This window comes from Pseudoalteromonas sp. CO342X (assembly GCF_004208915.1).
Classification (GTDB): domain Bacteria; phylum Pseudomonadota; class Gammaproteobacteria; order Enterobacterales; family Alteromonadaceae; genus Pseudoalteromonas; species Pseudoalteromonas maricaloris.
Genome location: NZ_SGPH01000023.1, coordinates 115,344 through 173,014 on the forward strand (window position 1 = coordinate 115,344; position 57,671 = coordinate 173,014).

The window sequence follows — 57,671 nt, forward strand, 5'->3', positions numbered from 1 at the left end:
CACTGGTTAGAAATGATGTAAACGAGATGTGAGATATTGCGGCTTTTCGCAAAGCCACAATATAGCCAGCACAGATAACGGTTAAATTAATAGCGCTGGCTAATCAGGGAGTAATTAAGCGTTAAAATTACGCACCTAATGCCGTTAGCTTTTCTTTCAATTCTTCTTTATTGATTAGACCCATTTCGTGCTGCTTTTTGGTTTTACGAATTTCATCGAAATTGTCTAGTTTCAAACGCGCTTTAGCCAGCTTAGTATCAAACTCGTCTTGTGAGATGACATCAAGCTTTAGCGCTTTTTCTAGCTTCTCTTTTTCACCATCAAATTCTTTTTGGAAAACCGCTTTTTCCTGGATAACAATCTGATCTTTTAGTTGTTTCTCAATAGCGATAACTTCCGCTTCTAAATCATCTTTACGCTTAATTAACGGGTCGATACGCTCGATAGTGTCTTGCAATACAGCTTCAAGGTTTGCACCATCGTTTTTGATTAGGTTTTCAATGTATTTACGGCCAATATCTTGGTATGCAATATTAAGTTGACCATCGATTGACGCGATATCTGATTTCAAACCAGCAAGCTTTGCATTGTCTTTTGTTGAAGACACAATATCACCGCTTAGTTTACTGGTAGATTCGCCAATACTACTACCAATAGATTGCGCTTGAGTTTTGAATTTATTTAATAGACTCATGGTTATTTTTCCTTAAATAGATTGAGATTTTCAATTTATGTAATATCTAATACGGCAGACAAACCGAAAAATATATTTCAGATTAATTACGTAATAATTATCAAGCCCAGAGTATCTTGACTTAACTTTAAGACACTCGCTTCTTGCGCTTCGACATGATGCGCTTAGTGCCACTCCACGCCATCCAACAGCCGAATAACACAGCTCCCACGACCAAAGAGTAAATAGCAAAAGAAGCGACTTTAATAATAAAAATGACGAGCAAGGTGATAAATAGAACAACAAACAGCAAAAGCTTTGGTGATTTAGCCAGTTGCTTGGCAATAAAAGAAGGTAAAAACGCACTTAATATGCGCTCCAATCTTTGAGCATTCATAACACTATAATCCTTGTGTTTAAGTGAGATTATTTTAAGACGGGCGATAGGTTATCAGCTTTATTTCTACCTGCCAAATTAATTATTGGTTAATTATCAAACTGAACAATCCCTTTTTTTGAACTAGTTACCAAATGAAACCAACCAAGAAAATAAAAACTAGAACATGAAATTTACAACAACTTAAAGCGAACCATCTATAAATTTCGGAGTTTTATTCCTTTCGATTTAATCAACAGTCAATAGAATTAAACCACCTTACCCATGATTCAGGCTCTGATAAAATAAATTGGAACGTTTGATTACTCTTTAATGTAATTTGGATCGCTTGAGCTGTGATAGGAAGCAGTCCTGCACCTTTGCCAAGACACGGTTCAACCTTAATCACATCGGCGATATCGATTTGATATGGACCTAGCCCCAGCAAGGTATTGAAAGGAGTAAAATGCAGTGTACCTGCCGTTGCCCATAATCTCCCATCAGCACGAGCGACGCCACAATGAACAGTGGCCATTGAAGAAATCGTTGCCATATCTGTCATAAATAAGCCTCATATGAATTACCGATACCCATCTCTATCTTAGTAAAATGGTGTCGAGCCACCAGTGATAAATCTCCTATTTTGACTATGACAATTATCACTGTTCTCACTATAGCGATTCTGTAATAATCGAAAATAAAAATTTTGCACAGATAATGATGGACTCACCTATTCGCCATACGACAGACTGGCGTTTTTCAACACTTGCCTCTTGGTTAGGTGTCACACTTGCGTGTATGTACTACCGAGATTCTCAGCTCGCATTAGTCGGCCAGCTAATCATTAGCGGTGCCATTTTGACATTGCTGTTTTTTATCATTAACAACCCAAATAAGCGAGTCCATGCGGCGGCCTGTACCTACCTAGTATTGATCGCTCTACTTATGCAACTTTCAACGACTTCATTAGTTTTTATCCACTTGGTCATGTTTTCCGCAATTTTTAGTCCGCACTTTTCATTCCCTAAAGTTCTGTCTGCCGTGCTACTTGCGATGCTGATATACGGATTTACACACTATGCAAGGTGGGAAGGAGTCGTACCTTGGATCACCTTTGCTGTTTGGTTATTTTTTTGTGCAATGAACTGGTTTGTCAGCAGACGCATAGTTGAGAGCCTTAATATGCACTACCAATCTCGGCAAAATTACAAAGAGCTTAAAGCCACGCAACACATGATGGGAGCCATGTCAGCAGCGCAAGAAAGACTCAATATTTCCCGAGAATTGCATGATTCACTAGGCCATAAACTCATAGCACTGAGTATTAATCTAGATTTCGCAAAAAGAACAGCAAGCGAAGAAATGGAGCCAACCCTAGCAAGTTGCCATCAACTAAGCCAAACTTTGCTTGAGGAAGTAAGAAGTATTGTATCCACTCAGCGCCACAATAAAACACTCTTGAAACAAGCACTCGAAGCTATTTTCACGGCTACCCCCAATTTGCGTTATACCTTAAAGCTAGACCGTGGTTCAGAACAAATTTCACAAGAACATTCACTCTGCGTAATCCGTTTTTGTCAAGAAATGGTAAGCAATACGCTCAAACATACCAAAGCAAATCATATCAATTTTGAGGTCGCAATTGACACGGCAACCCATAATCTAAAAGCTAGCGCCTTTCACAACCAAAGCGAGTCTAGTTTGCCAAAACAAGGCAATGGCTTATCCGGGTTACATGAGCGACTAGCACTGCTTAACGGTTCATTCGCACAAAAAATTGAAAATCAAAAGCTCATCAGCTCGATAACCATACCAGTACCCGAACTTAACCTTTTATCCGAGAATATTACATGATCAATTGCCTACTCGTGGAAGACCAAACCTTGGTGAGATTAGGCCTAGCCAACTTGCTTAATCTTGACGAAAACATTTGTGTAAAAGGGCAAGCTGAAGACGGTATACAGGCTCTTGAGTTACTCGCTTCACAACAATTTGACATCATCTTACTGGATATGCGCATGCCTAATTTAGATGGGCTAGGTGTACTTAACGCATTGCGCACCAACGCAATACCCACTCCAGTTTTGATTATCACTACCTTTGAAGATTGTGATGTATTGGTAAAGGCTATTAATCTTGGTGCACGGGGCTATGTACTTAAGAATATTGAACTAGAAGCATTAATTGACGCCATACAACAAGTGATTGCAGGGAAAAAAGTGCTACAAAGCGCTTTGACGACTTACCTTTTAGATCAGCAATTAGCGCCACAAGAAAAATTGACTGAAAAAGAACAAGCAGTGTTGCGTTGTTTATCTCTCGGCATGTCAAACAAAATCATCGCCAACACCCTACACAATTCCGAAGGCACCATTCGCAATCACGTCTCTCAAATACTCGCAAAACTTGAAGTTAAAGACAGAACCCAGGCAGTCATAAAGGCGATTAATCAGAGTTTAATTTGAATGAAATTTAACCATTGCGAGGTCCTGAATAAATAATGTTGAAATATGATACAAGCTCAAATTCGTATAACATCGCACCATTGCTGCTCGTCCAACTTTTTTGATAAAGACATCGCCTCCATACATCCTCGGGTATGACTATTCGGTCGTTAATTTCATGTAAGGCGTAAGTGCACCGACTTGATCCAAACAGCGGATTTGGGCAACAGGTTGCTTTGCTCTATCTGCAAAATTAACAACGCCACCGCGCTGACATTTTGCTTTGAAAGCTTGATAAGCCGATCCCCCATTTTTAAGCAGATCCACTCCATCTACAAACTGTATCTCCATGTCATGGTCAAATACTTTGCAGTTCTCTATCGGGTAGGTCTTAATATAGTCATCATAATAGCTGAGGCTAATCCTGCTGCAATGAGTACGCATTAGTTCTATGATAATCTCTTTACCCCAATGTTGATGGTAAAAACTAGGGTAGTCCGTTGACACAGCCCCCTTTAGCACAGAGCCTTCAAACCAAGTCTCTATTTCGCTGAGGTTATCTTCCACTCTTTGATCGCTAAAACGTCCCAGCACCTTAGCAAGCCTATCATTACCGATTAAGCCATTTAGTACATTAAAGTAATCGCTTTGATTGTATGAGTAGGCCTTACTTTGTGCGAATAGATGTCGCCAGATATCAAAAAGTGACAGCGAGGGGTTTGTAGCTTGAACCTGATAATGACTAGCAAGCGCCATTACCGCGCCACAAGAATAATAGTTTTTGTATCGTTGCAACTTCGCTGATTCGTTAAGCGCCGTTTGCTCTTTGTTCAATAAACATTGATTGGCTGACTCTTCAAATTTTTGTAACCACTGTTTAGCGTCAATAAAACCAAACTCAAGCATCGCAAAGTTAGCAAAAGCATCGGCTCCCCCTTCGTGAAGCCAAGCATGTCCATGGTCTTCAACCGCATACATTTGACCATTCCAAAAATGAGCAGCTTCATGGGCAAGAAAGTGGAAGAGCTGATTAAAACGCTCACTGTCTTTGTTTTGCCAACGTTTACCATTCACACTTAACTGCACCAGTCCAGCTAACGTTCCCCCTTCATAATTGGCAAAATCGTCAGCTAAGTGTGCATAATTAAAAAATACCACTGGCTTGAAGTTAAGTGGTTGATCTAGTTTTTTGGCGTAATAGTCAAATAGTTTGGGGAAATACGTTTGTGTGTTTTGCCACACCCACTTAGGTAGCGCTGGATCTACTACCGCTATCATGTTGTCATTCTCAATGGGAGTGATCGTGCCAAAGTAAATATAAGTTCCATCTCCGACTAAATCCCAGCTTGCCTTATGCTTATATCGCTTGCCCAAGAAAACAATATCGGTCTTTGGGCTATAAAAATAAAACCGGGTCCCATCAAATATGGCCTCCGATTGTGCAGTTACCTTTTCACTAAGGCTAAGATGATTGGTGTAAAACAAAACGCTGCCATCACTGTATTGCACATTTTGGCTGTAGTCTTTTAGGATAAAACCATAAAACGAATCAAATGTAAGCGAGAAAGACGTAAACTTTTTACCATTCGCTGCGGTGATTGATAGTACTCCACCTTCTTGCTGCCACTTCAGGTCTGGTTGAGTTATTTGGTAGTGCTGCGTGCGGTCGAAGTTACTTTGTCTTGCAAAGCTTACCCGCTCAACTGCTTTAGGCAATTTGTACTGTATCAACCATGAATCCGAGGCTTGTTGATAATGGACATGGATCTGCAGCTTATTTTCACTCTCAGATGCCAAAGTCGGCGTTGATAGCATTAGTAGCAACGAGAATAGCAAAGTAATTGTTAATGTTATCGTATTTTTCATGCAACTCGGATTGTATCTTTTTTAGGTGCAATAAAATTAACCTATTTATTGACTAAATACTAGTCGAGTACGGCTTCGCTCTGCCCTGAGCTAATTTGCTCATTAAGTTGACTGTTTTTGTCCTAGCTATTGAATTTTCTTCATTCCTATACTGGAGAACATAATAATAACGACGAAAGGTTACTCAGCATGATTGCAGCAACTCAATCGCACAGAGCCAGTTCAACCAAAGGTATACCACGGCATACCTTGTCACTCCTGATAGCGGCAGTATTATCAGGCCATAGCTATGCCGAAGCGGAGTCCACGCTTAGCACTGAGCAAAACAAAAAAATTGAGCGGATCAGCGTTACTGCAACGCGGCAAACCGAAAATCTACAAGATGTCGCGCTTGCGGTAACCGCCCTCTCCGCCTCAGAGCTTGAGAAGATGAACGTACAAGATCTCGGTGACTTGGCATCTCACGTTCCAAACCTTAACCTGCACTCAGGTGATGCTTCCAACGCCGTCATTTATATTCGCGGAATTGGCCAAATTGACTCTATCTCGTTTAACGATCCCGGCGTTGGAGTGTATCTCGACGACGTATATCTTGGGCGCGTTCAAGGTGCCTTTTTAGATGTTGTCGACCCGGAACAAATCGAGGTATTACGTGGTCCACAAGGTACTCTTTACGGTCGTAATACCATAGGTGGCGCGGTGCGTTTCAGTAGTGCAAAACCTTCGCAAGACAACGAAGGGTATGTCAGCGTGGCGCTTGGAAATTATAATGCTCGGACGATAAAAGCTAGCGTCAACGGCGCATTGATTGAAGACACGCTCTCTGGACGTTTTGCAATTGCCAAAAGTAGTCGAGATGGTTTTAGTGAGAATCGCTATAACAACCGTGACGACCACGACAAAGACACCTTAGCGTGGCGTGGCAGTTTACTTTATCAACCAAGTGAGAATTTTTCGGCCTATTTAGTCGTCGACGGCTCGAACGCATCCCCCTCAAGCTCACGCACTCCACATAGAGAAACGCCTATCTATTCTGTGATAAAAGAAGGCTACTATGCGCCTGAGGAAGACCCACTTGTCGTCGACGTTAACTACAACGATTTAGAAGAGCTCGATACCTCGGGAGCGAGCTTAACGCTTGAATATCTCACAGGCCACTCGGTATTTAAATCCATCACAGCTCGACGCGAAATGGAATACCGCACGCACTTAGACTTAGATGCCACCCCTGATGCATCGTTTGGTATTTTTAACTTCGAAGATCAACAGCAGATAAGCCAAGAATTTCAATGGTTATACAAAGACGACAAATTCTCTTTGGTATCTGGGCTCTATTACTTTAATGAGGACGATCTGAGTTTTGGCGGCTCCGTTGCTCCGGACTTTTTCGTTATGGTGGCACCAGACGTTTTCCTGCCTTGGCCTGTGATTAACGCAGGAGAACGCGATCAAGAAAATACCAGCTCAGCCCTCTACGCTAACCTCTCTTGGTCTTTGACTGAAAAGCTCGACGTCACGCTTGGCGCACGCTACACCATTGAGAAAAAAGAAGTCACATCCAAAGGCGAGGAGTTTTTTGGCACTGGTGTAACAACAGCAGAGGAAATGGAGGCGGTATTCGGCACAGGCATTGGCTATAGCCCGACAGGCTACAGCGCATCCAAGGAGTGGAAAGAGTTTACCCCAAAAGTGGTGTTCGATTACACCATTTCTGACGACAGCATGGTTTACCTGAGCGCTGGAAAAGGGTTTAAAAGCGGCGGTTTTAACGGCCGGATCACCTCATTTGCACAACCTTTTGAACCAGAAACCTTGTGGAGCTATGAAATTGGCTCTAAGTCTTTATTGAATAATCAGAATATTCGTTTAAATACCGCGGCTTTTTTCAATGACTACAAAAACTTTCAGCTCAGCCGCTTTTCTATCGACCCCGACACCGGCGCGTTTTTATCACTGTTTGAAAATGCAGGTAAAGCCACTATTTACGGCGCAGAAGTGGAGCTCGAAGCCGTGGCTTACGATAACCTCACTCTGAACTTCAATCTGGGCTATTTAGGGGGCGGTTATGATGAGCTCATCGGCGACTTTGGGAAAGAAGTCAGCGATGAAAGAGAGCTGGTTAATTCACCAAAATGGAATGGCCGTGCGGGCTTTGAATACTTCTTTAGTGCCTTTACGCAAGGCGAATTTTCACTACGTGCTAGTGCCGCCTACCGCAGTAAAACCTATCTCACCGTGAGCAGCTCTGAGGTACTTGCACAGTCAGGCTACACCCTCTTTGATATGTCACTACACTACCGCTCCTCGGACGACAGTTGGGAAGCCAGTTTCTACGGCAAAAACTTAGGCGATAAACGCTATCGCCAACACGGCTTCGATCTTAGCGCAGCACCTGGGGTTCAACTTGGTTATTACGGCGCGCCTAGAACGTACGGTATCAACCTTAAATATAAGTTTTAATTATGAAATTAGACAAACAAACACAAGCATTGTTAGACGACCTCGCGGCTCAAGCTGGCGACATTCATGACATCGAAATCTCCATTGAGACCTCACGAGAAGGCGCAAGAGCGATGTTTTTGGGGCTCGCGGGAGAGATTGACGCACAAGTAAGTAGCCAAGACCTACACATTGAACACAATAGTATTCACGTGAGCGTTCGCTGTTACCGGCCAGCGCAGTCTTTGGCAAGCCCCAGTCCCGCGGTGGTGTTTGTCCACGGCGGCGGCTGGTCTTTAGGAGATGTCGACTGCTATGACGGTCTGGTAAAAGACTTATGCCAGCAATCCGGTGTCGTTTTTTTCAGTGTCGAATACAGCCTCGCGCCTGAGCATAAGTTTCCATGCGCCCTGCAGCAAGTGATAGCCGTAGTAGATTGGCTGCAAGAAAACCACCAGCAGTTGGAGCTAGACCCTACTAAGATTTCCCTGATGGGCGACAGTGCCGGTGGTAACTTAGCGCTTGTTGCAGCGCATAACTTACATCAACAACAGCCAAACACCCTAAGTAACTTATACCTAGTTTATCCGGTAGTTGATTCCTTTTCTCCCCATGAAACCTACCCGTCACGCATGCTGTATGGCGATGGAAACTTGTTGCTAACCCGCGAGGCAATTAAAGACACCTGCGACTGGTATCTAGCACCCGAGCAAAGCGCTGCAAACGTCAATGTCTCGCCATTATTTATTGAAGACATGACGCATCTTCCTGCCACCAGTGTGTTGCTTGCCGGCTGCGACCCACTTTACGATGAGGGAATGCTGCTCGCCAAAAAACTAAAGCAAGCGGGTGTGCTTAATACCCTAACCTGCTTTGAAAATACCATACATGCGTTTTTCTCCTTTGCCGTGCTCGACGTCTGCAAGCTCGCGCGCAGTAATATCGCCAATCAGTTAAAGCATAACTTGACCTAGGGTAAAAATATGAAAAATACAAACACGACTTTGCGCACTCACACTTATGGGTTGCTCGTTTTTATCTCACTCGCAGCAAGTGGTGTAGCGCACGCTTCAGCGACACTTGAAGCCACCTATACCACGGGTATTAACAATGGCTGGCAAAAGGTTGAAAGATGGCGAGATAGCTCAGGGCATATCGGCAATGAAAGCTTTCCTGCTGACAACCGTGGCGATCAATCAGGTCAGCGTGCTACTTTCTTTGCATCTAACCAACCAAGCTCTGCGCAGTTTCTGCTTTATCATGCGCCGGGTTGGGATAGTAACAGCCGCCAAACACCGGTGTTGCTGATCCACGGTGCCAATCAAGATGCTGATTTGGCTTGGGCAAATCCAAACGAGGCCGGTAGTTACGGCTGTGGTCGACAAAACTGCCCTTCGCAAGGCTTAATGCAAGCGCTTGCCAATGATGATTACAAAGTCTTTGCCTTAAATCTGGCGCATAAAAATGGCGATGGCTTTATCTGGGCGGAGCAGATAGCCAATGCCATCGCTCGGGTTAAAAATAAGACGGGGGCAACGCAAGTCGATTTAGTCACTTGGTCAAAAAGCGCGTTTAATGCCCGCATGTATATTTCTTCTTTGACCAATGCTTGGAGCACTAAATTCAACAGTGACGTACGCAAACTAGTGATGCTCGGTGCCCCCAACAACGGCATTGATTGGTCATTTCGTCACGGCGTTAATCATACCTATGGTGCTTATTCGCAATGTGGCGGCAGCATAAATGGGCCTACTGCGCATGATCAAATATTATGTTTTGGCCTATGGTATTCGAGTTCCGAGTGGGTTTACGACTCGCCTTATTTTCCCGGCTCCGCGCAGATGCTAAAAGCACTAGATGATAAATATGCACTCCCCACCACAGAGCAAGATTGGTACACCACTTACTACGGTGGCTTAGGGTTTGTGAGCAAAGGCCGAGGTATTGCAACGTTTACGGTCAACTCACTGGTAGACCAAGTTCGTAGCGCTGGCACCGACAGCAGCGTCCAAGTTTATAATCTTTGCGGCGATCAGGCCGATATGGCATTTATTCACAATGAACATACCGGTCCTTCCGATGGCGTTGTATTTATCAGTAGCTGCATCGATAGTACCGGAATAAGTAACTTGGCGGGCTCAGCGGTTGTAGCCACCAACCACCTAGAGCTTGGCTGGGAACCCAGTGCAATCAACCAAATCAAAAATTGGTTAGGTGCACCCTAGCAGCCCCCTCCGCGGGTGGTGACAAAATACTGCACTAAAGTTGCAACGCAAAACTATTGCTATCTAGAGTTGATGTTGATTAACTGAATTGTTGAGAGTGACAGGATGAGCTTACGTATTTATGTCAAACACCGCTATTGCACCTTGCTACGTGCAATTGATGCAGCAAACACTCACCGCAGCAAAACTGGAATTTGCTGCGGTCGCGCAGTATTTGGCTATCAATAAAGCCATTGACGCCCTAGATGCCATTGAGTTTATGCGCGTGATGGAACACTGTGCTGTCGAGCTCAATGACGAAAGTCTAAACCTCAACCGCAAAAAGCTTCTGCCTGGCACCAACGAATTTGTATTCAATAGCCTGCGCCATTGCCGCACCATTACTCAGCTCTTACAAGAGCTTGCCCGTGGCTATAACTTTATCCACGCGGGGACCTACAATTTCTGCGAAGTATCACACACTCAAGTGAGTTATATAATTGATGATGCGGCCTTTGACTATGCCACGGCCGCTGACGCGCAATTTTCTCGCTGTATGTTAGATAGCATGCTGATATTGATCCATGGCCTCGTAAAATATGTGTGCGCAGAAACCACCCAAGTTCAACTCTCACAAGTGCAGACCAAAAGTGACTCAAACTCGCTGCTAAACTCGGTTATCACCCACATTCCCATTAAACCCTTAAGCAATCGCTACTTACTCACCTATCAATACCAAGAAACGAATCAATCATTAGATTTGGCGAAGCTAGAGCATCTAACGCTCAATACCATTTATCATTCACTAGCAAACACACTCCATCACCAGCAGTCGATCAACGACCATGCTAACTTGCTCGACAAAGTCTATAGTGAGCTTAACGCGGGAACACTGTGCCAAGAACAAATGGCTGACAAGCTCAATATCAGTCCGGCAACATTAAGACGAAGGCTCGCTGAGTATCAAACCAGTTTTAGGCAACTCAAAAATAACGTACAGAACAAGCAGGCCAAACTGCGACTGACTCAAGGCAGCAGTTTGTATGATGTGGCGCATACGCTACAGTTTTCAGATGAGCGTAGCTTTATACGTGCGTTTAAGTCGTGGAATGGCGTAACGCCTATGCAATTTCTGCAGAGTTTGAGTTCTACGGTAAAAGTTGACGTTAAACAAAGCAAAGCACAACAAAAGTGATATTGTGCAACAAGCAAACAGAGTAAAAATGTAATACGCGGAAGGGATATGGAAACACTTCAACTTGCAGGAACGCTGCTCGGCGGTTTGGGAATATTTTTAGTTGCGATAAGCATGATGACAGACGGCCTGAAACTAGCGGCCGGCTCTTCACTGCGCCGAGTGCTTGGAGTGTGGACCAAAACCCCTCAGCGCGGTATTGCTGCTGGCTTTTGCATGACAGCCTTAGTGCAGTCGTCCAGCGCGGTTACCGTGGCCTCTTTGGGCTTTGTAAATGCAGGTCTTATTACCATGCATCAGGCGCTTGGTATCGTCTATGGCGCCAATGTTGGCACCACCATCACTGGCTGGTTAGTGGCAGCGGTTGGATTTAAATTTAATATCCAAGCTATCGCACTTCCCTTGATAGGCATTGGTGCCTTGATGAAGTTGCTACTACCTCGCTCACGACTGGCATCGGCAGGCATGGCTTTGGTTGGTTTTGGGCTATTTTTTATCGGTATTGATATTCTCAAAGGTGCATTTGAGCATATTGTCGCTGCTTTTGATTTAAGCCAATTTACCGCAGAGGGAATAAGCGGCATGTTGACCTTTTTGCTGGTGGGCATGGTGATGACAACTCTCACTCAGTCCTCCAGTGCTTCCATCGCCTTGACCATTACCGCCGCTGCTAGTGGCATGATTGGATTATATGCCGCAGGCGCGATGGTCATCGGCGCAAACGTCGGCACCACGTCAACATCTATGCTGGCATCCATTGGCGCAACAGCTAATGCCAAACGCGTCGCGGCGGCTCAGGTCATATTTAATGTATTCACCGCGATGGTCGCTTTCGCGGTGTTACCTGTGTTGTTTTATCTCATCAACCATTTTACCGCGCTTTTCGGCGTCACTGCTGATCCTGCGTTGTCATTGGCACTTTTTCATACTTTGTTTAATATTTTGGGCGTGCTACTCATCTTTCCACTCAATGACAGGCTTGCTGGCTTTTTAATGAAACGCTTTTGCAGTGCCGAGGAGACGGCTTCGAGGCCACGCTTTTTAGATAATACCATCGCCCAAACGCCAGAGCTTGCAATCAATGCGTTATTGCTTGAGTCCAAACTCGTTGCAGATAAGGTGTTGGCCCAATTTGATAAATGCCTACTCCCGACCGATAAGCTCGCGGTTGAACAGGCACTCCATGCAGTTCAATCTCTGTGTCAGCAAATTAGCCTTTTTATTGTATCGGTAGAGCAATCAGCATTATCATCACAGACCACCTCACTACTCGCTAAGCTCATGCGTATTGAGCAGTATTTGTTTACTTGTAGTCACTGTGTAGAACAATTAACGGAACACGCTCCATATAAGCAACTCGCAGAGCATCATGACTTGCATGCACAATTGAATGAATACCAAGCCCAGCTTAGCCACTTCATGAAAACCAGTTTACATGGGCAAAGCGTAACACCTACAGAGCTGTTGCTGGCGCAAGAGACATTGCAACGTTTACATGACGATGTGAAAGACGACTTAATTCTAGCAGGTACTCACGCGTCACTGGCGATAGATAAGATGGTAAGCAATATCAATACACTAGCGGAAATGTGGCAACTTTCACAGCAGTGGCATAAAGCGATGTTGCTGATCCACGCCATTGAAGCGCAGCTGGAGCTACCTCAATCAAGCATTCAAAGCGGTGAACACAGCACCACAGCTTAGCGCTGTGGTGTGATACTTTTAGTATTATTCGGTAAAACTGAGCTCTTGAGATTCAAGCGAAAATTGCTCGCCGGTATCCAGTGAAATTTCAATATAAAATACATGGTTCTGTTTGTAAGTGGGCTCACTATTCAGTGCAAGCTGGATAAATTCGCTCGCTTTTTTATCTTCCATATCTAAAAATTCGGATATTGAAAAGTAGTCATTTTCGCCACTTTCTGACTGGCGGTAAGCAACCTGATTGCTGTATTCAAGGCCAATAAACACCACATCAAACACATCGTTTAAACTTGAACCTGCTGGTAACTCGTCACTAAATGCAGCGCTAGAGGTAATATTTATATCCGTAATTTTTTCATCGGTATAGGGAGGAACAGGTGAACAGGCATAAGCGGTGCTAATTAAAGAAAACTCAAAGCTCGGTGCACTTAACTGCGCAACAGACTGCGTATCAGCTTTAAGTTGAAATACGAGTGTTTGATACGAAATAGGTTCAACGCCATCATACTCAGTGTCAACCCACTCACCTACCTGATCAGCGCTAAATTCACCGAGGTTAAAGCCAGTTATATCAAACCTTGAGTTGTCAACACCACCACATTGACCATCATCAGGACCACTACTGTCGCTATTACACCCCACTAATCCTACTGCTAATGCTGCGCTTGCAAATATCAATTTTGCTTTCATTCTGGCTCCGTTTACAGCTAAGTAAAGTCTCTATTTTGAATCCAAGTCAGGATAAAAATAAAGTCGGTCATCCACATTATTTGTTATTAAATGTTTTCGTAACAACGATTCAGCCTAAAGAGTTCGCTTTTCTTCAATATTTTATTGGGCAAGAAAATATAGTATCGCCAACTGATAAGAACCTAACAAAGGGACTATGGAATGCACAGTAACGCGCGCTTTCATTATATTGATAATATGCGAGGCTTAGCACTATTGCTTGGCGTTGTTTTTCATGCGGCCTTGGCGCACGGCCCTTATTTTCATAACCTTTGGATCAGTGTCGATCCAGAAAAAAATGTCTTTTTTAATTACCTCGCCATGTGGACGCACCTATTCAGGATGCCACTATTTTTTATCATCGCCGGCTTTTGTGCCGCCCTGCTTATGCAAAAACGTGGTGGTAAAGCTTATATTCAAAACAGGTTAAAACGACTACTCATTCCCTTTATTATTTTCCTACCGCTCACCTTACTGGTGTTATTACATGCGATGCATTGGGGCAGCAGTGTTGCCAGCACCCCACCACCGTTATTTGGTGTTATGCAGCAGATAAAAGAGCCACAGGTGACAAGCATGCATTTATGGTTTTTATGGTATTTAAGTCAGTTCTGTGTGTTATTTTGGCTGTTACACAAGTTTCCAAAGTTTTATCAACACATCCTTGATACCGTTGTTAAACCAGTCTTTTTATGCGTTATATTGCCAGTTATCATCACGGCATCTATGTCCAATTTGATGGTGCCATTTCCAGCTCCTGATAAACTGCAACCTCATTGGTGGGCTTACGGGTTTTATGGCTCTTTATTTTTGTTGGGAGCAGGACTATTTCATCATCATGAGGCGGTAACTCGCTACTCAAAGCGATTCAACTGGTTATTAATGATTGCCTGCACTTCATTGGTTGCATACTTTTACTTTTTGCCGCCATCACCGTCGCTTGAAAAAGTCATTATCGCGGTCAAAACAGGCGACGCAACACCTGAAAAAATCAATCTGATCAGCGTTGTAGTTCAAACCATCGCCATTCTCAGTTGGACTGCTGTCGCTTATTTAGCGGGGTTCAAATGGTTGAGTCGATTTAACAAACAAAGTCGCTATATTTCTGATGCCTCCTATTGGATTTATCTCATCCATATTCCGCTCCTTGTGTATATTCAACTTCCTCTTACGAACCTTGAAGTACCTGTCTTCATCAAGTTTATTATTGCTCTATCTCTGACGGTGACGATAGGCATTATTAGCTACCATTATATGGTTAGAAATACGGTGATTGGTATCTTATTAAACGGCCGAAAAGCCAAACCAAAAAATGAAAAAGCAGGCATGTTGACGGAGCGCTCTTAAGTAGGAGAAGTCGTGTGCGAAAGTAACTTTTGCAAAAGCCAGAGCTTTGTTCTGGCTTTTAAACAGCCTAACCGTAGCTGCGTGCAGCTTGATATGCGGCGCGAGCTTGCACTTTTTCAAGATAAGCTTTGATATTGCCACGCGTTGTGAGCAAACCGACTTTGTCTGCGATTTCTAGCATCACCGTCATCATAATATCGGCACAGCAATCTTTTAATCAAGTATTTTCCGAAGAAGTGACTCCGACCAACTGTGAAGTTTTAACACAATAAACATCAATCACTTTATGTCTGTAAGTAAACAGCAAAACTGGGCTGTCAATAACTCACTTTATACTCAGCGTTCTGAAGGTGCCACTGTTTAGCGGTTTAATATTATTTTATCCATGATTATAAAAAGTTTAAGGGAGATTCGCAGAAATACTGTCATTAGGCTTTTTCGCCGACAGGTAAGGTGAAGACTCCCGAAATTCAAGGAAGCAGCATAGCTTCTTTTGACTACCTCTCGGCCACACCGTTATTACTGTGTTTTGCAAATGTATTGAGGAAAGCTACAGAGTTGATAAATTCCAAATCAGTACTGATAAGTAAAAAGTTATTTGAGTCAAAACCAAGGAAACCAAATGACTGGCTGCCGATGAAAAGATAATAGCAATTCATTCTTTTCCGCTACAACCTTCGCTAAAGCGCTTGCAGAGGAAGGGTCATCATAAAATTCACCAATAGCGCGTTTTAATCTAAACAATTTGTCGGTAGGAACTGGATAAATCTTCTTATCTTGGTTATTTATCTCTGAAAAAATTTTTCTTAAATAAGTTTCTTTGGCGACTGCCATGAGGCGCCTCTTTTCAAGCAATCTTTTAAAATCTTTTTTGCTTCTCGAGTTATTTTGAATATTGGCAGCCAAAGGCATCTTTACAGCACAAAACTCTTCGACCGCTTGTAAATCAGCTATTATCTCCGTAAGCAAAATCTCTGCTTTGTCCATCAAGGAATGGATAGTATCTACCTTTGTCTTCTGCTTTTGGTGATAATCCCTTAGTAATGCAGCAATTAAAGCCCCGAATATGATCGTACCTATTTGCAACATCGCTCGATTTCTTCTTTCACATATGTATCAATTTCTGAGATCAATGATGGGTCGTCACGTGAGATTAAATTCTCAACAACCATTAATACTTTGTCTTTCGCAACCCCTTCTCTTAAAAGACCAGCAAATGCTTCCTCAAGAAAAGACGACCCGTACCCCATAACTCCATCCAAATCCACAACTACTGTTTCATTACCCATCAATGCTGGTACAAGAATCGAGTCCCTGAACTCTTCACCGCTAAACTCACCAAACTTTTTGTGCCTGGGTCCCGGAAACTCTGTAAAATCAGATACTTTAATAATCATTTTAAGCCCTTTGTGACATGCCTTCTGGTAACGGAACTTCCCATCCAATTATCGTTCCTTGGATTGATCTCTTGTTGTTAAACCCTAAAGGCGCACTTTTCCCTTTTGAAGTAATCGAGAATGAATAGCTTCCAAAATTTGAGTAGATTTGCAGTTTAGCTTTTGGTTCAGATTCTACAAATTTTCTCAGGTCAGGTCCACCCTTGCCTCTATGGCCAAGTTCTGTTCTGGTCTTCTTAATCAATGTTGCTACGTGAATAGCCTCGACATCACCAGTTAAAACAGTATCACTTACCTTCGATGAAACTGCTTTCATTTTACTCTTTATCTCATCTATTATGTTTTGAGGCTGGGTGTACGGAATTGTATTCGGTATACCATGCCCTTTATCTGCAATAAGAAAAATAAGCTTATTGTCTATTACTCCAGCAAATAACCACCACTTTTTCGTTATAAACTTATTGACATTAGGAATTTCTCTGGAATAAGCATGCTCTATAGCATTATTCATAGCTTCAATTCCACTTCGATACAGCGCCTTTTGATCGATACCAATGCTTTCTAACTTATTCAAAGCTTTCCCAACCAAGTTTCCTTTTACTATTTTATCAGACTCGATATGCCATGTATTGACATGTGGGATCGGCTTTAAAGACGACTGCTTTATAGATAATACAGAGTAAAAACCGATCCTGTTTAGTGCAGCATGAACCACTGGTTCTCGCCTTTTAATAGAGTTTAAAGGAACCGAAGGAGGAACTCTGACTTGAAACTTAACACCTGGAAACTTCATTACGTACTCTTCTGTACTAGAAAGCAAATAAATTCCAGCAGAAGCACTTATATGCTCAGTATCTCGGAAACATATACACACGGTTTGTAGAGAGATCGATGCTTGTCTAACGGCCGCCCCTAACTCAGTTACAAAATTGACACAACTATTGTGGTATTTTTTTCCTAAACTTATATTAAAAGGTGCGATGACCCTTATTGAGACAGGGGACTTAACGAAACGAAGTCCTTTTCGAGTTAATTTTAGTGAATACTGCTCACTACGCTTCGCCTTTTTAAGCCTTTTTGAAGATAGTCTTCGACGCCAACGATTTTTTTGTATGATGGACGGCAATTGCTTTTTCTTCACAGACTCTCCTAAATCTTAATGTACATTCCTTAGGCTAGCCAATCAGATATTAGATATCCTCAAACTACAACCCTGACTTACAAAACTATACTCTAAAATCAAGTCTTGGTGAATCGAAAGAATTAACTTTTAAACGAGTGCTTAAGAAAGCTGATCTATTACTGTAATCTATTTTACCTACTTTATTACAACTTGCAGAGGTAAAAAATGACCTTGAGATATACTTCCTTAAAGGCACTGAACGAAATCGCTTTTTAATATACGCCAGAAAAACTGTGATTTTCGCACTATAAAATGATTAAAGCCGCGACACCTATGCACCACAAGCCAGAGCAAAGCTCTGGCCTTTAAAAGCGCTAACCGTAGCTTCGTGCAGCTTGATATGCACCGCGAGCTTGCACTTTTTCAAGGTAAGCCTTGATATTGCTATGCGCTGTGAGCAAACCGACTTTGTCTGCGATTTCTAGCATCACCGTCATCATAATATCGGCGGCGGTAAAGTCGTTGCCTGCGAAATAGCTTTGCTTGGCGAGTGTGGCATCTATATAAGAAAAGTCGACATTGACTTCTTTAGCAATGTAACCATCCATTGGTTTATCGCCTGTACGCTGCTCCATCTTCATCATCAAAGATGCGAGCACCGGCAGCGCCAATGACCCCTCAGCAAAGTGCAACCATTCTTGATATTGATAGTATTCAGGAGTCCCCGCATCTGGTCGCAAACGACTGTCTTGTGCCTTATCGAGCAAATACTCCATAATGGCTCCAGACTCACATAAAACTAGGTTGTCATCGACCAGCACAGGCGCTTTCCCAAGCGGATGCACCTGTTTTAGGCTTTCAGGCGCAAGGCGCGTTTCAGAGTTTCGCTGGTGCTCAACAAGGTCATAAGGCATGTCGAGTTCATGTAAAAGCCAAAGTACTCTTGTCGAGCGTGATTCGTTTAAGTGGTGAACAGTTAACATCTAATTTTTCCTGATAAATATAATTATACGAGTTCGTCTGGACCTAAGCGCACGACAAGTTTGCCGAAGTTTTTACCTTCCAATAAGCCAATAAATGCCTCGACTGCGTTATCCATCCCCTCGACTAAGTGCTCTTTGTACTTAATCTTGCCCGCTGTTAGCCATGGTAGCATCGCTTCGCTGAACTCGTTGTATCTATGTCCATAATCGTCGAATACAATAAAGCCTTGCATTTTCACTCGCTTAATCAGCAGTGTCGCCATCAGCATCGACATACGATCAGGTCCCGATGGCAATTCAGTGGCATTATATTGAGAGATCAACCCACATAGTGGAACCCGGGCACTTGAGTTAAGCAATGGCATAACTGCATCGAACACCTTACCACCCACATTTTCAAAATAAACGTCAATTCCTGATGGACATGCCTGCGCTAATTGTTCAGCGAGGTCATCCTTGCGGTGATCAAGACAGGCATCAAAACCAAGTGTCTCGGTAGCGTAACTGCATTTTTCGGCGCCACCAGCGATGCCTATTACTCTACAGCCTTGCAGTTTTGCTATTTGTCCAACAAGGCTACCTACAGCACCTGTTGCTGCGGCAACGACTACAGTTTCTCCAGCTTTTGGCTGACCGATATCCATCAGTCCCATGTAGGCGGTAAGGCCTGGCATCCCTAACACGCCCAAGCTATATGATGGGTTGGGTAAATTGTTGTCTAACTTAAGTAAGCCAGTGCCATCCGAAACGCTGTAGTCTTGCCAGCCGCTCATCGCGAGTACCCAGTCACCTTTGGCGAATTTAGGATTATTTGACGCTTCAACTCGGGATACTGTGCCACCTACCATCGCTTCACCGATAGCAACCGGCTCAGCGTAAGATTTTGCATCGCTCATACGGCCACGCATATATGGATCTAACGACAAAAAGACGGTACGAAGGAGCACTTCCCCCTCTTTCGGCGTTGGGATCTGTGCTTCTTCATAATTGAAATTTTCTTGCGTTGGTGCACCATGTGGGCGTGACGCTAAGGTAATGCGACGATTCGTTTGTGCGTTTTGAGTTTGGTTTATTGCGTTACTCATGATTTATTCCTTTTAATAAGCAGGTTACAGCTCGTTTAGGTACGTCAGCATTTTCTCAGCGACAAGTTCAGAGCTTGCTGGATTTTGTCCTGTAAACAGTAAGCCATCTCTAACAGCAAACACATTCCAATCATCGACTTTCTGGAAATCAGCGCCTCGTTTAACTAGCTCATCTTCTAATAAAAACGGTACAACATCAGTCAGCCCAACTGCCGCCTCTTCACTATTCGTAAAACCAGACACCACTTTACCTTTTACCAGATACTCACCCGACGTGGTTTTTACATCCATTAGCACCGCCGAAGCGTGGCACACCGCACCAACTGGTTTATCTGCTGCTAAAAAGGCGCTTATCAATTGGATTGAATTGGCATCTGTTGCTAAATCCCATAATGGTCCGTGACCGCCAGGATAAAACACAGCGTCAAAATCTGCCGCGTTCGCCTCAGCCAGTGGCACCGTATTTGCCACCAGTTCCTGCGTTTTTTGATCATCAAAATAGCGTTTAGTACTGTCGGTTTGGAAATCGGGCTGTTCACTTTTTGGGTCAATTGGCGGCTGACCACCTTTTGGTGAAGCAAGCGTTACTTCTACCCCTGCATCTACAAAGGCATAGTAAGGTGCGGCAAACTCTTCAATCCAAAACCCTGTTTTCTCACCTGTATTGCCAAGTTCTGCATGTGACGTTAACACCATTAGAATTTTCTTTGCTGTCATCAAAGTTACCTCTCATTCTTTCTTGAAACTTCAGGCTATTTAGCCTGCGGATAAATATAAAAGTATGAACTTAAGACAAGTTAAACAATGCAGACAAAAGCTAACTCTTTGTTCAAACAATTGATACAATCAATTCATCTCAACCAGTGGAGTAATGCGTGGACATTTCGTTTGAGCAACTTAAAAGCATGGTCGTTTTTGCCCAAGTTATTGAGCAAGGCACCTTAAGCGGCGCCGCCAGGCATTTAAACTTGTCTCGTGCAGTGGTGAGTTATCATGTCAAAAAACTGGAGTCACAGTTAGGCATAAAATTGCTCAATCGCTCGACTCGCACTATTTCACTTACAGAGGCAGGTCGCGAATACTACCAGCGCTGCCGTGTGATTGCAGAGCAAGCCTTTGCCGCAAACCAGCAAATTGAGAATTTAAAGAAAGAGCCTATCGGTCTAATAAAGCTTACCTGCCCTGTTAATGTTGGCTTGCAAACCATAGTGCCTGCACTCAATGAATTTAGAGCTATGTATCCAAAGATTCAGCTCGATATCATGCTCACAGATGAAGTCGTCAATATCATCAAAGAAGGGATTGATCTGGCCATTCGAGGCGCACCACTTCCCGATTCAGGTTTGCAAGCCAGTAAACTTTCAGTGCTAAAAACCTGCCTGTGCGCATCGCCCGACTATTTGCAAAAGTACGGCGTCCCCAAACACCCCACCGATCTCTACCAGCATCAATGGGTGATTTACAAGCTGACATCGGGCGCACTCACATTGAGTAAAGGGGCTCGGGCCTATAGCATCACGATGAAAGGCGATATAAGCACCAACAATGCAGCGGCACGCACCGCTTTTGTTGAGGGAGGTCACGGTCTTGGACGAATTCCGACTTACGATGCGTTACCAAAAATACAGGCCGGTACTTTGGTTCCCGTATTAAAAGATTACACGCTGCCAGACATACATGTTTATGGCGTTTTCCCAGAGGGCAATGCCAACTCTAAAAAAGTTCGATTACTGCTCGATTTTCTAAAAGGGTATTTTCAGCGCCAATTGGTTGAAGCGTAAGCCCCAACCAATTGTGTATTTAACCTAGTAACTTTCAGCTGCTGGGTGAGATACTGATGTTGAGTGACCACAAAAGAATTAATGAGGATATGTGAGGAAGCTTTCATGAAATATTTAGCACTTATAGCAACGATCGGCATAAATAATTTAGCGGCTGCACAAGGCGGTGTAGCAGCAGAGTGGCAACTGGGACAATACTCTGTATCCATTGGTGAAAATTGTGTTATTACCGTTTCAACCCCTGCTTCAAAAGAAATAATAGCAAACGGTTTCAGTAACGATAGAGCCTGTAAAGTCGCCTACCTAGCCCAAACCAACATTCCCAACGCTTACGTGATAGGCGGTGCACATATTCTTATCGTCGAACAGCAAACTATCCAATCAAAGAGCTGCAGACGCGTATCAAAAGCGCTTTATTTACCAACCGATGGTCAAGCCGCATTGAGCACCACTCAAATAGAAAGCGGCAACTGCGATGGCCATATAGAGCCAAACGGAGCGATGTATTTAATTTCAGCTCTGCAAAACCCAATTTAAAAGATCAGCTGCGCTTAGGGTTTATTAGACGCTTTAAGCGTCGCCCTAACCGACGGGACAAGCCGACGACTGACGGGAACACTTGCTCCATTGGTTAATTTCAAATTGCTTTGATTATTATCACTTTCTAATGACACCACTTCATTTAGATTAGTTAAATAAGAACGATGTGTTTTTACAAAAATAGAGGGCAAAGTAAGTTCGAGTTGTTTTAGTGAGCCTGTAAACAGCTTCTGCGTGGTGTCTTTCATATGCAGCTCAACGTAGTCCCCTGCAGCTTTGCAAAACGCAATATCCGTGAGCACAACATAGTCAGTTTTACCTGCAATACTGACTTCCAGCTTAGAAGGAGACTGAAGCTGTTTATTCTGCGCGAGTTTAAACTCAAGCTTGGAAATTTGAGCTTGGTCACTGCTCAGCTGCACTTGCTGAGCACGAAACTCTTTAGCTTGACGAATGAAAAGGTAGACTAGCAAGACTGCAATGATCACAAAGTGAATAATTTCGTGAAAGCTTGATGCAACAAAGAGTACGGTTGCAGCCACCAACAACTGCACCACAAACCAAGTCGCCAAATTATTGTTTTTGGCGCGTCGCCAACCATAGCCTAGTTGAACTAAGCTAACGAGTAATGGCACAAAGACTCCGGCAGTGGTTTTAGCATCAAAGCCTGGAGCAAAAATAATAACAATAGGCGTGACAATAGTACCAATATAAACCCAGTGAAGAGCGTGCTTTTCTGCGACTTTTAAGGAGCTATATACAAGCAACAAAGTGCCAAATAAAAACGACAACGCCGTCACAGTCAACAGTCGAATATCATGCCATACATAGCCATAGTCAACTAATCCTCGCGATATTTCAGCACTGAGCTGCATTGCTGCAAGCAGGCACAGTGCGGAAAATATCCGAACGCTTGTATTGCCATAACGACCAAAGCTCAGACTTATAAAGTACAACGCGCCCAACAAAAAGGCACCAACCAAAATCAGGCCCAAGCCACTAAATGATTGAATATATTGCTTAGGATCACCAAATTGCCCTATCCCAACAAAATGTATTGGGTATCCTAATGAAATAAGGCTATGCTGCGCAGACAGACCAAACACCAGTTGATTGCTTTTCTTTATAAGTGAGTCTGGCAAATAAAATACGCTGTCCATTTTGCCTATTTGCTCAGTTTTATCTACGGCAGGAAAGCCGCTGCTCCCCACCTTACTACCATTTAAAAAGACTTCGCTTGATGATTTAGCGAATAAATACAACCCTACGGGCCTTGGTATTGAGGCTAATTTCACTCGCTCAAATTCGATTAACACCCAAACAGCCTGATTTTGCGGGTCAATCTCAGATAACTTAGCTCGGTGACATTGCGGCTCAGTAAATTGTGGAATTTCTTTTGCCGAGACTGACCATGGGCAAACCGTCACGGCTTGATCATAAGAAAATGACAACAAAGGTTGACTGGCATAAGCCTTACCTAGCGCGCCCGAGCAACACACTGCCATCACTAAATAAAGTACAAGATTAATATTCACACTCTACCGCTTTTCCTTTTACCGTTCGTCGGCCTTTTACTACCGCTGAGCCTAAAAGCCAGTAAATATCGGCCTCTCATAGAAATTCGCTACCCCATTAAGTTGCCATGGTATTCAATAAAAGCAAACTATTAAGGAGTAATACTATGCGATCAACACACACATTAATAGCCGCGTTAAGCTTATTCACTTGCTTATACGTAAACGCTGAGAACGGCGGCGATAAGCAAGTGCTGTACAGCAATGAGCAACAAATCGAGTTTCAAGCCAACAGTGGGGAAACAACGGATGCCATAGCTGGGCACCTCTGGGTGCCTGAAAACAGGAATAACCCCAAAAGCAAAAAAATTAGAATCAACTATGTGCGCTTTCCTGCAACCAGCAGCAATAAAGGTTCACCTATCGTGTATTTATCTGGTGGCCCCGGCGGTTCAGGGATCGCGACTGCCAAGTGGCGAAGATTTCCGTTATTTCAAGCACTAAGAGAGTTTGGTGATGTTATTGCGCTAGACCAAAGAGGTACGGGCCAGTCAGAGCAAGCTGCTCCTTGCGTGTCTAGTGAACACATTACGCTTAATTCTGTTACCACTGAAGCGCAAATTGCAGACCGCTACCGCAAAGCCGCATTACAATGCTTTACTCAATGGAAGTCTCAAGACATTGATGTATATGGTTATAATACCGAGCAGAATGCACTAGATATAAACGACTTACGAAAACACCTAAAAGCTGACAAAGTATCACTTTGGGGGATCTCTTACGGCAGCCATCTGGCACTCAGTGCCATAAAAGCGATGCCAGCGCATCTTGACAAAGTAATTATCGCCAGTGCTGAAGGGCTCAATCAGACCGTTAAACTACCTCATCAAACCGATCGATACTTTGAAAGAGTTCAAGGAATTATCAATCAGCAAGCGCTTAAACAACAAGTTTCGGATCTACCCGCTTTGATGCGCCGAGTGCACAGTAAACTTGAGCAACAGCCTATTGCACTTCAAATTACACAAAAAGACGGCTCAAAAACACCCATGTTATTTCAAAAGCATCATATTCAGTCGTTAGCTAGCATGATGATTGCCGATCCTAACCAATATCTTGCCATGCTAATTCACGTTTATTTAGGTTTAGATAACGGCAATACCGAGCTGTTAAAGCATGTTTTACAGCGTGGAATGTTTACCGATGAGCCCATTACATTCAAACTGATGCCGCTGGCGATGGATGTAGCTTCAGGGATCACCGCTAAACGCCTTGCAAAAGTGACAACCCAATCGCCAACAGCCTTGCTTGGCGACAAGCTTAACTTTCCAATGCCAACACTTCACTTGATAGATAAAAAACTAGATTTAGGTGATAATTTTAGAGCAGCTCCCACATCCAGCATCCCAACTTTATTGTTTACGGGGAGTCTAGACGGTAGAACGTATCCAGAAGAACAGCTTGAAGCTGTGAGAGGACTTACAAATTTGACCCAGATTATGGTCAACAATGCGGGCCACAACCTTTATACAAGCTCACCCTTAGTGCTCGCCAGAATGCAAACATTCTTAAGCGGAAAACCCGTCAGTGCAGAATCAATCCAACTACCGCTGCCAAAACTTGCGCTGTCAGCACCATAATTCGAAAAAAGCGGCTCAAAGTGAATTGAAAAAGCAATTCACTTTGAGCGGGCAATCATCAACAAAGTTGTTGATTGCCCACAAGCTTGAGTATAATTAGGCTTTTGGCCTCTTACATCCATAGCATTATGAAAAAGCTCTCAAAAGTACAAGAAAAACAGCAAGCTTTGGTACTCACCATTGCAGATAAACTCGAAGAACAAGCTCGTGCAGAAATTCCCGGCATGGTGCAATGTTGGTTTGATGTGGAATATCACTTGTTCCCCGGTTCATTAATACTCTTTTTCCAATTTGAGAATGAACAAGCATTGGAAGCCGCAAGGCCGGACCTTCTTAAATGGCAAAAGCGTTTAAGCGCCGCCATGCTGAAAAAAGGGGTGATTTTAAAAGATATGCGTAAACATTTAACCTTTACTTTACTTGGTCCTGAAGACTGAAGCAATGTAGATTTATTCGGGTTTGTGAAAAACTGTCACTCTTCTAATTTCAACCATACTATTTGGTTATTATTAAAAAAAGCGTATATGTTACCCTTGTAATACCAAATAGTCTGGGTATCGTATAGCGGAAATTTTGGTCTTCTCAGTGTTGGAGTTTGAATGCGTATATTGTTGTTATTGCTTTTTTGTTTAGCAGCTCCGGCTTTGGCTTACCAAGTACAACCTATGATTGTCGACCTCTCGTCACATGGTAAAAAGTCACTCGTGACCTACCGCCTCCAAAACCCCAGTGACAATCCTTTACCCATCGAGATAGAGGTACTTAAACGTACTTTTGACGAGCACCAAAAAGAAGTGCTGATCAGCGCCGAAGAAGACTTTATTGTGCTGCCTCCGCAAGTGGAAGTGCCGGCAAAAAGTTATCAAGTATTCAGAGCAAAATACCTAGGTTCGCCCGAACTCAAACAAACACAGTCTTATCGCATTGTCTTCAAACAGCTGCCACTTCCCGGAGAAGATGAAGCATCTGGCGTTAAAATGGTATTTAACTTTGCCACTTTAGTGTTTGTTAGTCCGGATGGTGTTCAATCGCAAATAAACAGCGCGCTGCAATGTGAAGAGCTAACCGAATGTACACTCACCCTAAGTAACCAAGGTGACCGAGTACTGGACTTATCGCAGTTTGAATACCGTTTCCACGATGGCGCGACTGTCATAGATTGGGTGAAGTTTCAGTCAGTTACTGCGGGCCGTTTTATAATGCCAAATCACACCATGGTGATAAATTTACAGCCATTGCTCAATGACAAGCCGAGTAAAACAGTAGAGCTTATCAATCTACTGGCTTCTAAGTAAAAAATAGCTAGATGTTAACAGTGCGCTCAAGCCTGCGCTTGCCTCGTTTAAAACAATTTTGGTTTACTCCACTTTATCTGATGTGGACAGCCCCCGCATGGGCGGCGGTTTATTCAATGGATTTTCCCGTTCGGCTGAATAATGCCGAGGTGGGGCAAGTTTCTGCCTCTGTAGATGGATACGATTTAAAATCGGTTTCAGCCATGCAGCTGAAGGAAAATCTACAATCCGTATTAAGTAAAGACGTACTCGATTGGCTCTCAAGTCTTGAGGAGCACGAGGTCACCCTAGATATGTTACAAGCAAAGGGAATTACGCTTGATCTCAAGGCACAAGATCTCACTATAGACATGTCGCTAGCAGAAGCGGCCATGGCTACAGACACGCTTTCTTATGGCAGAAAGAAATACTTTGAACAACCAACACAAGAAGCGCGTTGGGCTTTACTGAATAATCTCAACCTAAACCATGAGCGTAGTGACAATAATCAAAACTACCACTCACAATTCGAATGGCTTATAAATGCCAATGTTGGCGGTAGCAACGGCATAAATATGCACAGTTCGGTTTTTTGGGAAAGCGGCAGCACCGAGCAAAGTCACGTCTACCGTGGTGATACAGCGGTATTTTACGATCAGCCCGAAAAACCGAGACGATTCACTTTAGGTGATACCCAAAGCAGTAACAATGGCCATTTATCGGGTGCTCCACTTGCAGGCTTCAAAGTCGCAAGCGCCTATTCAAAGCTGCAACCCCAACGTAAGATCACCCCAGGTAACAGCCAACAGTTTATGTTACCCCGCCCTGCAACACTTGAGATATTTATTAATGAGTTTTTGATTTCTAGAGTACGCCTCAAAGCGGGACGCTATGACCTCAATGACTTACCGCTGACTTCAGGCATAAATAATATTCACGTTGTTGCGACATATGCCAACGGTGAAACCCAGCACTTCCATTTTACTAGTCACTATAACTCTCGGCTATTGGCTCAAGGTGTGAGTGACTACTCGCTAGCAGTTGGTTTTTTATCGGTAGTAGATGATGGTCGTTATCATTATGACGACGACGCGCTGCTTTCTGGTAGTTACGAATATGGCGTTACCGATAAACTCTCACTTGGAGTTAATGGCGCGGCCCATCCACAAGGTCAAGTATTTGGCTCAATCACCACATTCAGTAGCCCTTTGGGAAATGTATCGCTGCGTTACTCGCAAAGTAAAACGTCTGATATTTCCGGCAATGCTTTCTCGATAGAAACAGAGCATAGTATTTTTGGTCATGGTAATTATGGCTCGCCCAACTTACGTTTGGGTTATGAAATCATGGAAGACTTTAGCAACTCGCCTTGGCTTGAAGAAGTCACGCTCAGCAATAACAAAAGGGCTTTTGCTGACTACAGCTATATTATCAACGACCACATAGACTTTACGCTCAACGCAACGCGGCAAGTAAATAATGAAGATTTGGTCACCAAGAACCTCTCTGCTGAGCTTAATTTTCGCTATGAAGGGGCTAGGGTAAGAGTTGGATATAACCATAATGTCAGCGACGACCCTCGTGTCGTCTCTGAAAATCAATTCGTGCTTAACTTTACGTGGAATCATTACAACCGCCAAGACAACGTCCGCACGAGAGCTCAATATAACAACCGTAGTAAAGTCGCCAGCGTAAGCTATGCCAAAACAAACAATAACTACGTCAATGACTATGGCTATGAATTACGGGCGGAAAAAGGCAGTGGGTATAGGCAAGAACAGCTAAAAGCCAGCCATACTAACGCATTTTTTAGAGCTGATATGACCGCAAGTAATTACACTCGCTCGCAATTTATGAGTGACAGCTCCGCCAGTGTTAACTTATCGTCAAGTATAGGTTTTGCTGATGGTCACTTTGGTATGGGCGCCACCACTACCACTCCTTTTGCTGTAGTTACTAAACATAAAACATTAAAAAATAACGACGTATTAGTTAACGTCGACCGCTTTGGCCGTGCACAAAACCAACCAACGCAACACATTGGCGCATTAATTGACTTGGGCACTGGCTACACCAACTATCAATTTAATATTGATGTACCCAACGCTCCTCTGGGTTATGATTGGGGTCCCGGTACTTATAAATTAGTAGGTGGCGCCAATACAGGGCACCATATTCAAGTAGGTTCGGACCTGTCTTATACCGTGATAGGTACAGTAGTCGACGAACAAGGCACACCTATTGCACTGGGAAGAGGACAAGTAATAAGGCAATCTAGTGCCGGCGACAGTGACAACGCTCCAATCAATCGCACCTTTTTTACCAACCGAGTGGGTCGATTTGTTGTAGAAGGTATCAGTACAGGTAGCTACCTAATCGAAATTAATGACATCGTCGGACGATTTACCGTGAATGATGGCGAAAAACGATTTATCAAAATTGGCACCATCACGCTTGAGCAAGCACAATTACAGGGAGATCCAAACAAATGAAGTTCGCACTATTTTTGCTGCTTGCACTCAGCTATTTGATCTCGCCTGTTGCATTGGCCAAGCGCAATAAATGTGATGGCAATTTTTTAGCGACCTCTAACTCAGCCGAGATAAAAGAAGAGTATGGTAATCGAGTAACTGTATATTTACCGCTAAAAATACAAGTTTCGGATTCGCTACTAAATTGTGCCGATGAAATCTGGGTTGAAGATACATATTATTATTCGTTTGTCTTCTCGGGCCCGACTGAAGATAAATACGCTAGACTGCTGGACTCTCAATACAAACGTATTAACGTTAAAAACGGTATCGCCAAAGCAAACTTAACTAGCCGCTCTACACAAATGTGGATGCGCTTAAGGCACTACAGTTTGTTTCCTGCGGGTTATTACTATGGTGCGGTAAAAGTGTCTATTGTAAGGCGCAACAAGGTCATCGCAGAGCAATATCTGGAGATGACCTATTACGCCGAGCCACAAATCGCCATCTCGCTCGATAACTCAAGCAAAGGTAAAGTGTCGGGCGATGATGGTCACTACCTCATAGACTTAGGCGAACTAAAAACGAATATGCGCTTTTACTGGGGTATAAAAATATTGAGTAATAGCTCATACGATATCGTCCTAGACTCTGAATATAACGGCTTGCGTCATGAAACCAACAAACGAGCCCTTATTGATTACGCAATTAGTTTCGATAACGTCAAAATATCGTCATCAGAACGTTTAACGCGAAGCTATAATTTCTATCCCGGCGTCAGAGATTCGTGGTTTGGCTTTGAATTTCAGCTAGGTAATACCGAGCTTATGCCCGCAGGCTACTATCGCGACAATTTATCACTCACTGTCTACCCAAGATAACAACTTGAATTATAAGAACAAAAAAACAAAAAAATAAAAAGAAAACAAACATTAAAAACATTGGCACACCAATTGCTTTTAATTTGAAATAACTAGGTATTCAACCTAACACAAATTATAAAGCAGTACTTTATTCAAGGGGATGCGCCATGAACACATTACTTAAATCACTATTTGTTGCCTCAGCAATCACGTCAATGACTGCGGCAGCTGCTGTAGTAGAAACAACAGGAAATGAAGCAAGTTTCACCTTTGAAGGTACTATTGAAGCCATGTGTAAAACTGATAGTGGCTCAAACAGCGTAACTAACTTAAATCTAGATTCTACTCAAGAAACTCAAGAAATTGGTACGCTAGACGTATGGTGTAACACAGGTGAAAATGCAACAACTGAATATAGCTCTGCTAACGGCGGCTTCTTAGTTGCTGATAACGGCAAAAACAGCAAAATTGCTTACACGCTAGATATCGGCAGCACTTCAGGTGTTGACTTACAAAGCGGTACTTATAAGCATCTAACTACGCTTGCAGGCACAGGCAGCGCAGGTGACACGCAAGCAACTACGTTGAAGATCACACCACAGTCAAATGGCTTAAACGATGCGGGTACATACTCTGATACCATCACAGTAACGGTTAGCCCTAACTAACAAAATAATGAGGCAGTGAGCGTTTGACAAAAGCACTCGTTGCCCTCCCCCAAATAAAGTAAATGGCCGGGCAAGTAATTATACATCCCGGCGATTACTTTATAGCGCTAAGATAATGTTCTACTCTCCCCCAAATCTACAGATAAAATATCCCGCAGCCCGTGGCATTTCACTTGCAAATTGAGACATAACTGCTGTACTTTATTTGAGGGGGAAGAAGCCATGAACACCATACAAAAATCACTCTTTGCAGTTTTAGTAAGCGCACCTATGTTTGTGCATGCTGCAGTTATTGATACAACGGCTTCTGAAAGTAAATTCTCCTTTGAAGGCACTATAGACCCCACTTGCAAAACAATTAGTACTGAAAACAACACCACGGGACTAAACCTAGACGCATCCCAAACAACCCAGCAGATTGGCGTATTAGAGGTTTGGTGCAATACCGGCGAAAACGCAACCACTTCTTATAGCTCTGCCAATGGCGGATTTTTAGTTTCCGATAACGGTCAAGGCAGCAAACTGGCTTACACCCTAAATATTGGTGATAGCGAAGGGATAGATCTGCAAAATGGTGTATATCAGCACACCAATGCAACAGCTGCAGGTACCGGTAGTAGTGGTGAAACCAAAGCAACGCCGTTGAATATCACCCCGCTTTCCAACGGCCTAAATGCCGCAGGTACTTACTCAGATGTCATCACAGTAACGGTAAGTTCAAACTAGCTACAAGATCAGAAAGCACCTTTGGCTTTTCTAAATAACCTGAGGTTTGGATAAGGAATGTTCCAACTCATTGTTTCTAAAGAACAACTTAGTTTTTTACTTTTCTAGCCAGAGAGTTTTAGGGAAAACAAGGCGAATTTACGCACCAATAGCTGGCTATTGGAAGTGAATTCAACGCAGTTAGCGCTAAAACAGGCTGCTAGAAAGGCATTAATTATCCGCAGCTCAGGTTATATAGGCAAAGCTCTCCCCTTTCTCCATCGACTCACTTAACCCAGCCGATTCCATATTGCGTTATTTTCAAGTAAGCTGCTAAGGCTCCTTATAAATCTCAAAAAAGAGGAAAGTACGTTGGATAAGAGAATTGAACCTGAGCTTCCCAGTATTACGCCAGATTTAGATCAGGTTGAAGCCTATAAAAACTCCACCACTCAAGCGAGCCGTAAAACCTCAGCACCAAAAGAAAGTACCAAACAAACAAGCCAGCCCGCCAAAGGTATAGGGATGATGAATTGGTTGGGTGCAATCTCGATTATTGCGTTGGCCGCTGCGGCGTTTGCGCTCTACCAACAAAACTTAACAACCCAGGCACAATTACTCGAATCAACAAAGCGCATTGCTGAGCTTGAACATACCCTCACCGCCACAGATGAAGAGATGGACTTGTCCGCGGGTGCAATGCAAGCAAAATTGAACACACTAACCGAGCGCACAGACGAGCTTTGGTCGCAGATGGATAAACTATGGGCGTCAGCGTGGCGAAGAAACCAATCAGACATCAAAAAGCTCGAAGAGCAAGCAAGTAATAACGCTAAAAACCAGACCAGTACGACTACCAAAGTAGAAACGCTATCGCAGAGTCAAACGGAGCTTGCTTTAAAACTATCGCTATTAGAAGAACAACAGCAAGCCGCTAGTGTGCTAAAAAATCAAATAGCTGCCATTAATGGCGATGTTGATCAGTTAAAGTCTCAAGCACAAAGCAGAGACTCTAAACAGATAGAGATCGGCGCAAGCCTTACCCAAATAGAGATGACACAAACCGCACTGGCAGAAAAATTAGAACGTTTGGAGCGTAAATTGGCGGCATCAACTCCATCTCAAACGCAACCAAAAGCGAATTAATCCACCATTATCAATGGTTACGTTAGCAATACGGGTTGGCTGCGAACTCGCGCAACCAACTCAGCTTTTATTCTCTTGGACACTCATAAAGTCCCTCGCCAGTTCACAAAATATAACGTAAAATATCCTATTACATTCCTGTATTTATTCGCGCGTAAGCTTTACGCTTAAATCAATACACATTATCTACTCAGGCATACTGTTTTGCCGATTGAGTATTTCTTGCTTGAAGGCAACTATGAAAAAGACATTTGAACTAATTCACCCTAAAATCAAACTTGAAAGACGCGTTGACGCGGTTAAGCATGAGCTTAAAAAATACCTAAAGCGCGAGCGCAACAAAACTTTGCCAGCGGGCGCTGATTATTGGGATTTTGATTGTAAGTTTGGTAACACAGAAGCCGAAGCCGAGCCGGTGCACCTATCACAACTAAACAAGTTGATTGATAAAACGCAAACTGAAAACCTCACTTCCTTTTATGTTGAGATTTTAGCAAAGCCAGGCTATAGAAAATCAAACGATTTATCTGACGATGAGTTAGAAGACTACTAAGCCCAACTTCTGTAGGTCGAGCTTTAGCTCGACAACATCTACTCTACCCAAGAACGCAGATTACCCAATCCCAGGCAAAAACGTAGGTCGAGCTTTAGCTCGACAACATCGGCTCTACCCAAGAACGCAGATTACCCAATCCCAGGCAAAAGCGTAGGTCGAGCTTTAGCTCGACAACACCAGCTCTCCCCCAACAATACCAACTGGCACAAAATCACGCGCATGATACAATCGCTCGTCGAATTTTTGGTGGCGTTACTGCCGGTATAGTGAGAATTAAAAAGTATGAGCGAGTCATTTGTAGCAATCGGATTGGTAAACCCTAAATCACCAACCAACGTGGGTGGCGTATTACGGGCCGCAGGTTGTTATGATGCGCAAGCCATCTACTTTAGCGGCAATCGTTATGCGAGGGCTGCAAAGTATCATACGGATACAAAAAACGTTGCCGACAACATTCCCATCCAACAAGTTGATGATTTCATCAGTTTAAAAGTAGCAGGCCGTGCACTTGTCTGCGTTGAACTGGTAGAGGGCGCAACCCCACTGCCACAGTTTGCTCACCCCGACAATGCGTTATACATTTTTGGCCCTGAAGATGGCAGCCTGCCACAAGAAATCGTGGATGCCGCCGATGCCGTGGTGTATGTGCCAACCACAGGCTGCATGAACTTAGCCGCGACAGTCAACGTGTTGTTATACGACCGTATGGCAAAACGCTCAACGGGATTTGATGCTAGTCAGATACTCACCAGCCGTGATATCAATAACCGCCTAACAGTTGGATAAGTTTTTGCTGTGAAGATCTTTTTATTTTTGACTAACCTGCTCTTTGTCGGGGTAGTGATTTGCATTTTTTAGGCTTTGTAAGTCATCAAAACGTACTCCGTGCTGAGCCATAACTGGGCGTACTTTTTTACTTATCAATTGCCGAATATAAAACGGTTGATTAGGTACAAAGTGATGGATAGTGTGCGTACGGCCAAAATCAAAACAAAATAACTGAAACGGTAAAAACCAGCGACTGGTGATCACATGGGTCTGCTCTAACATGTTACTCACACCACCATAATAATGCATTGAAGATGTGACAAGGTTTAAAGATGCTGAGCGGATCATATTAGGCACAACAAGCACCACCAATAAAAACTCAGCAACCGCTAGTAATTCAGCTCCCCATTTGGGTAGTTCAAATGGTTGTATAAATTGCAGCACGTAATAAGCAATCACACCATATAAAGTCGCAAAATAAGCCGTGGCAAGCGGAAAACCAGCATTAAAGACCTGCAAAAACGTAAAACCCTTGATTTCTCGACTAAACCGCTTGGCATTCAATAATAAACCTAGCAATCCATCTGTAACCACCACAGCTCGCAACCAAGGAGATTGGATACCATTACCCACCAAGCGCTCTTCTATGTCTTGTTCAGTACCAGACACTTTATGGTGATGTAAATGAATTTGTCTGCGATACCAAGGATTCACCGTATTTGGTCGCATAAGCCACACCGTCAACATCATGAAATGATATACAAATGGGCGGTCACTAAAATACTGCTTGTGGATCAAATCGTGCTCAAGTTCATGAGAAATAGAGGTAATAAAAGCCGCCAAGATAATACACAGCCATGCAGGAATAACGGCAAAATAGTAAAGCGAGGCAACGCCAATTAGCGCACTTAACGACAACAGCAAAATCACCATAGCAATACCGTTTTGCTGATTTAAAATAGGATAACGCGTTCGAAGCGTTCGCTCTTCAGCTTGAATCGCGGAAACTATCGCTTTGATGTTCTGTTTCGCCGTTAATGTTGGCATAGATAACTTAATTCACCTTTTGATATCAAGATCATAACGAAAACTCCTACTACCGTAGCAGCGGCTTTATGCCGCGACAACTCTAAAACAGCAACGCGACAACACCTAAACTCCAAGCTTCTATTGACTATCGTCCATCTCACATTGTCGTAGAAGCGGCTTTACGCCGCGACAGTTTTTCAAACATCGATACAAAGCAATACCCAAACTCCGCGCTTCTATTGACTATCGTCCATCTTATATTCCCGTAGCAGCGGCTTTATGCCGCGACAGTTTTTCAAACATCAATACAAAGCAATACCTAAACTCCGAGTTTCTATTGATTATCATCCATCTTATATTCCCGTAGCAGCGGCTTTATGCCGAGACAGTTTCTCAAACATCGATACAACGAAACACCCAAACTCGAGTTTCTATTGATTATCATCCATCTCATACTACCGTAGCAGCGGCTTTACGCCGCGACAGTTTTTCAAACATCGATACAAAGCAACAACCAAACTCTACACTTCTATTGATTATCGTCCATCTCGTATTGCTTCAAGATAGCCAACATATTCTCTGGAATTGGCGATTTTTTACCTGTTTTCATATTAAACATCACTACATTCGCATACCCGGTTGTGCATACTGCTTGTTGTGATTCACTAAACGCCTCATAGCGCATGGTAAAGCGGTCTTCTTTGATATCGGTAATATATGAGCCAATATACAAGGTATCTGGAAACGTAACGGGTCTTTTATATTGCGCGTAAGTATCACGTAAAACCGGACTATGGGTAGGCTCTGATAATACAGAAAGTAAGCCCGTTTGAGTCAAAAAATCGATTCGCGCGGTTTCAAAATAGCGAAAGTACGACACGTTATTCACATGCCCCAACGCATCCATTTCGCCCCATACCACATTCACTTTGGTGGTGATTGCAAATTTTTCTAAAAATTCCTGCATGATATTGCCTTTAATTTTGTTTATTGAACTTGAGAGTAACAACTCATCGTACCAGCAACAAGATTAACGAGATGATTTAAAGACAACTTGTCAAAACAAAGAAAGCAAAGCCAGCATTTCGCAGTGCAACCTTACGCTATCCCACGTAGGTCGCCATTTATGGCGAAAAATAATGCTTCAACTCCTTTTGATCTCGACAAAGCGGCAGATATAAGCACACGGAAAAAGCTGGGTTTTATAGCTTTGCTCTTTCATTGTGCCCTACGTAGGTCGCCATTTATGGCGACAAGTAATGCTTCAGCTCCCTTTGTTTTCAGCGTAGCTTTAGATAGAAACACAATTCAAGCGAAATCCCTATCACTCAATCTCACAAAAAATTGACGCCTTTTATAGGTTCAACAACCAAGATAAATACACAATAAATTTTCTCAATACTTTCAATACATAAGCAAACAGCAGAGCAATATTTACAAGCTTGGTTTAAAAAATGCATCTGAAATCAAAATCAGAATTAAACTTAAGCATGTCACCAATATGAACAACAGCACAAATACAGTTTATGTACTGAGCGGTTACGCCAAATGCGCCATCTCTCAGCAAGGGAAATACAAACCCGGTAACAAACACTCCATCGGCCTGTTAACCACAGACGAAAACTATGAAGATAACATCAATAAACTTGAGGCCTTTATTAAAGATCTAGGTTGGGAGTCCATTACGTTTTGCATGGTCGAAACCGTTAACGACATCAGCACCCTATCCAACGATGTTTTGGTATCCAGTTTTCTTAGAGCTCAGCAAAATGGCCAATCGTTAGTAGTAAACGATCTCCCTATTACCGTCCATTAAGGCGGTAAATGCACGCGACAAAATCAGGGGTCGGATAACCGAGGCCCTACTGTACTTCTAGCATCACTAAACTTGATTCAAACAGCATTGCTACTCTGCTTTAACTGCTCGTTAGCCAAGCTTTATACGAAAAAGCTCGTTAATAGGCTTATCTCCAAAATACTCCCATACGTGTTTGAACACTACATATTGCGTTGGAAAAGGTAAGAGCCTCAATACTTCTTCTAGAGTGTATCATTCAAGTCAGTATTATCGTCATTGAAAACAATTTCTTGATTAGCTGGACACTTAACTACAAATACTGAAATGACCTGAATAACGTTCGAATAGGATGCATAAAACTGATCTAAGAATTAGCCATTGTATAGGTCAGTTACTTCTACCAAGGATTCTTCATAAAACTCTCGAACAATGCCTTGCCAAGGCAATTCACTTTTTTCATTGAACCTGTGACATGACTCCAGAGGCAACTCCGGTGACGTTGGTTTAACGGTAATAAAAGGTGACTGAGGAGGTGTTGGCTTGCAAAGCTTACTGCAACGGCAATAGAAATAACTTGGTATTAAGATGGTGCTGCAAGCAGAAGTCACAGACAAACCTCTGAGCTCCTGTTGCTCGATAAGTTGCAGCCATTACTCAGCTGTTTTATTTTTAAGTATTGTAAACTCCAAATTAAGATCAGAACTTTATTTTACAAACTGGCAAAAACACGTAGCTACTAGGTGTGGTTTAGGCAACGCTTACGTTGCAAAGGTCAGAAGATTAACGATTGTTGACTATCAGATACGATTCAAAGCTTATGCTTTTTGCGCCATCGACCCAAAAATATGCGGTAATAGGCACCATCCATTCTGGCTCTTTTTGCTGTTGCAATAGTTCACGCAAGTCTTCTCTATTTTTTTGTTAATCGCTCTAGTACTCCTACATCAAACCGACTGAAATTCACAAATAGACCTTTTTCTTCTCTGTCATAACGGTCTTCATCAATAGTTTTTCTAGGTTATTTACCGATATATAATGATTGGCATGTAGGTCTTTCTTTCCTGGATTTTTTGCTACTCGTTGCTTTATAGATGACATTACTTTTTTATAATAAAATGGAACATACCGATATGAACGAGTAATTCTCCAGAATAAATAAGGATAAGTAACAGCACTAAAATACCACAGATTAATTGCTTCATTCATGAATGATGGACAAAACCAAAATACAACTAAGAAGGTCACTGAGGCGATAATTGAGCTTCTCACCACGGAAAATCCTTTTTGTGATGTTTTCTGTAACTTATCTAAATCAAACTTTACCGAGTAAGCGCCTATTTTTTCTAAGAGGTGTATCTAAGTAAACCCAACAAAAACAACAAAGCCCATTTGAAGGAGCCAAGGTGGTGACAAATATAACAGGGCCCACGAATTATATGCACTAACTATCCTTTCTATAGAGAGTATGCAACAAAAAAAGCTAGCGAAAACATCACATAGCTAACGGTAAGATATATTTTTCTTTTCATAAACTTCCCTATATTGGGCCTACCAGCTTATCCAAATGCTGTCTTTATTAGAAACCACCTTAGCTTGTTGAATATTGATTACAAGAGACTGAAATACGGAGGTGTAAAACTAACGCACAATCCCTTAAGCAGGACTATCAACAACCTTAGTCAGTGATTTTGAACTCACTATTCCCCATATCGATATGCAGTCCCCCACTTCACTCACCATCAACAACATTACATTCCATAAAAACAGCTTATATGTGCTTTTAAAAACCTCCCCTATGGCAACTTTTCGCGTTTCAGTTCTATCCCTGAGTAGATCACGCTCATATCTAGTTGAAGCCCATGAAAAGTAAAAAATTGATTTATAAAAATCAAAAAACAAAACAGTTTAAATTTTTTAAAAAACCAAGAGGGGGACTTCGCGGAAGTTTCTGAGATGAGGCATAGGGCATCGTCTTCATTAACTTATTGGAGATATGTATGAAAAAATTCCTACAAACTATCAACCTTTTTAAACGACCAAAAAACACTGACCGTCGCCAACCACAACAGTCCCCCCCCACGGACATTCGCGAATCCATGGTGAACATTGGCGCGAAGCTGCCATCAATCTTTTATCTGGGCATTCAACAAGCACTGACTGAAATTTCAGGTAAGGCACCGAAGTCACTGCCTGCACTTATTGAATTTTCCGCAGGTCATCGCCAGATGATGACACTCATATTTGTCCTAATTGGTATCATGATGACGTCTCTCGCCATCAGCCTTAGCTGGCTTGGTATTCCTTTATACCTCATTGCCTTTTTGATGATTTCAGCCAGCATGCGCACAATGCAAGTCAGTTTCACACACTACGCAACGCATAGCACGCTGCACCGTAATTCGAAGTTCAACGGTTTGTTGGGTGAAGCCTATTCAGTATTTGCGCTAACAACCCCAATGTGGATGTATAAACTCAGCCACATCGGTGGTCATCACGGTCGACTAAATTCTGTCGCTGACCCTGATGCAAGTTTCTTTGACAACTGGGGTTACAAGCCTGGCAAATTTATCGAATGGTACTGGATGCGAACATTCTGTTTATTGCTGAGCCCGCTTTATTACGCAAAAATACTAATCAGCAGAATGCGGGCAAACTTCCTACCGTATTCTGTTGATCCTGTATTGACAACTACATTGCCATCCAAACGCGTTATCCGTCAGCGACAACTGGCAGCTATCGGCTTTCATCTGACACTGCCAGCGATTGCCTTAACCTCTGGTTTTGGTACTTTGTACCTACTAGCCTATTTGCTACCTCTGATTGTTGGCTTTGCCATCTTGTCACTGTTCCAGAATTTATCTGAGCATCAACCAAAACTGGTACGTGGACAAAACCCCAATCTAAAAGCAGAAACAAAGTACACCGCAGGTCGCTTCTTCGGCAAAGCTTACACACCTGAAGCACCACTAACTTGGTGGACATACATGCTATTTGTCGCAATGCCAAGCAAATACCTTGTTGTTGGTAACACCGAACTGTGTAGCCATGACGTTCATCACGCGGCTGAGAGTAAGTTTTTCCTCGCCTCAGATAAGCAATGGGCAATGGCCCCCTATGTACGACGCAACGCAGTTAGCGAAGGCGCTGTGTTCAAAGAAAATTGGGGCTTTAAAGCCACCATTGAACATAGTTTTCACTCACTCACACAACCCAAGTAAGTAAAAATCCCGCCACTAGCATTTTGCCTGAGGCGGGATTTTTTTGTTTTTCAACCAACTATATAATCGTTTTGTTTTTACACACCAATATGACTTGACATACCCCAAACGAAAGGTAGAGTAATTGTTAACGGAAAAGGAATAAGCCAACATAGCATTAACGTGCTTCTCCCCTCCATTGAGTTGAATAAAATAACTAACATACCCGTACAGGTTGAATTTGAGCAAAATTCGACTTCGTATGTTTGATGACAGGAAACAATGAAAGGAATTAAATATGATACCTACTTATAAACTACGTTGCTTACTTCTTTCCCCAGTGTTGGTTTTCAGCCTCTTTGGTTGTAAAGGCATACCTGATTTTCCGGCTATGGGCAGTAGCAATGTCTCCCCTGAAGCACAACAACTAGATAACCAGCTGGACGACTTTAGCCAGACAGTTACCGAAGGTGCTTTATTAGGGGCAATTACAGGTTCTCTGGTCGCCTTAGCAACAGGTGGCAATAAACAGGCGGTATTAAAAGGCGCATTAGTTGGTGCCGCTGGGGGAGCCGCCTATGGTTACTATATTGCTGGTAAAAAACAAGAATATGCAGACAAAGAGTCGGCACTCAACGCTTTAAAACAAGATCTTACTGACACAAACGATAACTTATCAGCAATGGTTAGCACCGCACGCAAATTGCTTATTGCGGATAAACAAAGACTGAAAGAGTTGGAGTCACACTTAGCCCAGAATAAGCAACAACAGCAGCAATACGATGATTTAATGGCTCAAATTCAAAATGATAGAAAAGTTGTTGCCAAGGCTATCCAGTTTACCGACAAAAAATACAAACAGGCAATGGATAACCTAGCAAACTTTGAGAAGCAATTTGATGTAGAAAACGAAGCGGAGCTGCAAGCTTTGTTAACTAAGTATAACGAACAAAATGCTGAGCTGGCTTCAATTGATAGCGAACTGTCTGCCCTAGCTGGACAATCTTGAGTATGCGCACCTTTTTAGTGGTCGCCACAATATTGATACTGGCGGCCTGTACTTCCATCAGTACCGATCCGAATAGAGGTGGGTTCATAGGTGGTCTAAAGGGCGTGGTGGGCGGTGAATATGACAAACGCTTGGTTCAACAACAAAGTGAAGTTGATGAGTTAAATGCCCTCAACGCCATTCTTAAAGAACGCCTAGTAGAGACTAACACCGAGCGAACACATATCGATCTAGAAATAGACAAGATAAGCGAGCAACTAAAAACGTCGCAAAATATACTTGATGATAGCCGCACATTGTTAGCATCAGAGCAAGCGGCGAAGTTGATTGATGAACAAACCCTCTTTGCTCTCAAGCAGGAACAGCAAAGATTGGAGACCTTAATGTTGGATCTCACTTTAGTTACCGTTCAGCTACAAAAAGAAGAAAAACAATTTTCAGAAAAGACAAGCAAAAAGAACGAAACTGTTCCCCCAAAGAAAAACGCGCTTGAAAATCGATTAAAACAAACAAAATCGTTAGAGCAACAAACAGCAGAAGACATTGAAAAACATTCGGCACTAATAGATCAACTTTTTGCAAAAAAAATAAATAAATAGGAAAAGTGATTCATTGCAAATGACCTAAATCCAACAAGTGAAAAGGAGCTATAACATGGCTAAATTTAATATCAACAACCATTTATTTCCTGAACAAGCCAATCCATTTGGCGCTGTTGAAATTGGTGCGGCCCCTCAGTCTAGAGAAGTAGAATTAACCCGTGTTGTGGCAGATAAAAGTGTCGACGGCGGCTACCGATACGATGGTCAGACATGGGTTGAACTGAGTGACTTGAAAGTACGCAGTCTTGACTACGACAACCCAGAGTTATGCTTCCAACGAATGGAATTCAGAGTCAAAGCTGATAGCGACCAAATACCACCGGGGTCCATACTCTGTTGCAGTGAAACCCCCTATTCAACATTCTGGGCGGCAAATGCACATTTTCGTAAAGGCTCCAAAAATGGCTTACCAGAAATTACCGACCGCCAAACTATGTTCGAAGAAATGGAGCGCGTGTCCGTTGACTGGTGGGACAGTGGGTGTAAATACTTAACCGCCGGATTGCCTGAATCTAAATTTCAGTATTACCTATTTAGTCGACGCAAGGCGAAAAACATCAACCCTATGTGGGTATTTGGTGTGCTCATCAATGATTCTGGTAAGAGTCAACTACCTCTATCCAAAGTCGAAGCTGAACTGTTTTCTTCTGACAGAGTGCAAGGCATGATTGCAAACACCTTTGCTGGCAAAGAGCAGATAATAGGTAACAAACGCAAAATAGCTCGCAAATTGAGTCAGCATGAAGCCAATGCACTGGCTTTCATTTCAATTCGCCAAGCTTTGGCTGGCCCATCTAAAGACATCGAAGAGCGAGAATTCTTACCGGTAGTGGACGAGTTTGCGCGTATTTACTCTGATTTGTTACACGTGTTGTCGGAGCGCGTTGAAGCAAGACGCGAAGAGGAACACATAGACTTACAAAGCGAAGACTTTCTCAGCCAAGAGGCAAAGTTCATAGGCTCAAGTGCAGCATTGGTTGATCCTGCTGTTATCTGCCGTGTGAAAGACGCTATTGCGACAGAAAGCGATCTGGCACTTTGGGAGGCCTTCGAGCAAGACTCTATCGGGGCTGGTGAAAAATTGCGTGATGAAATCCATGAATAAAGATGGTCAAATTCGATGGACATGGATTATACACCAATAAAGCAGCCTGATTGGTTATTTGCCATCGGTACTATTGAGGGGTCAGAGCAACGTGAGTTCCCACTGGGATCCGGCTTTGCTGTCAACCCATTGTGTATCGTTACATGCAAGCATGTTGTAGTGAATATCAATTCAAAAGAGCCACATCGAACAAGTAGGCTATTTGTTAAATCGCGCCATTCGCGACGAAGTGTTAAAAAGGTTTATTGTCACCCCTTGCTGGATCTAGCCATCATTGAACTGCGTGAACCCGTTAATAACGTCGCGCCAGTTATTTCTAATCGCAAAGCATCTAATATAAGCGATAATCCACGCCCCAACGTGTCTATTGGCTTTCCGGCAAAAGATGGCGGTTGGACCATGAAAATATACCACCAACCCGATGAAGATTTTTTGGCCAATTTTGAATCAGACATCAACGGTGATATAAGCTTCATAAAAGCAGGTAAAGGGGCTAGTGAAGGGTTTAGTGGCGGTGCATTGTGCAGCGAGCATAAGGGTACGGTTGCCGTATTTGGTATCAATACTTTGGGAGGTCTAGAATTTGGAGTGGGTGGCTTTATTACTAGCCACGAAATATTGAAATTTCTAGACGCACAAAGCGCTCAATCACAACTAAACTTCGCTCCCAGCAACCTAATTGACTGGCAGCAATGGCTAGAGCTTGATACAGCACAGAGCAATGTCGAGATGAGCCTAACACAGCGCCAACTAGCCTGCTGTCAAGCCTCTGGGCTAGAAAAAACAAGCATAACAAAAGCTCTCAAATTCAACGGCCAAACATATCAGGAAACTTTCATCTTCGTTCCGCCATCACAAGCAAATGAACAATTGTCAGTGGAAGGTGGATATTGGATCCAGCAAAGCGTCATGCCTGCTGTGAATCTACAAAAGCACACCATACCGCTTTCAGGGGCAAACTTTCTGCAGGTTACGGCAATCATTAACCAACTCCAACAAGAAAACGACCTAGACATTCGCCTGCCAACTTACCAGCAATGGCTGAATGCCTTAACAGCAGAGGAAACCTACTCATTACCAAAGAAAGCCAGGTATCCAGTGGCTCAGGTAACAAGTCAAAACAGGCAATCACACACGGATAACCATCCTTTGAATTTACATCTGACCCCAAGGGGAATGTACGAGTATTGCGCAGCCGAAGCCCTACACAGAATCAGTGCGTACGCACCTACGTTTATGCATAACGGAAAACTATATCAATTAAGCATGCCCTATCGACATAACCATCACCAGGTTACTTTCCGATTGGTGTTAAGCGAGTTGCCCAACATTTAGGATAATAAAAAATGGAACCTCAGAATAACCACCGTGACGACAAAGATGGATTAGAAGCTGAAGACAACTCGTTTGAGGAAAATATCTCTAACACCGAAAAAGTACAACTGAGCACGCATGAAGAAGACTCTGCAAACTTGACTGGTGACGAGCAGTCCAAAACCGCTTCCACAACAACGGACACAGAAAATGAATCTTCAGAACTTGAGGACAGTGATGAACAATTACCAGGAGAATTTAAACAACAATTAGAAGATAAGTTTTCTTATCTGGTTGATGCCGATGAAGTACCTGCACCTGAGATAGACGAAGCTTGGTTTTCTGACCAGTTTACTGCGATTTGTAAGTTGATGGATAACATTGACAGTTCCGTGCTGGTTATTTATGGAGAGTCTTTTGTAGCTGATGTCAGCGCCAGTATTGCAGCTAAAATTGAGCGGGAATTTTCAAGTGAATACTCAGGAACTTTTCATTTTAGAGACATTCCGCAAGACGATGTCTTGCTATACAACCCAGCGGATGAAATTTTTGAGCTATTTGATCGCGAGCTCACCCAAGGAGACAATATACGCTTAAATCTTCAGCTCAGTATCCACCCTAAATTATGTCGTTGGCTCATAGCTGAAAAAAACCTAGCTCAGCTAAACACGCTAATCAGTAACAAAGACGCTTATTTGCAGATATGTATCTTGATTGAAGAGCAATCATTAGACACAACCTTGGCCCTTCGATTGACTTCCATGGCTGAGTCCTTCCATATTGACTGGCCAAGCATTCTCATTAATAAGTGGCATGATGGCATCAACTTGGATGAAAACACTCGACAATATTTGTCCGATCTTTTTCCGACAAGCCATCCTAGATGGCTTAGAAAATCCCCCCGAGTTGCAAATAAGTTATGTGAGGAAGATGTATCTCGTCTCGCGGATAAATCAGATGAAGAAAAAAGTAATAGCTTAAAGGCGCTAATTCAAAGAGCTTTGTCCGATAGTCAAAAGCAGGAATCTGAAAAACTCAAAGCAATCGTCGAACATGGGTGGCAAAAACCCCTCAATAAAATGTTGTTGGCCATCTATTGTTGTTTGTCTAAACGTCGTCCTGTTCGTTATATGGAGTTACGGGGCTGGGGTTACTTTATTCTGAGTGAGAAACGTATACGCTATCCGGTTATCCAACAAAAAAAACTTGAAAAGAATGCTTCCGATAGCGCCAAAATGGCTGATTCATCCACAACCATTACATCTAACCATCAATATGTAGATGCAGATGCCAACGGACTGTGGATAGAATACTTCGATGAGTTAGTCGATAACTGTAGCCTGACCATAGAGCGACACGAAGAACATGGCTTGATAGTTGCCGTAGCGAATTCCAGTGAAGAGTGGTTGGTTGAAGAGTTTTATCGACGTTACCCTGGTACTATTCAACAAATCTACGATTATATCCTTGGTCGTAACAAACTATTCCCAGAGTCAGAGCAATCCTCAGACCGACATATGACCTCTATATCTGAGGCAAACGGTTTTTCACAATTGTTGATCTGTGTAAACAGCATCAACAGCGTTGATTTCCCTATCGCAAGAACACTATCACAACTACTGGAAAACGGCGCTCAGATGATAGCGGCTCGCGAGCAGCACATTCGGGCCAACAACAATGGTAAAATTAGCAGAACACGATCAGAAAAGCTGCTGAACTACGTATCGTTTGGTATCGCCTTCTACATCAAAGCAATCAGAAAGAGCAGTATGTCCGTTGAGGAATACAAAGGATTTATCAGCGAGGCTCTAAACACCGTAAAAGACAGCAACATCCAAACCGAACTGCTCATAAACGCATTTGGTTTGTTGGCTGATCAGAAACAATTTTCAACCTTAGACTACATGTTTGAATTCCTCGAGCATCGAAAGAAGCAAAATATTTTATCCGCAGGTAAGTGGTGGTTTACCATGCGCCGCGTGTTTGCCTATCACATGCGAGCATCGTTGGGTGAAAGGTGCAAGGTGCTTGAAGTCATTGGCGACAAGATTAAAGTACAAAATGAAGAGAGTATTATTGTACATATGACCTACTCGCGATTATGGTTTGATGCAATTCGCGCTGACTTTTCTCATTACAGCGGTAATATCGAAGAAAGCTTTTGTGAGATTATCGCCAAACAAACGCCAGACTCCATAGAGCGCTTACTAAGCTATTACAATATGGTTGATCCTGAGTTGGTGTATCATAGTGTTTCTGAAGCTCAGCCAGTCAAATACATTGCCAACATGATGTTGTTCGGTTTACAGTCAGCCCTCGACGACCCGATGGATGCAACGTTTAAGGCCCTTCACGATGAATTGTATGAAATTATTTCGGCAAAATACCTCAGTCAGGTGACTGAAAATCATCATCAACTGCTTCATCAAAACCCGCTGCTGTCCATAAAACAACGCTGGCAACTAGATCAAACCAAAGCATTCGACGAACTGCATTCTTCACGCTTAAAAATATACTTCCAATACTTCTGTGTTGCCTCAGCTGAATGGGCGTCAGCAGCGGCAGGATTGAGCCTTGAAGGCAGCACACAAGAATCTCTAGACACCATCACTATTTACCTAAGTTGTGTGAATAAATGTCTCGAGTCTGAACAGGTTCACCAACTATGTGCTCATTGGCGCGATGCAGCCAATACATTAGAGCTGTTGGAAAGAGAAACTAAGCGACCCGACGGCGCTAGTCAACACTTCGAAATCAGTTATTTAAATTTGAAAAAGTTAATACGAAACAAAGTAAGAAGATATCGCAAAATGGCCGAATATCTCGACGGCCTGCAACAAGAAACAGTAAAGGATATTGCCAAATGAGTGTTTCAAAACCAATTGATGATATTTGCCGCAAGCTTGCCAATGGCGACGAGCCTGATAACCATCATAAATTAATACGCGTAGACAAGACCGGTGAAATACTCACAGGTTTCAGTAGCAGGTTCAAAACCGTACACCGCTTTGCTGTGCGCAATGACTATCGGGTCAAAGCGGGAATTTCCATAGTGCGTGTTGGTGATTTTGTTGCAGACGAACACCTAGATATCCCCATTCGCTGGGCTGCACACCTAGTTCAAGACGGCGCAGCTTTGATCCGCGAGTCTGTGAAAACCAATCTATCGATTCAACATACGATAGAACACGCCATGCAACAGGTGTTGCAAGCAGAAGCGGAAAAACGTGGCAACGTGGCACTGGGTTCTTGGGCGCACGGTAATAATAGAGCGTTAACAGCTATTGTAACCGCAACCCTCAAAACTCTCTCTTTGGAAGCAATATGCATCCTAGAAACAGACAAGTTTATTTCTGCTAGCATGGAGATAAAAACGCCATCATTTCCCGTACGCACCCAAGACTCAGACAGAGAAATCTCAGTCAATATAGATATGCGTATCGACCCTCTGCCAAGTAAAGGCCAGTCAGGCCCAAAAAGTAAAGTAGACTGGGATTTGCAAATACGTGCTTGGACCAAAGACTATGTAGAGCGTAACGAGACTCTAAACGATGTTTATCTAGATTCCCGTTTTGACCGCCGATTAGAAGATCATATCAACGAAAAACTTTGCCTTCACGGCTGGACAATACAACGCTTTACCCTGAAAACTCCGCGTATGGTTCAAGAAGAAAGCCTATCGGATATATTCCATGTCAACTGGACGAGCGTGAAGGGCCAGACATTCAAGTTTGATGTCAAGCTAGCCATCGTTATTCAGGATCTCGGCTTATATGATAAAATGGGCAAGCCTGGCTTAAAAAGTTTTGCTCAGGAGGTGTTAGACAAAAGCTTTGAAGCGGTCTTATTTAAACGTGATACCGATAGCCTGAGCCCCGATAACTTCAAAGAAGTACGTGAAGATGTGCACAGCATTGTTAATCAAACGGCTGCCCGCTACGGCATAGGTCTTACCACCCTAGTACCAGACCCCACTATCCCAGAGTGGGAATTGCTTAAGCCCAAGATTTATGACTTCGAGCCCAGAGATTATGAAACCAGCGATCCAGGTAGCAAGGCCAATTTTAAAATTAATCTTGAAGGGTATATTTCCTCAATAGGCGCAGCTTTTAGTGCTACATCTGTAGTTGGCTCCACAGTTGAAAAGCAAATCGAAAAAATTGCCACCGATAAAGCCGCAATCATAATGCGGGAAGTCGAGATAAGTGATTACTTTGCACATTTTCATGAAGCGCCAGAGGATAAGCAACCCGTCAAAGAAAGACTTGAACACGCAATTAAAGAGGAACTTAAAAATCGTTTCGCTTTTGAGGCTAAGCACATTTTTATCCATCAGAATGACCCCAATATGCGTAAGGATCTACGGATATTAGAAAATGATGTGGTTAAGCAAACACATCTAAAAGTAATGCCAGATATGCCACAAGAATTTGTGGGGGACGATTATTTGGTCCCCGTCGCTATTCAATGGCGCTTTGATAAACCAAGCAGAAGTAATGCGGTAAAGTTGAACTACAGACAACTTAAACTGGACGAGTTAGCTGAATCTGTCCCCGCTAAAATGAAAAATATTCTGGACGGCCTGCCTCATGACGAATTATCAGCACGTACATTTGAAGGAAAAAAAGTGCTTAAAAAACTGCTATATGAGGAGCTGAGCGCCGACTTGGGAAGTCAGGGAGTCGGTATTCATATCGAATCAGTTATTCCAAGCCTAAGTGAATCGGAAAAACTAGAATACTGGAGAAACAAAGGTCATATCGTTGAGGATATGAAGATAGAGAAATCTCTTCAAGCTAATAGAAATGCCAAATTACTCCAATTTGATACAGAAACCATGGCTATCGAAGCCAGTTACGAAACCTATCAAGCACTTATAAAACGTAGAAATCAACAAATAGAACAACATGGTCAGGTTGAGTATGAAATCGAGCAAAAAATAAAAGAATTCGAGCAAAGATTTGCCCAGCGACAACTTGGAAACCACGGACCCGAAGCTGCTGCAAGGCCATCTGATGATCCGCAGCCACGTCATAATCCAAAGGCTAATATTTCTGGCTTCTCAGAAGACTAACTCCAGCCAGACGCATAAGGAAAGAAAAAGATATGAAATCACCATTTAGCACTGGCTTTTCAGTAGGATTTCAAACTTGGGGATGGTGGGTATTCCCTTTGCTATGTGTACTACCCGTTGTTGCGTTGTGGGGAAATATTCCCGACAATATTCGCAACGGCAATGCCAACCAATTAATTATCAGCACACTGGTATATGTGCTACCGATTTGCTGGGCATATTTCACTAGTTTAAAAGCCCGACAACGTTATGGCCTTGAGCACCGTTTGCTTAAAAACGTGGCAGATAAAGCGAATCAGCAAAGGCGCAGCATTATCACCAAAGATGGCAAACAGGTGCTGGATGTTACTAAAAGTCAGCGTGACCCAGATTATTATCTCGGCGGTGAAGGGGGTGGCTCTGGTAATGAAACCGTCGCCTCTCTAATGGTTCAACAATTGGTCAAAAATGCCGAAGAAATGCGCCGTGATTCTGATTTAACCTCGCAGGTATTTATCCGCTCGTTAGTTCCGTTTAAAACCGCAGTACAAATCCCGCAACAGGTTGCGCTACGTATCGGTATTCTATTCACCTTCATCGGCCTATTGATAGGTCTTGAACCGGTTGCCAACATGTTTCAGGGCATGGGCGATCAACGCCACGCCATCGGTGAACTCATTTCAGGGTTAACCGTTGCTTTTGGAACCAGTATTGCGGGTTTAGGGGCTGCGCTGATGATCCAAATTCTGGTAACTATGGTGGACAATGCCTATGGCAAAACCTCGCGCCAACTGGAATCAGCCTGGATGGATCTGGGACATGTACTGAGCTTTACGAGACTGGAAGGCGACTTACCCGCTAATGTTGAACGTTTATCAGATGAAATCGACCAGCACCGTGAAACCGTTCATGTGCACACCAGCAACCTGATCAGAGAAGTCGAAAACTTACTTAAAGAGGGGCAGGAGCAGCGACAAATTGTGGCTGATACTTATCAAACCTTAGAAAAGAACCAGCAGGCAATCGATACTCTAGGTCAGGCACACCAAGCTCACCTGAAAGAACTCCGCACTCTGAAGGATGATATTAAATCCTATGAATCGAGATGGAATTCAACGTTGAGCCACGCACTGGCACAGGCTGATGAATTAGGCAGGGAGCGCAATGAAGCACTGATGAATCAAGTCAGTGTCAGCATCAACAACCTGAGTAAGGGTTTAGAACAAGGCCTTGCGACAATTAATGAAAGCCTCAGTAATCCAACACCTGCGAGTGATGCGAAACTTGAGTCTGTTTTAGGAACTCTGAATTCACTGGTCGAGCATTTTAAACAAAACACACCGAACAACTCATTAGAAAACAATCTTCAGCAATTAATAACTGAACTGAAAGAACAAACAAACAGAGGCGTGAATACAGCAACGGACTCTCATCAACACAGCGATGATTTAGCCCGTGTATTAAATAGCCTGAATGACAAACTTGACGCTTGGCCTAGCCAGTCACCCGAAGTAAAACCACAGGGTCGTCACGTGTTGGGGTATCTTTCTGCTAGTTTGCTAGGTGGTGTGTTTGCATGCATAGCGCTTTTGCTGGGTATGGGCCTTATCGGCGAACCTGCGCAACAAGCCATATCACAGGTGAGCAGCTTTTTAACGGTTTCTGAAAGCGAGGATTAGCAGTGCTGTTTGAAAATACTGAGCTAGAAAGCGATAACGAAATGGGACCGGGAACGGACCTTGTTCTATCTTTGCTATCGGTCATTATCACGATACTGGCTGTTGTTGGCATGAGTTATTCGGTTACAGATATTGAGCCAGAACAAGCTGTAAACTGTCAAGGTGGTAACTGCGAGCCATCAGTAACTATTGAGTCGCTGCAACTCGATCTAAAAGACGCACAGCTGGAGATCACTAAATTGACAATGCAGATTGAGAACCTCAGAGCGTCCCCTAAAAAACAACCGAGCATCGTTTACGGTGATGTACTGGAATTATACGAATCGGAGCTGGCCGTATTTGAACGGAATCAAGCTCGTATTCGTCAGGAAGATTTACCAACTCTAAGAGAGCAACTTAAGCCGCTTTACGAAAAAGTGCGTATGAGCAATGCTAACGTGATCCGCATCCACGGCTACGCTTCGCCCGAACCACGCCGCGCAGGTTTAGATCACAACTTGGATAGCAATATGGATTTATCGGTAGAGCGAGGCCTAACGATTCTGCATGCCATGTCAAGGCTAGGGATTCCCTACAAATGTATGGTTGTGGAAGGATACGGTCGCAACCGTTCACGCTTCCTAAGTAGCTTTTTGAGTCAACGGAATATCACCATTCACGAGTGGGATAGCATGTATTTGCAAGGCTTTGACCAATCGATTTTGCCTTCACAAAGAGGACGTTTACTCAGTGAACTCGAGGCTCTCTACCAATTAGACCGTCGCGTAGACCTAGTTGCCGCGATAGAAGCGGCTTCACCGTGCTCGTCGGAGGAATTAATATCGCACTTCAAGCAGGTAATTAAGCGACCCATTTTGAGCGAGCAGGGCTAAAAAACCTTGTAGCATATTTGTGATGAGTAGTTAAACAGTTGGTGGCAAATGAACGAAGTTTTTTAGCATCTTTCCGTTTGAAGATAAACAAGTTGTCACCTTCCTATAAAATGAAACATGCATAATAATTGGAGTTTTCTGCAATCATTTGTGAAAAACATATAGTTTTAAATTTTTCAATGACATAAACATATAGTTCTAGTTCAGATGATATATGTCTTAATTCTGGAATCATTGAAATATCCTTAAAAATCCATCCCTTCACAAAGTAACAACTTCGCTATTTCAACGCAGACAACAAACTTCTATGGCATCACATTGAATAATATTGTCTTTCATGGCTATACAGACATCGACAAAAAATTTATATGAACTTCAATAACATAACACTTTTAGCCAAAAAGCTATAGACAAAGTTTAATATTCATCGTGACTATCCCCCTAAAATTCAACTATCAACATTGTAATTTTCAAATGTATAGTTAAAAAAAAGGTGAGCACTAGGCTCACCTTTCAATTTTCTATGAGTCACAAACTATATTCGACTCACAAACTACCGAAATAAAGTCACTGACTTTATTAGAGTACGACAAAACCCTTACGCATCGCGGTAAGTATCAATCGCTGGGCAAGAACAAATTAGGTTACGGTCGCCGTATACGTCGTCGATACGGGTTACTGTTGGCCAGAATTTGTCTTTTGCTACGCTTGGTACTGGGAATGCCGCTGCGAGGCGATCATATGCACGGTTCCAGTCGTTGCTGAGTACGTCTGCTTGCGTGTGTGGTGCAAATACTAATGGGTTGTCTTCGATAGACCATTCGCCTGATGCAATCTTGTCGATTTCACCTTTGATAGAAACCATGGCTTCGATAAAGCGGTCGATTTCTACCTTAGACTCAGATTCCGTTGGCTCAACCATTAGTGTGCCCGCTACTGGGAACGACATCGTTGGTGAGTGGAAGCCGTAGTCTTGTAGACGCTTAGCAACGTCCATTTCGGTAATGCCTGTGGCTTCTTTCAGTGGGCGAAGGTCAACAATACATTCATGAGCAACACGGTCGTTACGGCCACGGTATAGAATTGGGAAGTGCTCGCTCAATTTAGCCGTTAGGTAGTTAGCGTTTACGATTGCCATTTCTGTTGCTTGTTTTAGGCCTTCGCTGCCCATCATCGCGATGTATGCCCACGAGATAGGTAGAATAGCAGCTGAGCCGTAAGGTGCAGCAGAAACCGCGCCGTTACCTACGTTTGTGCCTTCTACGTTGATCACGCTGTGGTTCGGCATAAATGGCGCTAGGTGCGATTTAACACCGATAGGACCAACACCTGGGCCACCGCCACCGTGTGGAATACAGAATGTTTTGTGTAGGTTTAAGTGCGATACATCAGAGCCGATTGAACCTGGGCTAGTTACCCCAACCTGCGCGTTCATGTTTGCGCCGTCCATGTATACTTGGCCACCGTGCTGGTGCACGATGTCACATACTTCACGGATAGATTCTTCGTATACACCGTGTGTAGACGGGTAAGTGACCATGATGCACGATAGGTTTTCAGCTACGTCTGCGGCTTTCGCGCGTAGGTCTTCCATATCGATGTTACCGTTTTTATCACAGTCAACCACAACCACTTTCATGCTTGCCATTTGTGCAGACGCTGGGTTTGTACCGTGCGCTGAACTTGGGATCAAACAAATGTTACGGTGACCTTCACCACGAGACTCATGGTACTTACGGATCGCGATAAGACCTGCGTATTCACCTTGTGCACCTGAGTTAGGCTGTAGTGATACTGCGTCGTAACCTGTGATGTTGACAAGCCAGTCGTGCAGCTCAGTCATCATGATCTTGTAACCTTGTGCTTGGTCGATTGGGCAGAATGGGTGTAGCTCTGCAAACTCAGGCCAAGTTACTGGGATCATTTCAGCGGTTGCGTTTAGCTTCATGGTACACGAGCCCAATGAGATCATTGAGTGGTTTAGTGCTAAATCTTTGTTTTCAAGACGCTTGATATAACGCAGCATCTCGGTTTCGCTGTGATAGCTGTTGAAGTTAGCATGCGTTAAAATTTCGTCGTCGCGCACTAGGCTTGCAGGAATACCTGTGATGTTCTCGCCTGATACTTGTGCGTCTAGCGCATCAACATTTAGGCCGTGGTCGTCGCCTAAAATGATGTTAAATAGCTCTGCTACGTCTGCACGCGTTGTGGTTTCGTTTACTGCGATTGAGTATTCGCCGTTGTGGTTAAGGGCAAAGTTCACGCCTTTTGCTACTGCACGTGCCACAACCGCTTGTTTGTCAGCGTCGTCTGCTTTAACGGTAATGGTGTCAAACCAAGTGTCGTGCTTAAGTGTCACGCCTTTTGCTTTAAGACCCGTTGCAAGAATGCTTGCAAGGCGATTAATACGCTCAGCGATGATCTTAAGACCTTGAGGACCATGGTAAACCGCGTAAAACGCAGCCATGTTCGCAAGTAACACCTGTGCAGTACAAATGTTTGAGTTGGCTTTTTCACGGCGGATATGCTGTTCACGAGTTTGCATCGCCATACGTAGTGCGTCGTTACCTAAACGGTCTTTAGACACACCAATAATACGGCCTGGTAGTGAACGCTTGTAAGCATCACGCGTAGCAAAGAATGCAGCATGTGGACCGCCGTAACCCATAGGTACACCAAAACGCTGTGCAGAACCAAGCACTACGTCTGCGCCTAGTTTACCAGGTGCTTTAAGTAGCATTAAGCTCATGATGTCTGCGGCAACACAGGCAATCGCTTTTTTGTTTTGTACTTGTGCGATTAGGTCAGTAACGTCAACCACTTCACCTGATGTTGTTGGATATTGGAATAGCGCACCAAAAATCTCGTGGTTAGCAGCGTCGCTAGCAGGACCTACTACTACTTCAAAACCAAACTGCTCAGCACGCGTAGATACTACGTCGATAGTTTGTACGTGTACGTCGTCGGCAATAAAGAAGATGTTTGCTTTTTTCGCTTTAGATACACGTTTTGCAAGCGCCATTGCTTCTGCCGCTGCAGTGGATTCGTCAAGTAGTGATGCACTGGCTAAGTCTAGGCCGGTAATGTCCATAGTCAGCGTTTGGAAGTTAAGTAGTGATTCCAAGCGACCTTGCGCAATCTCTGGCTGATAAGGGGTGTAAGCCGTGTACCAACCCGGATTCTCAAGTACGTTACGTAGGATAACGTGAGGTACGTGCGTTGGGTGGTAGCCTTGACCGATATAAGATTTGAAAACCTTGTTTTTGCTTGCTACTGACTTCAGGTAGCTTAGGGTTTCCACTTCTGTGCGGCTTTCACCGATCTGTAAGCCCTCTTCTAAACGAATTGAAGCAGGTACAGTTTGACCGATCAGCTCTTCAACACTAGATACTCCAAGAGCGCTTAGCATCTCGCTCACCTGTGCTGGGCTTGGCCCGATATGGCGGCGGATAAAATCTTGCTTTTGCTCTAACTGTTCAAGAGATTTGGCGTTTGACATTAGTCCAGGTTCCTATGATCCAAATGAAAAAGGTGAATACTGTTTTTATCTAAATGAGATACCTTGGTAACGGCAGTATTCTAAAAACGTTGGCATGATCTCGTCATACCTTGAGCAAGCACCCTTGCCCAAAAAGCAACAATAAAAGCCCCTAAAAAGGGGCTTTTATTACTATCAACAAATTAGTCTTCGTCGATTGAATTTGCGTAGCCTTCAGCGTCTAGTAGGTTATCTAGCTCAGACTCATCAGACGCTTTAATTTTGAACAACCAACCGTCACCGTAAGCATCGTTGTTTACAGTTTCAGGCGCATCTTCTAGGTCTTCGTTGATTTCAACGATAGTACCGCCGATTGGTGCATAGATGTCTGACGCTGCTTTTACAGACTCAGCTACCGCGCAGTCTTCACCCGCGTCAACTTCATCATCTACGTCTGGTAATTCAACGAATACCATGTCGCCTAGAAGTTCTTGTGCGTGCTCAGTAATACCAACAGTGTATATGCCGTTACCTTCAGCGCGAACCCACTCGTGTGAAGTAGCGTACTTTAACTCGCTAGGAATGTTGCTCATTTTTTTGTTCCTTTGATCGGTTGCGATGTCACCCCGTGAGCGACATCAATGTTATTCTATTTATTATCTATAAAAACTAGATAATTGACTTGCCGTTACGAACGAAGCTTGGCTTAACTACTTTAACATCAACTAGCTTCTTACGCATTTCAACTTGTGCAGTCTCGCCAATTGAACGAGGTACACGCGCAAGCGCTACACTGAAGCCTAAAGTTGGTGAGAATGTACCAGAAGTGATAACACCTTCGCCACCTTCTACGATAACTTTAGAACCACCACGTAATACGCCTTTGCTTTCTAGGACTAAACCTACCAGCTTATCAGTGCTTTGCTCTGCACGCTGTTTAGTGATAGCTGCACGACCGATAAAGTCACGCTCCTCTGGCTCCCATGCAATTGTCCATGCCATGTTCGCTGCAAGTGGAGACACCGTCTCGTCCATGTCTGAGCCGTAAAGGTTCATGCCCGCTTCTAAACGTAGCGTATCACGTGCACCTAGGCCAGCTGGACGCACACCTGCGTCTAATAATTTTTGCCATAAGTCCGCCGCACCGTCATTGTGTACTACGATCTCATAACCCTCTTCACCAGTGTAGCCAGTTGTTGCGATAAATAGGTCGCCAGCTTGCACACCAAAGAATGGCTTCATGCCTTCAACAGCCGCTTGTTGTTGTTCGTCTAGGATAGTTGCTGTTTTTGCTTTTGCGTTTGGACCTTGTACCGCAATCATCGCGTACTCAGGACGCTCAGTAACTGCCACATCAAAATCTGCTGCTACCGCACCGATATGTGCAAGGTCTTTTTCGCGTGTTGCAGAGTTAACTACTAGGCGATATTGCGTTTCAGTGAAGAAGTAAATGATAAGGTCATCAATCACGCCGCCTTGCTCGTTTAGCATGCCTGTGTATAGCGCCTTACCAGCCACAGTAAGCTTAGCTACATCATTTGCAACTAGCTTTTGTAAAAATGCCTTTGCGTCTACACCTTCGATATCAACAATCGTCATGTGTGAAACGTCAAACATGCCCGCGTCTTGACGCACCGCGTGGTGCTCTTCAATTTGTGAGCCATAATTGATTGGCATTTCCCAACCGTGGAAGTCTACCATTTTCGCGCCAGCTTCTAGGTGCTTCGCGTGTAGTACTGTTTTAGAAGTCATACTTATCCTTCACTTTTTTACTCAGCCACCATAGGTTGGCGCTGAGGGGGTTATTGTTATCGCGCTTACGATAACTGCACGGAATTTATGAAACGAGTTTAAAACCAGCGTCAGTGAGCGTCGTTTGCCACTTATCTAACACAGCAGCTTGCGCAATCAACTGATACTGTTGCTGTTCGTCCACCAGCAAGGTCGTAATAAATACTTCACCGCTTTGCTTGCCATAGCAGGCATTTTTATCTGAGATCCTAAGGCCTGGCGTTAATGTAAAGTCGTTAACTAAACGCTCAAACGCAAGCTCACCGCTTATGGTGGCAGCAACTAAGTCGTGACGACGTACTAGTTCAATGTCGAACTCGTCGGCATGGCTATCAATCAGTGTTGTCAGCTCAGCAGCTGCGCTTTCACTTACGACAAAACGGTAAGCCGTTTCACTAAAATAGTACACGGCGAAATTTTCGCCACTGTCTAGTTTGCCTTGAAAACCTAAACCTGGTGCCATTAACTTATTCAAGTTAAGTGCAAGAATTTGGCTTAAGAAAGGCGTGGTCTCAAAGCCGCTGAAATCGAGTACAACAACAGCATCAGTTGGCATGTAATGGTTTTGCGCCGGAACACTGCCCTGACGGTGCTTTGCAAAGATAATTGGCGTGACGCTCATGGCACTACCTTAGTGAAATTTCGATGAGCAAAAGTATAAGGATGCGCAAACTCAACAACAAATTGTATTTACTTATCAATTGATAAATAATATTAATGTACTTGGGTTTTATAAATTGCATTTCCTTATATGAAAAACTTATCAATTGATGGATTAAGAACACTGGTCACTGTGGTTGATGTCGGTGGCTTTGCCAAGGCCGGGGAATTGCTTGGCTTATCTCAGCCTGCTGTTAGCTTGCAAATCAAACGGTTAGAAGACATGCTAGGTTGCAAGCTGTTTAAAAAGCAGGGCCAAAGGCAGGTGTTGAATCAATATGGTGAGCTACTTTTGCCCCTAGCCAAACAAATGCTGCAGCAGAACGATGCAATTATTCAGCAATTTACCTCAGAGAGTGTGACAGGCCGAGTACGTTTAGGCATTCCAAGTGAGTTTGCAGCACGGATCTTACCTTCTATTATTGGCGATTTCGTTTCTTTATACCCTGATGTTGCATTAGAAGTTAAATCAAGACTGAGTAAACACTTACTTTCTGTGGTAAGGCAAGATCAATTTGATTTGGTGCTAGCGCTTAATGAAGAACTCTCATCCTCTAAGTATCCAGTCTTTATGCAGGATCAATTAGTTTGGG

At 43.3% G+C, this 57,671-nt stretch carries 50 protein-coding genes (1 of these 50 only partly in view); 31 read left to right on the forward strand and 19 right to left on the reverse strand.

Annotated features, from left to right (window positions below; translation table 11 throughout):
- Nucleotides 1–127: 127 nt before the first annotated feature.
- The 3 genes from EXT47_RS12640 to EXT47_RS12650 all read right to left on the reverse strand — a co-directional run bounded on the left by EXT47_RS12640 (nucleotide 128) and on the right by EXT47_RS12650 (nucleotide 1,611).
- Nucleotides 128–694 carry a hypothetical protein gene (locus EXT47_RS12640; RefSeq protein ID WP_017217868.1) on the reverse strand — a complete coding sequence of 189 codons (567 nt, stop codon included), beginning with the start codon at nucleotides 692–694 and terminating at the stop codon, nucleotides 128–130.
- 127 nt (nucleotides 695–821) lie between these two features.
- Nucleotides 822–1,070 (reverse strand): hypothetical protein, encoded by a 249-nt coding sequence (locus tag EXT47_RS12645; RefSeq protein ID WP_010370628.1) that lies wholly within the window; start codon nucleotides 1,068–1,070, stop codon nucleotides 822–824.
- Nucleotides 1,071–1,302: 232 nt separating this feature from the next.
- Nucleotides 1,303–1,611: a hypothetical protein gene (locus EXT47_RS12650; protein WP_130126747.1), complete on the reverse strand. Its 309-nt coding sequence runs from the start codon at nucleotides 1,609–1,611 to the stop codon at nucleotides 1,303–1,305.
- A gap of 155 nt (nucleotides 1,612–1,766) precedes the next feature.
- Here EXT47_RS12650 and EXT47_RS12655 point away from each other — a divergent pair, with 155 nt between their 5' ends.
- Nucleotides 1,767–2,903, forward strand: a complete 1,137-nt coding sequence (locus EXT47_RS12655; protein WP_240701615.1) for a sensor histidine kinase — start codon at nucleotides 1,767–1,769, stop codon at nucleotides 2,901–2,903.
- Complete coding sequence (locus tag EXT47_RS12660; protein WP_069021444.1) at nucleotides 2,900–3,514, forward strand: response regulator transcription factor; 615 nt, start codon at nucleotides 2,900–2,902, stop codon at nucleotides 3,512–3,514. The genes EXT47_RS12655 and EXT47_RS12660 overlap by 4 nt, the downstream gene beginning before the upstream one ends.
- A 138-nt stretch (nucleotides 3,515–3,652) precedes the next feature.
- Here EXT47_RS12660 and EXT47_RS12665 read toward each other — a convergent pair whose 3' ends face one another.
- A complete protein-coding gene (locus EXT47_RS12665; protein WP_130126748.1) occupies nucleotides 3,653–5,359 on the reverse strand; it encodes a hypothetical protein in 1,707 nt (568 codons plus the stop codon).
- Between the two features lie 189 nt (nucleotides 5,360–5,548).
- Here EXT47_RS12665 and EXT47_RS12670 point away from each other — a divergent pair, with 189 nt between their 5' ends.
- The 5 genes from EXT47_RS12670 to EXT47_RS12690 all read left to right on the forward strand — a co-directional run bounded on the left by EXT47_RS12670 (nucleotide 5,549) and on the right by EXT47_RS12690 (nucleotide 12,901).
- Nucleotides 5,549–7,819, forward strand: coding sequence for a TonB-dependent receptor (locus tag EXT47_RS12670; protein WP_130126749.1), 2,271 nt, complete (start codon nucleotides 5,549–5,551; stop codon nucleotides 7,817–7,819).
- A gap of 2 nt (nucleotides 7,820–7,821) precedes the next feature.
- Entirely contained in the window at nucleotides 7,822–8,772 is a 951-nt protein-coding gene (locus tag EXT47_RS12675) for an alpha/beta hydrolase (protein WP_130126750.1), read from the forward strand.
- A gap of 9 nt (nucleotides 8,773–8,781) precedes the next feature.
- The gene (locus EXT47_RS12680; protein WP_130126751.1) at nucleotides 8,782–10,023 is read left to right on the forward strand and encodes a triacylglycerol lipase; all 1,242 of its coding nucleotides are present in this window, start codon (nucleotides 8,782–8,784) and stop codon (nucleotides 10,021–10,023) included.
- A 121-nt stretch (nucleotides 10,024–10,144) separates the two neighbouring features.
- Nucleotides 10,145–11,197, forward strand: a complete 1,053-nt coding sequence (locus EXT47_RS12685; protein WP_039492055.1) for an AraC family transcriptional regulator — start codon at nucleotides 10,145–10,147, stop codon at nucleotides 11,195–11,197.
- Nucleotides 11,198–11,245: 48 nt separating this feature from the next.
- Nucleotides 11,246–12,901, forward strand: coding sequence for a Na/Pi cotransporter family protein (locus EXT47_RS12690; protein WP_039492053.1), 1,656 nt, complete (start codon nucleotides 11,246–11,248; stop codon nucleotides 12,899–12,901).
- A 24-nt stretch (nucleotides 12,902–12,925) separates the two neighbouring features.
- On the opposite strand, the gene EXT47_RS12695 is transcribed toward EXT47_RS12690, so the two are convergent.
- Nucleotides 12,926–13,591 carry a hypothetical protein gene (locus EXT47_RS12695; protein WP_130126752.1) on the reverse strand — a complete coding sequence of 222 codons (666 nt, stop codon included), beginning with the start codon at nucleotides 13,589–13,591 and terminating at the stop codon, nucleotides 12,926–12,928.
- A gap of 201 nt (nucleotides 13,592–13,792) precedes the next feature.
- On the opposite strand from EXT47_RS12695, the gene EXT47_RS12700 reads away from it, so the two are divergent.
- Complete coding sequence (locus EXT47_RS12700; protein WP_039492049.1) at nucleotides 13,793–14,977, forward strand: acyltransferase family protein; 1,185 nt, start codon at nucleotides 13,793–13,795, stop codon at nucleotides 14,975–14,977.
- A 67-nt stretch (nucleotides 14,978–15,044) separates the two neighbouring features.
- Here the strand turns inward: EXT47_RS12700 and EXT47_RS24190 are convergent, their stop codons facing one another.
- The 7 genes from EXT47_RS24190 to EXT47_RS12735 all read right to left on the reverse strand — a co-directional run bounded on the left by EXT47_RS24190 (nucleotide 15,045) and on the right by EXT47_RS12735 (nucleotide 20,282).
- Nucleotides 15,045–15,170, reverse strand: coding sequence for a hypothetical protein (locus tag EXT47_RS24190; protein ID WP_264294090.1), 126 nt, complete (start codon nucleotides 15,168–15,170; stop codon nucleotides 15,045–15,047).
- Nucleotides 15,171–15,580: 410 nt separating this feature from the next.
- Entirely contained in the window at nucleotides 15,581–16,066 is a 486-nt protein-coding gene (locus EXT47_RS12710; RefSeq protein ID WP_130126753.1) for a hypothetical protein, read from the reverse strand.
- Complete coding sequence (locus tag EXT47_RS12715; RefSeq protein ID WP_130126754.1) at nucleotides 16,054–16,374, reverse strand: STAS-like domain-containing protein; 321 nt, start codon at nucleotides 16,372–16,374, stop codon at nucleotides 16,054–16,056. The genes EXT47_RS12710 and EXT47_RS12715 overlap by 13 nt, the downstream gene beginning before the upstream one ends.
- 1 nt (nucleotide 16,375) lies before the next feature.
- Nucleotides 16,376–17,515, reverse strand: a complete 1,140-nt coding sequence (locus EXT47_RS12720) for a hypothetical protein (RefSeq protein ID WP_130126755.1) — start codon at nucleotides 17,513–17,515, stop codon at nucleotides 16,376–16,378.
- A gap of 356 nt (nucleotides 17,516–17,871) precedes the next feature.
- Nucleotides 17,872–18,480 (reverse strand): glutathione S-transferase family protein, encoded by a 609-nt coding sequence (locus EXT47_RS12725; protein WP_130126756.1) that lies wholly within the window; start codon nucleotides 18,478–18,480, stop codon nucleotides 17,872–17,874.
- Nucleotides 18,481–18,503: 23 nt separating this feature from the next.
- The gene (locus tag EXT47_RS12730; protein WP_130126757.1) at nucleotides 18,504–19,565 is read right to left on the reverse strand and encodes an NADP-dependent oxidoreductase; all 1,062 of its coding nucleotides are present in this window, start codon (nucleotides 19,563–19,565) and stop codon (nucleotides 18,504–18,506) included.
- Nucleotides 19,566–19,589: 24 nt separating this feature from the next.
- Nucleotides 19,590–20,282, reverse strand: a complete 693-nt coding sequence (locus EXT47_RS12735; protein ID WP_130126758.1) for a type 1 glutamine amidotransferase domain-containing protein — start codon at nucleotides 20,280–20,282, stop codon at nucleotides 19,590–19,592.
- 158 nt (nucleotides 20,283–20,440) lie between these two features.
- Between EXT47_RS12735 and EXT47_RS12740 the strand changes: the two genes are divergently transcribed.
- The gene (locus tag EXT47_RS12740; protein ID WP_039492039.1) at nucleotides 20,441–21,346 is read left to right on the forward strand and encodes a LysR family transcriptional regulator; all 906 of its coding nucleotides are present in this window, start codon (nucleotides 20,441–20,443) and stop codon (nucleotides 21,344–21,346) included.
- Between the two features lie 105 nt (nucleotides 21,347–21,451).
- Nucleotides 21,452–21,883: a hypothetical protein gene (locus EXT47_RS12745; RefSeq protein WP_039492036.1), complete on the forward strand. Its 432-nt coding sequence runs from the start codon at nucleotides 21,452–21,454 to the stop codon at nucleotides 21,881–21,883.
- Nucleotides 21,884–21,897: 14 nt separating this feature from the next.
- Here EXT47_RS12745 and EXT47_RS12750 read toward each other — a convergent pair whose 3' ends face one another.
- Entirely contained in the window at nucleotides 21,898–23,421 is a 1,524-nt protein-coding gene (locus EXT47_RS12750) for a LytTR family DNA-binding domain-containing protein (protein ID WP_130126759.1), read from the reverse strand.
- 146 nt (nucleotides 23,422–23,567) lie between these two features.
- Here EXT47_RS12750 and EXT47_RS12755 point away from each other — a divergent pair, with 146 nt between their 5' ends.
- The 10 genes from EXT47_RS12755 (at nucleotide 23,568) to EXT47_RS12800 (ending at nucleotide 33,509) form a co-directional block, all read left to right on the forward strand.
- Entirely contained in the window at nucleotides 23,568–25,040 is a 1,473-nt protein-coding gene (locus tag EXT47_RS12755; protein ID WP_039492033.1) for an alpha/beta hydrolase, read from the forward strand.
- Nucleotides 25,041–25,168: 128 nt separating this feature from the next.
- Nucleotides 25,169–25,477: a hypothetical protein gene (locus EXT47_RS12760; RefSeq protein ID WP_039492032.1), complete on the forward strand. Its 309-nt coding sequence runs from the start codon at nucleotides 25,169–25,171 to the stop codon at nucleotides 25,475–25,477.
- 162 nt (nucleotides 25,478–25,639) lie between these two features.
- Nucleotides 25,640–26,335 (forward strand): molecular chaperone, encoded by a 696-nt coding sequence (locus EXT47_RS12765; RefSeq protein WP_130126760.1) that lies wholly within the window; start codon nucleotides 25,640–25,642, stop codon nucleotides 26,333–26,335.
- 11 nt (nucleotides 26,336–26,346) lie between these two features.
- Nucleotides 26,347–28,806, forward strand: coding sequence for a fimbria/pilus outer membrane usher protein (locus EXT47_RS12770; protein WP_039492024.1), 2,460 nt, complete (start codon nucleotides 26,347–26,349; stop codon nucleotides 28,804–28,806).
- The gene (locus EXT47_RS12775; protein ID WP_039492023.1) at nucleotides 28,803–29,666 is read left to right on the forward strand and encodes a hypothetical protein; all 864 of its coding nucleotides are present in this window, start codon (nucleotides 28,803–28,805) and stop codon (nucleotides 29,664–29,666) included. Before EXT47_RS12770 ends, EXT47_RS12775 begins: the two co-directional genes overlap by 4 nt.
- Before the next feature lie 149 nt (nucleotides 29,667–29,815).
- Nucleotides 29,816–30,316: a hypothetical protein gene (locus tag EXT47_RS12780; RefSeq protein ID WP_039492022.1), complete on the forward strand. Its 501-nt coding sequence runs from the start codon at nucleotides 29,816–29,818 to the stop codon at nucleotides 30,314–30,316.
- 222 nt (nucleotides 30,317–30,538) lie between these two features.
- A complete protein-coding gene (locus EXT47_RS12785; protein ID WP_010370564.1) occupies nucleotides 30,539–31,042 on the forward strand; it encodes a hypothetical protein in 504 nt (167 codons plus the stop codon).
- A gap of 351 nt (nucleotides 31,043–31,393) precedes the next feature.
- Entirely contained in the window at nucleotides 31,394–32,167 is a 774-nt protein-coding gene (locus EXT47_RS12790) for a hypothetical protein (RefSeq protein ID WP_130126761.1), read from the forward strand.
- A gap of 238 nt (nucleotides 32,168–32,405) precedes the next feature.
- On the forward strand, nucleotides 32,406–32,720 hold the full coding sequence (locus EXT47_RS12795; protein ID WP_010370561.1) for a DUF6172 family protein: 315 nt from the start codon (nucleotides 32,406–32,408) through the stop codon (nucleotides 32,718–32,720).
- 285 nt (nucleotides 32,721–33,005) lie between these two features.
- A complete protein-coding gene (locus EXT47_RS12800; RefSeq protein WP_130126762.1) occupies nucleotides 33,006–33,509 on the forward strand; it encodes an RNA methyltransferase in 504 nt (167 codons plus the stop codon).
- Between the two features lie 21 nt (nucleotides 33,510–33,530).
- On the opposite strand, the gene EXT47_RS12805 is transcribed toward EXT47_RS12800, so the two are convergent.
- Together EXT47_RS12805 and EXT47_RS12810 are read right to left on the reverse strand one after the other, a co-directional pair.
- Nucleotides 33,531–34,538 (reverse strand): fatty acid desaturase, encoded by a 1,008-nt coding sequence (locus EXT47_RS12805; protein ID WP_130126763.1) that lies wholly within the window; start codon nucleotides 34,536–34,538, stop codon nucleotides 33,531–33,533.
- A gap of 511 nt (nucleotides 34,539–35,049) precedes the next feature.
- Nucleotides 35,050–35,487: a thioesterase family protein gene (locus tag EXT47_RS12810; protein WP_039492017.1), complete on the reverse strand. Its 438-nt coding sequence runs from the start codon at nucleotides 35,485–35,487 to the stop codon at nucleotides 35,050–35,052.
- A 534-nt stretch (nucleotides 35,488–36,021) separates the two neighbouring features.
- On the opposite strand from EXT47_RS12810, the gene EXT47_RS12820 reads away from it, so the two are divergent.
- The 10 genes from EXT47_RS12820 to EXT47_RS12865 all read left to right on the forward strand — a co-directional run bounded on the left by EXT47_RS12820 (nucleotide 36,022) and on the right by EXT47_RS12865 (nucleotide 51,149).
- The gene (locus EXT47_RS12820; protein ID WP_130126765.1) at nucleotides 36,022–36,336 is read left to right on the forward strand and encodes a hypothetical protein; all 315 of its coding nucleotides are present in this window, start codon (nucleotides 36,022–36,024) and stop codon (nucleotides 36,334–36,336) included.
- Between the two features lie 1,979 nt (nucleotides 36,337–38,315).
- Complete coding sequence (locus EXT47_RS12825; RefSeq protein WP_039492006.1) at nucleotides 38,316–39,536, forward strand: fatty acid desaturase; 1,221 nt, start codon at nucleotides 38,316–38,318, stop codon at nucleotides 39,534–39,536.
- A gap of 277 nt (nucleotides 39,537–39,813) precedes the next feature.
- Nucleotides 39,814–40,524: a glycine zipper domain-containing protein gene (locus EXT47_RS12830; RefSeq protein ID WP_130126766.1), complete on the forward strand. Its 711-nt coding sequence runs from the start codon at nucleotides 39,814–39,816 to the stop codon at nucleotides 40,522–40,524.
- Nucleotides 40,525–40,526: 2 nt separating this feature from the next.
- Complete coding sequence (locus EXT47_RS12835) at nucleotides 40,527–41,123, forward strand: hypothetical protein (protein ID WP_039492000.1); 597 nt, start codon at nucleotides 40,527–40,529, stop codon at nucleotides 41,121–41,123.
- Nucleotides 41,124–41,178: 55 nt separating this feature from the next.
- Nucleotides 41,179–42,231 (forward strand): hypothetical protein, encoded by a 1,053-nt coding sequence (locus tag EXT47_RS12840; RefSeq protein WP_039491998.1) that lies wholly within the window; start codon nucleotides 41,179–41,181, stop codon nucleotides 42,229–42,231.
- A 15-nt stretch (nucleotides 42,232–42,246) separates the two neighbouring features.
- On the forward strand, nucleotides 42,247–43,566 hold the full coding sequence (locus EXT47_RS12845; protein WP_039491996.1) for a serine protease: 1,320 nt from the start codon (nucleotides 42,247–42,249) through the stop codon (nucleotides 43,564–43,566).
- 11 nt (nucleotides 43,567–43,577) lie between these two features.
- The gene (locus tag EXT47_RS12850; protein ID WP_130126767.1) at nucleotides 43,578–46,412 is read left to right on the forward strand and encodes a hypothetical protein; all 2,835 of its coding nucleotides are present in this window, start codon (nucleotides 43,578–43,580) and stop codon (nucleotides 46,410–46,412) included.
- Nucleotides 46,409–48,619, forward strand: a complete 2,211-nt coding sequence (locus tag EXT47_RS12855; protein ID WP_130126768.1) for a hypothetical protein — start codon at nucleotides 46,409–46,411, stop codon at nucleotides 48,617–48,619. Before EXT47_RS12850 ends, EXT47_RS12855 begins: the two co-directional genes overlap by 4 nt.
- 32 nt (nucleotides 48,620–48,651) lie before the next feature.
- Nucleotides 48,652–50,277 carry a hypothetical protein gene (locus EXT47_RS12860; protein ID WP_039491984.1) on the forward strand — a complete coding sequence of 542 codons (1,626 nt, stop codon included), beginning with the start codon at nucleotides 48,652–48,654 and terminating at the stop codon, nucleotides 50,275–50,277.
- A 2-nt stretch (nucleotides 50,278–50,279) separates the two neighbouring features.
- The gene (locus tag EXT47_RS12865) at nucleotides 50,280–51,149 is read left to right on the forward strand and encodes an OmpA family protein (RefSeq protein WP_039491981.1); all 870 of its coding nucleotides are present in this window, start codon (nucleotides 50,280–50,282) and stop codon (nucleotides 51,147–51,149) included.
- 598 nt (nucleotides 51,150–51,747) lie between these two features.
- Here the strand turns inward: EXT47_RS12865 and gcvP are convergent.
- From gcvP to EXT47_RS12885, 4 genes are all read right to left on the reverse strand, one after another.
- Nucleotides 51,748–54,648 (reverse strand): aminomethyl-transferring glycine dehydrogenase, encoded by a 2,901-nt coding sequence (gene gcvP, locus EXT47_RS12870; RefSeq protein WP_130126769.1) that lies wholly within the window; start codon nucleotides 54,646–54,648, stop codon nucleotides 51,748–51,750.
- Between the two features lie 182 nt (nucleotides 54,649–54,830).
- Nucleotides 54,831–55,220: a glycine cleavage system protein GcvH gene (gene gcvH / locus EXT47_RS12875; protein WP_130126770.1), complete on the reverse strand. Its 390-nt coding sequence runs from the start codon at nucleotides 55,218–55,220 to the stop codon at nucleotides 54,831–54,833.
- A 76-nt stretch (nucleotides 55,221–55,296) separates the two neighbouring features.
- Nucleotides 55,297–56,379, reverse strand: coding sequence for a glycine cleavage system aminomethyltransferase GcvT (gene gcvT, locus EXT47_RS12880; protein WP_045990156.1), 1,083 nt, complete (start codon nucleotides 56,377–56,379; stop codon nucleotides 55,297–55,299).
- 85 nt (nucleotides 56,380–56,464) lie between these two features.
- Nucleotides 56,465–57,040 (reverse strand): hypothetical protein, encoded by a 576-nt coding sequence (locus tag EXT47_RS12885; RefSeq protein ID WP_130126771.1) that lies wholly within the window; start codon nucleotides 57,038–57,040, stop codon nucleotides 56,465–56,467.
- Nucleotides 57,041–57,169: 129 nt separating this feature from the next.
- On the opposite strand from EXT47_RS12885, the gene EXT47_RS12890 reads away from it, so the two are divergent.
- Nucleotides 57,170–57,671: the 5' portion of a LysR family transcriptional regulator gene (locus EXT47_RS12890; protein WP_010370532.1), read on the forward strand. 344 nt of this gene lie beyond the right edge of the window; 502 of the gene's 846 nt are visible here — the first part of the coding sequence; its start codon is at nucleotides 57,170–57,172; its stop codon lies beyond the right edge, outside the window.

What these genes read in the sequence shown, in the direction of transcription:
- EXT47_RS12640 (WP_017217868.1), bottom strand. Translation starts at nt 694, where the DNA reads ATGAGTCTATTAAATAAATTCAAAACTCAAGCGCAATCTATTGGTAGT.
- EXT47_RS12645 (WP_010370628.1), bottom strand. Translation starts at nt 1,070, where the DNA reads ATGAATGCTCAAAGATTGGAGCGCATATTAAGTGCGTTTTTACCTTCT.
- EXT47_RS12650 (WP_130126747.1), bottom strand. Translation starts at nt 1,611, where the DNA reads ATGACAGATATGGCAACGATTTCTTCAATGGCCACTGTTCATTGTGGC.
- EXT47_RS12655 (WP_240701615.1), top strand. Translation starts at nt 1,767, where the DNA reads ATGATGGACTCACCTATTCGCCATACGACAGACTGGCGTTTTTCAACA.
- EXT47_RS12660 (WP_069021444.1), top strand. Translation starts at nt 2,900, where the DNA reads ATGATCAATTGCCTACTCGTGGAAGACCAAACCTTGGTGAGATTAGGC.
- EXT47_RS12665 (WP_130126748.1), bottom strand. Translation starts at nt 5,359, where the DNA reads ATGAAAAATACGATAACATTAACAATTACTTTGCTATTCTCGTTGCTA.
- EXT47_RS12670 (WP_130126749.1), top strand. Translation starts at nt 5,549, where the DNA reads ATGATTGCAGCAACTCAATCGCACAGAGCCAGTTCAACCAAAGGTATA.
- EXT47_RS12675 (WP_130126750.1), top strand. Translation starts at nt 7,822, where the DNA reads ATGAAATTAGACAAACAAACACAAGCATTGTTAGACGACCTCGCGGCT.
- EXT47_RS12680 (WP_130126751.1), top strand. Translation starts at nt 8,782, where the DNA reads ATGAAAAATACAAACACGACTTTGCGCACTCACACTTATGGGTTGCTC.
- EXT47_RS12685 (WP_039492055.1), top strand. Translation starts at nt 10,145, where the DNA reads ATGTCAAACACCGCTATTGCACCTTGCTACGTGCAATTGATGCAGCAA.
- EXT47_RS12690 (WP_039492053.1), top strand. Translation starts at nt 11,246, where the DNA reads ATGGAAACACTTCAACTTGCAGGAACGCTGCTCGGCGGTTTGGGAATA.
- EXT47_RS12695 (WP_130126752.1), bottom strand. Translation starts at nt 13,591, where the DNA reads ATGAAAGCAAAATTGATATTTGCAAGCGCAGCATTAGCAGTAGGATTA.
- EXT47_RS12700 (WP_039492049.1), top strand. Translation starts at nt 13,793, where the DNA reads ATGCACAGTAACGCGCGCTTTCATTATATTGATAATATGCGAGGCTTA.
- EXT47_RS24190 (WP_264294090.1), bottom strand. Translation starts at nt 15,170, where the DNA reads ATGATGACGGTGATGCTAGAAATCGCAGACAAAGTCGGTTTGCTCACA.
- EXT47_RS12710 (WP_130126753.1), bottom strand. Translation starts at nt 16,066, where the DNA reads ATGTTGCAAATAGGTACGATCATATTCGGGGCTTTAATTGCTGCATTA.
- EXT47_RS12715 (WP_130126754.1), bottom strand. Translation starts at nt 16,374, where the DNA reads ATGATTATTAAAGTATCTGATTTTACAGAGTTTCCGGGACCCAGGCAC.
- EXT47_RS12725 (WP_130126756.1), bottom strand. Translation starts at nt 18,480, where the DNA reads ATGTTAACTGTTCACCACTTAAACGAATCACGCTCGACAAGAGTACTT.
- EXT47_RS12730 (WP_130126757.1), bottom strand. Translation starts at nt 19,565, where the DNA reads ATGAGTAACGCAATAAACCAAACTCAAAACGCACAAACGAATCGTCGC.
- EXT47_RS12735 (WP_130126758.1), bottom strand. Translation starts at nt 20,282, where the DNA reads ATGACAGCAAAGAAAATTCTAATGGTGTTAACGTCACATGCAGAACTT.
- EXT47_RS12745 (WP_039492036.1), top strand. Translation starts at nt 21,452, where the DNA reads ATGAAATATTTAGCACTTATAGCAACGATCGGCATAAATAATTTAGCG.
- EXT47_RS12755 (WP_039492033.1), top strand. Translation starts at nt 23,568, where the DNA reads ATGCGATCAACACACACATTAATAGCCGCGTTAAGCTTATTCACTTGC.
- EXT47_RS12760 (WP_039492032.1), top strand. Translation starts at nt 25,169, where the DNA reads ATGAAAAAGCTCTCAAAAGTACAAGAAAAACAGCAAGCTTTGGTACTC.
- EXT47_RS12765 (WP_130126760.1), top strand. Translation starts at nt 25,640, where the DNA reads ATGCGTATATTGTTGTTATTGCTTTTTTGTTTAGCAGCTCCGGCTTTG.
- EXT47_RS12770 (WP_039492024.1), top strand. Translation starts at nt 26,347, where the DNA reads ATGTTAACAGTGCGCTCAAGCCTGCGCTTGCCTCGTTTAAAACAATTT.
- EXT47_RS12775 (WP_039492023.1), top strand. Translation starts at nt 28,803, where the DNA reads ATGAAGTTCGCACTATTTTTGCTGCTTGCACTCAGCTATTTGATCTCG.
- EXT47_RS12780 (WP_039492022.1), top strand. Translation starts at nt 29,816, where the DNA reads ATGAACACATTACTTAAATCACTATTTGTTGCCTCAGCAATCACGTCA.
- EXT47_RS12785 (WP_010370564.1), top strand. Translation starts at nt 30,539, where the DNA reads ATGAACACCATACAAAAATCACTCTTTGCAGTTTTAGTAAGCGCACCT.
- EXT47_RS12795 (WP_010370561.1), top strand. Translation starts at nt 32,406, where the DNA reads ATGAAAAAGACATTTGAACTAATTCACCCTAAAATCAAACTTGAAAGA.
- EXT47_RS12800 (WP_130126762.1), top strand. Translation starts at nt 33,006, where the DNA reads ATGAGCGAGTCATTTGTAGCAATCGGATTGGTAAACCCTAAATCACCA.
- EXT47_RS12805 (WP_130126763.1), bottom strand. Translation starts at nt 34,538, where the DNA reads ATGCCAACATTAACGGCGAAACAGAACATCAAAGCGATAGTTTCCGCG.
- EXT47_RS12810 (WP_039492017.1), bottom strand. Translation starts at nt 35,487, where the DNA reads ATGCAGGAATTTTTAGAAAAATTTGCAATCACCACCAAAGTGAATGTG.
- EXT47_RS12820 (WP_130126765.1), top strand. Translation starts at nt 36,022, where the DNA reads ATGAACAACAGCACAAATACAGTTTATGTACTGAGCGGTTACGCCAAA.
- EXT47_RS12825 (WP_039492006.1), top strand. Translation starts at nt 38,316, where the DNA reads ATGAAAAAATTCCTACAAACTATCAACCTTTTTAAACGACCAAAAAAC.
- EXT47_RS12830 (WP_130126766.1), top strand. Translation starts at nt 39,814, where the DNA reads ATGATACCTACTTATAAACTACGTTGCTTACTTCTTTCCCCAGTGTTG.
- EXT47_RS12835 (WP_039492000.1), top strand. Translation starts at nt 40,527, where the DNA reads ATGCGCACCTTTTTAGTGGTCGCCACAATATTGATACTGGCGGCCTGT.
- EXT47_RS12840 (WP_039491998.1), top strand. Translation starts at nt 41,179, where the DNA reads ATGGCTAAATTTAATATCAACAACCATTTATTTCCTGAACAAGCCAAT.
- EXT47_RS12845 (WP_039491996.1), top strand. Translation starts at nt 42,247, where the DNA reads ATGGACATGGATTATACACCAATAAAGCAGCCTGATTGGTTATTTGCC.
- EXT47_RS12850 (WP_130126767.1), top strand. Translation starts at nt 43,578, where the DNA reads ATGGAACCTCAGAATAACCACCGTGACGACAAAGATGGATTAGAAGCT.
- EXT47_RS12855 (WP_130126768.1), top strand. Translation starts at nt 46,409, where the DNA reads ATGAGTGTTTCAAAACCAATTGATGATATTTGCCGCAAGCTTGCCAAT.
- EXT47_RS12860 (WP_039491984.1), top strand. Translation starts at nt 48,652, where the DNA reads ATGAAATCACCATTTAGCACTGGCTTTTCAGTAGGATTTCAAACTTGG.
- gcvP (WP_130126769.1), bottom strand. Translation starts at nt 54,648, where the DNA reads ATGTCAAACGCCAAATCTCTTGAACAGTTAGAGCAAAAGCAAGATTTT.
- gcvH (WP_130126770.1), bottom strand. Translation starts at nt 55,220, where the DNA reads ATGAGCAACATTCCTAGCGAGTTAAAGTACGCTACTTCACACGAGTGG.
- gcvT (WP_045990156.1), bottom strand. Translation starts at nt 56,379, where the DNA reads ATGACTTCTAAAACAGTACTACACGCGAAGCACCTAGAAGCTGGCGCG.
- EXT47_RS12885 (WP_130126771.1), bottom strand. Translation starts at nt 57,040, where the DNA reads ATGAGCGTCACGCCAATTATCTTTGCAAAGCACCGTCAGGGCAGTGTT.